The sequence below is a fragment of the Yersinia sp. LJYL362 genome (assembly GCF_048323875.1).
The window spans coordinates 1-47211 of the sequence record NZ_JBLWEX010000305.1 but is presented as its reverse complement, the minus strand read 5'-3'; the positions used below and the strand labels follow the sequence as shown (position 1 = coordinate 47211).

The window sequence follows — 47211 nt, the reverse complement described above, 5'->3', positions numbered from 1 at the left end:
TGGGCAAAGTTGCCTGCAATATGGATGCGGTGGAATACCATCAGTACAAACCGCAATTGCAGCAGCAAATCAGCGAGGTTTACCACAGTTTGGCACGCGAATATGACGTCATGGTGCTGGAAGGTGCGGGCAGCCCGGCGGAAATTAATCTGCGTGACCGCGATATCGTCAATATGGGTATGGCTGAAATGGCAGACGCGCCGGTATTACTGGTGGCGGACATTGATAGAGGCGGCGTGTTTGCCTCTATCTATGGCACTCTGGCGCTGCTGCATCCCCATGAAAAAGCCCGCGTCAAAGGGGTGATAATCAATAAATTTCGTGGCGATATCGCACTGCTGACCCCAGGCCTGGAACAGATTGAAGCCCTGACCAATGTCCCCGTACTGGGGGTGATGCCGTGGCTGGATATAGATTTAGAAGATGAAGATGGTGTCGCTCTGCAAAATGGCAAATATCAGGATACGGCAGAAAAGGCACTGGATATTGCGGTGATCCGCTTACCTCATATCGCTAACTTTACTGATTTTAATGCGCTGGCCGCGCAACCGGATGTGCGCCTGCGCTATGTATCGCAGTTGTCGGCGTTGGGCCAGCCGGATTTGATTATTTTGCCGGGCAGCAAGAATACGCTGGGTGATTTGCAATGGCTGCACCACTGCGGGCTGGCGGCAGCGTTACTGAAGCTACATCAACGTAATGTACCGGTGATAGGCATTTGCGGTGGTTATCAAATGCTGGGAAAACGCATTATTGATGGCGTGGAGTCGGGCCTTGAACAGATGGATGGCTTGGGGTTGCTGGATGTGGAAACCGAGTTCGCGCCAGATAAAGTCACCACGCGCGTTAGCGGTTATTGTCAGATTGGCCTGCCAGGCATATTGAAAAACTGTGGTGATCATCCGCTGGAAGGTTATGAAATCCATATGGGTGTCTCCCATCTGGGCAGTGATGCCATACCTTTTGCACAGCTAACTTTACGTAACGGACAAGCCGAGCAGTGGGTGGATGGCGCGGTGAATGGCGATGGTAGCGTATTGGGCAGCTATATCCACGGGCTATTTGACAGCCACCACTTTACCCGCGCGCTATTAGATAGCCTGCGTCAACGCAAAGGGCTGGCTGCTTTTGATGGCGTGACAGTGAATTATGCTGAACATAAACAGCAACAGTTCGATATTCTGGCATCACAGATGCGCGAGCATATTGATATTGATAGGATTTTCAAACTAATGAAACAGCATCAACAGGAGCGCGCACAGTGATTTTGATTACCGGAGGGGCGCGCAGTGGCAAGAGTTCATTGGCCGAACGTTTGGCGGTACAAGCGGCCGAACGGGTATTTTACATTGCGACCTCAGTGGTAACAGATGCGGAAATGGCAGAGCGGGTTGCTTTACACCGTGCCAGCCGCCCGGCGCATTGGCGTACCTGGGAAGGCTATCGTGATCTCGGCGTGGTGCTGGAAAAGCACGTCGAACCCGGCGAAGCCGTTATGTTGGAATGCATTACCACACTGATTACCAATTTGCTGTTTGAACTGGCGGGGGATACGCCAGCGGAACAGATGGATTTTACCGCGCTTGAAGCGGGTATTTCGCAGCAAATTACCGAGTTGTTGGCGGCTTGTGCTCGCAGTAGTGCGCCTATTTATCTGGTGACCAACGAGCTGGGCATGGGGATCGTACCGGAAAATCGCCTGGCGCGGCATTTTCGTGATATTGCCGGGCGAGTCAATCAGCGATTGGCAGCGGCGGCTGATGAGGTGTTTTTAGTGATTTCGGGTATTGAGGTTAAGATTAAATGAGCCTGCGTCTATTTCTCGCAACATTGCAGTTTATGACCCGCATTCCGGTGCCAGAGCGCTGGACGCAAGGGCTGGCGCTGGATAACTACGAGCGCGGTATTATCGGTTTTCCGTTTATCGGCCTGATTGTTGGGGTGATCGGTGGGGTGGTTTTCACTCTGCTAGCTCCGTGGTGCGGTGTGCCACTGGCGGCGTTGGGATATGTCCTGGCGTTGGCACTGGTTACCGGTGCTTTTCATCTCGACGGGCTGGCAGATACCTGTGATGGGGTGTTTTCTGCCCGCAAGCGCGAGCAAATGCTGGAAATCATGCGCGACAGCCGCCTCGGTACTAACGGCGGTTTGGCGTTGATATTTATCGTGGTGGCAAAAGTACTGGTGGTCAGTGAGTTGGCGCTGCGTGATGCACCGATGCTACTGATGCTCACCGCTGCCTCAGTGGCCGGGCGCACAGTAATTGTGCTGTTGATGTATCGCCAACGCTATGCGCGCGAAGGTAATGGATTAGGCAACATTTACATCGGTAAAGTGACAGGGAAACAAACACTTGTCACCTTGGCCGGTGGTGCGATATTAACCCTGTTACTGGGTCAAAGCGCGGCGCTGTTGGCGTTGGTGATTAGCATGGTTGTGGTGGCATTATTGGCAATCTACCTGCGCCGCCGTCTGGGGGGACAAACCGGTGACACGCTGGGCGCGGCGGCCGAAGTGGGTGAGTTGATATTCCTACTGGCGTTGCTGTAACACGACCTGTTTTCGAACACTTTTGATGAGCCATTCTATGCGACTTTTTCTGGTGCGCCATGGGCAAACCGAAGCCAATTTGCGCGGTGTTTTTTGCGGCTTGACTGACTTGGCGTTAACGCCACTCGGCGTCGAACAGGCCGGTGATGTCGCCAGTTGGCTGGCGGATGTGGCGTTTGCTGATGGTGTCAGTAGCCAGTTGCTACGTGCGCGGCATACTGCCGATATCGTGCTGGCGGGGCATCCCATAAATGCGGGCATTAATGACCAATTAAATGAAATGAATTTTGGTGAGTGGGAAATGCGCCATCACCATGATTTACAACGTGAAGACCCTGATGCATGGGTCGCATGGGTGGCAGACTGGCAACAGGCCAGCCCTACTGGCGGGGAGTCTTTTATACAATTTTCAGACCGAGTCGAAAGCGTCGTTCAGTCACTGCTTTCAACCAACAGCCACCAAACAAATCGTCACCAAACAAACAATTACCAAACAAACAATCACGATAACAATCAACTGTTGGTTGCCCATCAGGGAGTATTAAGCCTGATGCTGGCGCGTTTACTGGCGATGCCAGCCGCCGCCATGTGGCATTTTCATTTTGAGCAGGGGGCATACAGCGTGTTGGAGATCCATGATGGGTTTGTCACGTTGCGTGCGTTCAACAGCCGGGCTGCCTGGCAGCCTGCACCACGAGGTTAAATAGATGCAAACACTTTCATCAATTCTGCGCACCATTGCTCCACTGGATAGCAAAGCGATGGCCCGAGCTAAAACACGGCTGGATGGTTTGCTAAAACCGCAAGGTAGTCTGGGGCGTTTGGAGCAGTTAGCAGTTCAATTAGCGGGGATGCGCGGTTTATATGGTCATCAGGTTGATCGCAAACAAATCATTGTGATGGCGGCTGACCACGGTGTTTACGATGAAGGCGTGGCTGTCTCACCTCGTGTTGTGACTATGGTACAAGCACTTAATATGGTCAGGGGTGTGACCGGTGTTTGTGTATTGGCGGCCAATGCCGGTGCTGAAGTCAAGATAGTGGATGTGGGTATCGACAGCGATACACTGCCCGGCGTGATTGACATGAAAGTGGCGCGCGGCTGCGGCAATATTGCCTGCGGTGCGGCCATGACTCGTCAACAAGCCGAAGATTTACTGATTGCCAGTGCGACACTGACACTACAACAGGCTGCGGGCGGCGTGAAAGTGTTTGGCGTGGGTGAGTTGGGGATGGCGAATACCACCCCCGCAGCGGCGATGGTCAGTGTATTTACCGACAGCGATCCTGAGTTGACAGTGGGGATCGGGGCTAATTTCCCCAGCGAGCAATTACATCACAAAGTGGCCGTAGTACGGCGCGCAATTGAAACCAATCAGCCAGATGCCAGTGATGGCATTGATGTGCTGGCGAAAGTCGGTGGTTTTGATCTGGTGGGTATGGCCGGAGTGATGTTAGGCGCTGCCGCTGCGGGCTTGCCTGTGGTGTTGGATGGTTTTCTCTCCTATGCTTCTGCGTTGGCCGCTTGCCGTATCGAACCCAAGGTGCGTGATTACCTGATTCCATCTCATCTATCAGCAGAAAAAGGCGCGGTTATCGCACTGAACCATTTGCAACTGGAACCCTATTTGCAAATGGGCATGCGGTTAGGCGAGGGCAGTGGTGCGGCGTTAGCCATGCACTTAGTGGATGCGGCCTGTGCGATGTATAACAATATGGGGTCGTTGGCCGAAAGCAATATTGAGTTGCCTGGTTGCGTGAATTAAATTTCCAGTTGATACCGGATCAGGTTACCCAGGTGATCGGGTTCGGTATTTATACAATAACTTGTCGTCATGGGATGATCAGATGATGTTATTATCAAAAACATAATTCAGGTTAAGCAGTAAAATAATTGGATAGAGTGAATGCAGAAGCTTCTTTTTTCCGGCCGTATTAATTTGAAAATGATCCGTTATTTTTTAGCCGTTTCAGAAGAATTGCACTTTGGCAAAGCAGCGGAACGCCTGCATATATCTCAACCCCCATTAAGCTTGCAAATTAAAGAGTTAGAAGATGCTTTGGGCTTCCCGTTGTTTATACGAGACAGCCGCAACGTGGTGTTAACTCTGGCAGGTGAAATGATGCGGGCTGAAATGAAGGAAGTATTTGAGAATATCGAAAACTCATTAAGCCGCGTCTCTTATATTGCCCGACATGAACAAAGTCACCTCAATATTGGCATAATTGGTTCAGCGCTTTGGCATCAGTTATTAGAGAAATTCAAACACTTTAAAATGCTTAACCCGAATACCACTTGGTCATTGCATGAGTTTCCACCGAGCAAACAATATGAAGCACTATTAAGTAAGAAGCTTGATATTGGCTTTTGGCGCTGTGCTGATCTGGAGCAAAATCCGGCGCTGACTTATCAACGGGTTGAAAAACAGCGGGTCGCGGTGGCTGTATCCTATGAGAGTGTATTGGCGGATAAAGATATACTCACTTTAAAAGATCTCTCCGGCCAGAATCTGATATTCCTCACTTTTACCCATTCTGGCTATTCAAAGAATTTATATAATAGCTGCCTCAATGCAGGCTGTAAGCCGCTGACTATTTATCAATTTGATGAACCACAAACCCAACTGGCGTTTGTAAACAGCAATATGGGGATTGCTCTGGTACCCGAAAGCATGCAGGAAATTCCTTGGCCAAATATTAAATTCATTCCACTAAAAGAACATCTCTCTGCTGATCTATTTGCCGTTTACCACCCCGGCAGCAACACTCAGGCGCTGGATCGGCTGCTCGAATTATTTTGATGACAGGCAACTGAGCTTATTAGTTAGCTTTGATCAAAATACCCATCGCAATCACTACGATAGCTGCCCCTGAGGCGATCTCTGCCCAGTTTATTGGCTGGCCGAGTATCATATTAGTGACAATAACCGACAGTGGGATCAGGTAAACGTAACCTGAGACTTTGGCTGGCGACAACACAATACAGGCTTTTTGGAATAGGAAGAAACTTAACGCCGTAGCAAAAGTGGCAAGATATAAAACGCCACTCCAGGTAATAAGACTAATATTACGCCATGCAATATCGGGTAACTGATAGGCGACCACCACTGTTAGCAACAAAGTTGCACAAATTAAACTCCAACCGGTTAAAACCAGTGCTTGCTCACCCCGATGTAGTTTCTTCACCACAATAGGATTTAGAGCCATACCTAAACAGCCAAAGAGGAACAAATAATCAGACGGTATTAGTGATAATTGTAAAAGTTGAGCGATGTCACCTTTAAAAATAATTAATAAAGCGCCCAAAATACCCATTAATAGCGCCACTATCACCGGCCATGTTGATTTAGTGTTGAGTAATACCATGCTCATTATCATGCTTAATAAGGGTACAGTGGCGTATAACGCACTTGAATTTAGTGCACTGGTGGTTTGCAGTGAAAAAATCATGCAACCGAAGTAGAGCAGTGGTGGCAGACTAATCAAGATGTAGCGGCCTAAATCCCGATAACTGGGTAATTTGAGTAAACCCTGGCTTATCAGCAAGATAATGAACAGCAGACTGGCAATACTGTACCTTAACCACGTGATAACCATTGGCGGCAATGAGTTGCTAATGGTGGCGCTGGCGATAAATGAACCGCCAAGAAGGACGGTAAACCCCAACATTTGCAGATGCGCTTTAATTATTCTTGTGGTCATGTGTTTGCCTATTATCCTCTGGTGATCGACGATAATTGCGTGGAAACATACCTCGAACCATTACCATTTCAGTATGGATAAGCAGGATTTTAGTATTGGTTGTGTCATAACCCACTACATATGATGGGGAAGATTACCTATCTCTCTCCCTATTTACTCTCTTGCTGGTTTATTTAATAACCAGTTTATTGGATAAAAATTAAAATAACTAAGGGGTTATATTATGACAACCGCAAACTCAAATATTAATATCAATTTTAGTGAATTACCATTTCAGGCCGTTGAGGTTATTCAGAAAATAAAATCCGGATTTAAACCTCAGATAGCATTTATTTTAGGTTCAGGCTTGGGCGGTTTGGTAGAACAAATTACTAACGACACCACCATTAGCTACGCCGATATTCCCGGTTTTCCTGTCAGTTCAGTTCACGGTCATGCCGGTGAATTGGTGTTAGGTGATCTGTTTGGTGTTCCTGTCATGTGCATGAAAGGCCGCGGCCACTTCTATGAAGGCAAAGGCATGAGCATTATGACCAATCCGGTTCGCACATTTAAACTGATGGGATGCGAGTTCTTATTCTGTACTAACGCCGCCGGTTCATTACGACCAGAAGTATTACCAGGTTCAGTGGTGATGCTTAAAGATCATATTAATACCATGCCGGGAACGCCGTTGGTTGGGCCTAATGATGAGCGTTTTGGTCCACGTTTCTTTAGCCTGGCAAATGCTTATGATAAAGCGTTGCGTGCCGATATGGCGAATATTGCCCAGCAGCTTGATATTCCACTGACAGAAGGCGTGTTCGTTTCATATCCGGGGCCGTGTTTTGAAACGCCTGCTGAAATTCGCATGATGCAAATCATCGGTGGTGATGTCGTCGGTATGTCAGTGGTACCTGAAGTGCTTTCTGCGGCACATTGCGGTTTAAAAGTCATTGCACTCACGGCCATTACAAATCTGGCGGAAGGCCTGTCTGACGTGGTTCTGTCACACGAACAAACATTAAAATGCGCAAAATTGGCATCAGTTAATTTTACTAAACTAATTGAAGCTTTCCTGAAAAGTAAAGCGAAAATCTGATCGTCAAAAATAGTATAAAAACGCTATTTAGTCCCCTATTTACCACGATATTTACCACGGTAAATTAGGGGATATCAATAAAGAGGGAACACCCCTACAGACTCAATAAGCATAATATTCCCTCGACGCATTCGTATCACGGAGAATAAAAATGATAATAAAAAAACGGCTTAAAATTATGTTTTTCCTTCAATTCTTTATCTGGGGTGCCTGGCTGGTCACCCTGGGTGCTTACATGATGAATACATTGAACTTTACCGGCGCGCAGGTGGGTTTGGTCTATGGAGCGAAAGGCATTGCCTGCATTCTAATGCCCAGCATTGTGGGCATTATTGCTGATCGCTGGGTGAAAGCTAATATCCTCTATGCCTGCTGCCACCTATTGGGTGCTGTTGCATTATTAATCGCTGCTAATGTTTCAGTCCCTAATTTAATGTTTTTTGTCATGTTATTTAATGCCATGGTCTATATGCCGACGATTGCGCTATCCAATACTATTTCCTATGTTTGTCTGGAGAAAGCAGGGCTGGATACGGTTAAAGATTTCCCCCCAGTACGTGTTTTTGGCACTATCGGTTTTATTTTTGCTATGTGGGCCATTAGTTTATCGGGATTCGAACTGAGTAATGTTCAGCTTTATATTGCTTCAGGTGCTGCGTTGCTATTAGCTATATATGCCTGTTCACTGCCAAGCTGCCCGACTTCAAATGTTAAAAAAGACCGTTCGTGGGTTAATCTGTTAGGCCTTGATGCATTTGTATTGTTCAAGCAAAAGAAGATGGCTATTTTTTTCTTATTTGCCATGTTACTAGGCGCTTCATTGCAAATCAGCCACACTTTTAGCAGCCCATTCCTGCATGATTTTGCCAAAAACCCCTTTATCAAGATAGCCTGGTGGTCCAATATCCATCGATATTATTATCGATGGCGCAAATTGCCGAAGTCTTTTTCATCCTAACTATTCCATTCTTCTTGTCTCGCTTTGGTATTAAGCGCGTCATGATGATCAGTATGGTCGCTTGGACTTTACGCTTCGCGCTATTCGCCTATGGCGATCCATCGGCAAGCGGTATTGTTCTGTTGCTACTATCAATGGTTGTTTATGGCTGTGCCTTTGATTTCTTTAATATTTCTGGTGCAATTTATGTCGAAAAAGAGGTAAGTCATAATATTAGGGGCAGTGCTCAAGGGCTGTTCATGACTATGGTTAACGGTGTCGGCGCATACGTTGGTGCTATTGCCAGTGGGCATGTTGTTGATTATTTTACTGCGGACGGCGTCAAAGACTGGAATAGTATTTGGCTTTCATTTGCTGCTTACACACTTATTTTGCTGGTTATTTTTGTCTTTGTTTTTCAATATAAACATGTCGCTACGGAGATGAAAGAACGCCAGTTATCGCATTGATGATAGTGTCTATTCTGTTTAACCCTTCAGGCTTATGTAGATATTTTCTTGTTATCGTAACGTTAATCTGGCTGGGGGAGGGGCGACCCTCCTCCTCGGATTCATATTGTATAAATAATTTGATTGGTATCACCGATCGATTTTTTATTTCTAAGCTATCAAAACGATTATCTTTCGAGTGAGTTGACAAGATATACTGGCTAGCGGCATAACATCCATAGAAAATGTATGGGTTTATTTTATTTCTGTGCCAGACTCATAAAAAATTATTTTTAGTTGACCATGTTGTTGGTATGGCTATTAACATCAATAAATTTGAAAGAGTATTCATGTACTTTGATGTTATCAAGAATATCCGTCTTGGCTTTAAATCAAGGTAATCTGCTGTCACAAAAGGGAATATAAAAAGACGGTCAAAGCGTATGAGCCAATAACTGTATACGGTGGCAAGCGCAATGTCCTTTTTATGACAAAGAATTTTTACAATGTGTGTAAGAAAAATCCGACAATGTTGGTGGCGGTATTCCCATATACTTTTACTTCTTAGTGTTGTTTAATTGCCATATTGAATTTTCAATGATCGAGGTCATATTTGACAATCTACATTGTTCATAGTTGAGAGGTTTATGTTGATAGATGAAATAAATATTTTAAATTTAGAATTTCCTTCAGATATATGTACTTCCCTCAATCATCGAAGTTTGAGTAAAGTTAGTTCTATCTCTCGGGTTTTAACTTTTCACTTATCACATTACTGAGCTTCTCAGTGAAAGAGTGACAATCGCAAAGATAAAATTCTGCTGATGACTATTTGTCATCAGCATTTCTATTCAAAATTTGTTCAGCCCATCCTGACTAAGGATAGTGAGTAAAAATAAGGGACATTTAAAATGTTAAGTGTAGCGATTACAACCCAAAATGCTTTCTATGAGTTAGGTTTGCATTCTCTACTCCAGAAGGTTTTTAATAAAGATGGCGTTGAGGATTATTTATTCCTTAATCCGCATGAAAAAAAATCGATACACCTGGCCAATGTGATATTTAAAGATTTTATGGTGATCGTCAATATATACCAAGAAAGTGGGTTTATCGCGAAGTGCACCAGTAGTGGTCATACTCCGATGATGACAGTCAACATTCCTTTTAATAGCAGTCAGCTCGATATCTATGACATTATCTCTAAAATCAAGAAAATTTTGGCTATTGCACGCCTTAGTCACTGCAATATGATGAACAGCGATATATTTAGACGGTTAGGGCTTAAGAATTATATCCAGCTTTCTATCACTGAAAGTCGAGTGGTAGAATTAACTGGGCAAGGTTATACGATTACAGATATTTCAAATATACTTGAACGTTCTGAAAAAACAGTATTAACCCATCGGAGAAATGCGATAAGAAAACTGGGGGTGTTAAATCGCGTAGAGTTTTATAATTATGCATCACATATGAAAAACTATAGCAACAAAGAAGCCGTTTTCATTTGTATCTGATTTGCAATGTATTGCCCGAAACGATATATCACATACTGTTTTTTCGGTAAACTGCCTTAACTCCCCCATTTGGTAAAATTATCACTTCACGCTATATTGGACAATATCGCGTGAAGTGGTTTTTGGCTGATATTAACGAGCTGATACAACTTTTGGATTGAAGCTATTAATAATTTGTACGTAATGCTTGCGTTGATGTTCAGTAAATTCACCTCCGGCAGTTGTCAAAGTGAAAATCAGTACGACACGATTAGCTGGATTTGAGATGGCATGATGCGGCAGTAATACGATAGATTGTACTTGGCGAGTAATTTCCCCATCTTGCAAGAAATTGTTTGCCACTTGTACTACGGGCAGTTTCGCTGGGCCAAGCTCATGTTTGAGTAATTTTCCCTCAATTTGAAATCCAGGTAATTTATTGCGTAATGCTTCCATCTCTTTTTCACAGAAATCTTCCGGTGTTTGTTCTTCATCTAATAAAGCACGGTTAATGATAATGGTATATTCGTGGTTATCAGGATCTCTGAACATTAAGATATTCACTGACTGATCCAGAACCGGGGCCGTTGTCAGAAAGGTGCCCTCAAAAATAGAATAAGTAGAAGAATTAGCATTCATTGGATTTTAAGCTCCCGCATTTTTGTTATGTATTGGTAATAACAGCACTTCAACGCGCCGATTTTGATCTTGTCCTGCTGGTGTGTCATTTGATGCGACCGGTTCTAATGCTCCCATTCCTCGGATAATGAAATCTTCTTTTGCAAGTGCGCTGTTTTTGATTAGCCAGTCCCGTACTACAACTGCGCGTTGTTCGGAAATTGTCATATTGAATGAAGCACTGCCGGTATTATCCGAATGACCGATAATGAGAACTTTTCTGCCTTGATGCTGCTCTACCAGAAGTAACAAGGATGCCAAAGTTTCGTTTGTTTGCGCATTGGGCTTCAGTTTTATGCTATTTGAATCAAACATTGGGGCCATTTGGGTAGAGCTAAACGCAGGGATATCTTGATAACTTTCAATTTGGTGATTTATTTTATTTAATAACGGTGCACATTGAGATAGCCCCCAACGTGTAATATTTATTATATTCAAGCAGTTAGAGTATGTTCTGGCCTTGTCAGTTAACTTCGCAATATTATCTGTAATATGTTGCATGGATATATCGCTCATATTGCCCAAAGTTGCCATCTGTTGGTTAAATTGGTCATGGCGAGTTTTTTCTTGTGATAAAGAATAGGCCATGTGTACTGCTAATAGCACGGTGGCAAAACCCAAACTCCATAACCATCTCGGTGGTGTTGGGGTTTCAATAACAGTCGATTTGACCACTGGGGCTATCTGTGGTTTTCGCCAATTAATCACTTCCGGGAAAGGTGGTCGTGATAGGGATGAGGCCAAACCAGGTAAAATTCCCAATGTTTTTTCCAGCCATACTGACCAGGCACCATGTTTGATAAACCCTTTTCCGTTATCGGACAAAATCACATCAGTCAGCTGTAATGATGTGTGGGAAAAGAGATTTTTTAAGCTATTTGTCACGCCAGATTCGTTTAACCAAATAAACAGATTATGTGCAATTGCGTGACGCTGGGATGAGAACGCCGTACTGCTAGTATCTTGCGACTCAAGTTTTTGGCTCAATGCTTGGAAAGCAGCAGTAATATCGATCTCTTTTTTATTGGCGAGATTAATATTTCCAGTCCAATACGCATTATCAGGATTATGGCTAAGACGTTCCTCACTTAACTGAATATAGATAGCAAACACGCAGGTGAGGGGAGTTTGCAGGGATAAGGTCGAAAAACTGTTCTGCCATTTTGTTAGTTGTGAAATGATAATTGATGTATTTTCATACACATCAGGCAAGAATGGGAAAAAAGCCGATACTTGCGCAGATGGGTGATGTGTCGCTATATGTTTGAGCCTTTTTTGCAATGATTCCGGATCGGGGATTAAGATCCAAATGGCCTGACTGGAAAAACGCGTATTATCGGCAGCTCCCGGATGACTAAACCATTTGGCGGCATAGGGGCCAAGAATCAAAATGACGGTATTCCCCTGATGCGCAGTTTCTGCAACCACCGGTTGAGGGGGTTGTTGTGGTTCTGGCGGAGATGGTTCTGGTTTAAGGGTGTAATGTTGCCATACTGTGAGCACCAATAGGGCGAGGAAAGTAATAAAAATAGCATTATTCCATAACGTATTTTCATACAAAGCCAGACTTGCTATCAATACGCCACAGGTTGCCAACCAGAGCAGTAATAGCGACTTATTTAATTTGAGCTTAAACATTTAAGACAGATCACCTAAATAACGAGAGCACCAAAACCAAAACGCACCGAGCGATAGCAGAGCGGTAAAGAGAGGTAAGCCTAACGATCGCCAAATTCGACGTGGCTCAGATGCAGGTTCTATTTCGAGAAGTTCCTCATTGTGGCCTGTTTCCTCCGGCTCTGGCTCCATGTGAAGATCATCGTTATCCATAACCAGATTAGGAGGTAATAACTTATGACCATACTGCGCAAATAATTGCTGCGATTTCACATCACGGGTGGGCAAATTACGCGAGAGGACAAGTATTTTTAGCGCATATTGGCAGATAACTGCATCATCGCTATTTAATAACGCTTCCAGGCTGACATTATCAGCAGGAGCAGGCGTACTGTAGCCATAGAAATAGTCTAATAATAAATAGCTATCCCAACTTAACCCCTTATCTTTAATTGTATTTTCAGTGCGTTTATCCAAATAGTGGCAAAGCAGATGACATAACCTGTCGACTTCGATGGGAGGATGTTGTTCTGATTTCAGTGTGAGGCAAAATGCCTCGATTTGCGCAATCAGTTTTCGCTGGAAGCCGGATAACGACGGAATAATGCCATTAAAAGATAATAAGGTGTCGATGCTTAAAATCTGTTTGAAAATGTCTTCGCTTTTCACCAGGGTTTCTCCACAACATCACCCCAACCCTGCAAGCGAATATAAGGACATATTCTGACAGAGCGTGGGTTTGAATCCGTTTCGGTATTAAAGGCCAGTTTTAACTCAAAGATTGAGTCATCGGTTTTGGTAATGATTTTCTTCATATTGCTGATATCAACATGTTCAGCCATAACTTGAGCGTTTTGCGCGTTATAAACACCGATGTGCCACCATTCCACATCTTCACGGGTGAAATCGGCTTCATGCTTTTCTATTTTTAGCGTTTTTTTATTGACCAGAATTAAGGATTCTAACCACTGCTCGTGGGCGGTTGGGAGATCAGTGAAATAGCTCACTTTGTGGGTACCGACGACATCCGGATGCACAGCTCGCTTGCTAAAATTAACCCCGAGGCGATATTCGAATTCTTGTAAGCTACGTTGTGAACCCAATGCATAGCAACCAAGTTCTGCGTTGCTTTGTTCAGTGCCCAGAAGAGTACGGACCCGGCTTTTAGCTATTTTGTCACGCTCCCACCAGGCCAGTTCCACCGCGCCAGATTTCTTGGCCTCATTATTGTGATCGGACCAAACTTTGCTGTGCTTGCTGCGAGTATAGAAATGCCACAGCAGAATTTTGTGCGGAGCGTAACAATCGTAGCCATGAGTAAATGCGCGGGCAGCCATGGCAATTTCTTCCCCCAGAAAGAAAATGTCGGGATCGTTGGCGACTTCACGGACAAAACAGCCATCGGTGAATATGAATCCAGCGGCTAAATACCCGCAGCGCACAGGTGCATTTTCGGTAAAAGGCGTGGACATCATTTGCACCATGCCTTCAGGGGTAAAAGTATTAAAAATCAGCCGACTGACATAATCTTTTCTGTTTTCATTCTCACCGGGCTCATAACCTGGGGGATAAGCGGATAATATTGGCTTAGGGCTTTTGTCTCGCAGGCTATTTAACATTGTGACCATTTCATGATCCCAGTGTTGAATAAATCGGCAATGGGAATCTATTTGCAAGAAATAGGTTTCATCCTGAAAGAGCCCTTCGGCCATATGCCTGGCCCAACAAGCCCCTTTGCTCTCATAATAATGCACAGCTAAAACCCATATATGCGCCTGGTTATATTCCAATTGATGCAATGGATAGCCAAGATGGGTTTGACTTTCTATCAGCCGCATTCCCTGATTAATGAAAGTATTGATGTCATTCTCATCTTGCCAGAAAACCGCAATATTGAGATTTTCGGGACTTTTAGCTGTATTTATCATGTCATGTAGCGTCGGGATCAATTCTGAATCCCGATAGCTCGCAATGCTCACAAAAATAGAAGATACAGACTGCATATATAATCCGTGTAAATTAACAGTGTTGCCGTAATGGGTTAATTAACTTGCAAAATAATTTCTGCGGCGGCGCTAAAGGTGCCGTTAGCGGGTTTAGCTGTGGCGGATACCGGTTCAAGAGTGGCTTTCCACTTAAATTCAGCCGGTGTCGCACTGGCGATATTGAGCTTTTGCTCCTTATCATTGCCATTGGGTGCCAGTAATTTCCCGCTACTGTCGCTGATTTTTATGCGCATCCGATCATCCTGACCATCCTTGTCTTTAACCTTGATATAATTCCCATCGGCAGTCGGGGTTTGTGTGGTAATGGCAGCGGTGGCTGAATATTGCCCATAATCAGTTTTACAGGTGATATCAAAATCCAGATTGCGCTCGACTCCGTTATTCAAGGTGCCTGAGGTTACCAGGCCAAAATCGACAATTTTTGTACCGTCAAAAGTACAGGATGGGGTGCTAATAATAGTGATTTGGCCAATAACCAGTTTTTGTGCGTAATTGGTTTCACTGTTGCTGTTCACCCAGTTGTAGGCGGCAGTGCCAGCCGGCAACACCAACTGACCCGAAGTATTAGTTAAGGAGAGTGTCTCCTTGGTTTTATATAACTCAATTCTAAAATAGGAGTTAGGGGGATAAGTCCAACGGCCAATTTCAGTGGTAAATGTCATTCCCCCGTTAGTATTGAACGTACCAAAGGCAGCACCATTACTCCACATAGGCTTAATGGCGATACCCTCGATATTGGTGGCAAATAATCCCTTACCCAAATCTGCCCCCAACAAGATGCCGACATTTTTGCCATAAGGGTTACCAATGGCGCAATCGACATAAGTCACTCTGGTCCCTTGCGTTGCTGAATCCGCCTCGGCAATAAACTTGGTGGTATCGGCGGGGGCATCTGCATCAACAGTGATCGTTAATCCAGGTATATTCATGGTTGATGGCAGAGTTCCGCCGTCTTTGCTTTCTGTATCAATGGTACAGATGGCGTGTGCTTGCCCCGCGATAACCGCGCCGAATGCCAATATAAAAAGCGTCCTTGTCATGGCTAACTACTCCTGTCCTGCATCAAGTTTAGAAATCAGTTCTGGTGGAATGATTTGCAGTAATTCACCAAAGCTTTTGCCAATGGTTTTCTCTGAAAATGACAATAGTGCGATCACCGGACTGCTAGGCTCGGTAGTCGCAAACCATTGGCGTACTTCAATGAGTCGGGATAACGCGTCCGCGCGATTTTGAATTCCTTTTGGCGCGATGGGAACTTGTGCCACAACGGCTATAGGCGGTGGCTGTTGTAATGATGGCTGTTGTAATGGTGGCATGTGTGGCGCAGGCCGATAAGTGGGAGTCGCAGTATCAGTGGGTACACTGGCTGCGGTGACTATTTCCTCAGGCTGCCATTCCGGGGCCGTTGTATAGACTTCAGTGGCCTCGGTCGCCGTAATATATTCAGGTGTTTCAAAGGCTGCGATAGGCGCAATATCGGCCATATTGCTTCCACCAAAGTGGCGTAACACCGCGGTCAATCTGACGAAGTCAGGGGTGACATCACCGAGAGAATGGCTAAGACGTGCGGTTAATTCCAACAGCAATGCATAAGCTTTTTGCAATGAGAGGATCGCGCTATCGGAACGGGCCTGCCAATCATGCTCAATGGCTTCCATAGTCGCTTCTTCCAGTGCACCTTCTTCGCGCGGGAACGAATGCGCTTTCTCAAGCTCTTTGACTGATATTTGCATTCCTGCGGCTTTGGGCAGGGGTTGGTTGCGAAAATCAGCAATAAAACCATCGATATCGTCTAATTCTGCAAAAGCATTGGCCCGCATGAAAGGTTCAAATTCGCCTTCATCAAGTAACTGTGGATGTAGATCATCCGGCCAGGCACTCAGACACCACAGTAGGGCTTCCAGCCCTTCCTGCACCGCACTTACGCCAATTTGACGCATTCGACAGCGCATCAGAATAATCAGTAACCGAATGTCACGGGCTTTACCTAGCAGCTCAAGGCATTTTCGCTCGGTATCGGTCCAGTTGGTAGGCTCAGCAACTTCAACAAAATTGCCGTACTCGGCGGTCAACTTGGGTTGCAGTTTTGTTTGCAGCATCAGAAATGCTGAGTCATATTCCAAACTTGGGCCGCAAGGATGATCACCCGGAATAGGTTGCATCAGGCGGTGATAATAACCGGTGCTATCAGCGATACTTGGTACACTCATGTTTCTTCCTTTTAACGCCATGGGTGGACGTCGTCTAATTTTTCACACTCGGACTTAGCCGTGATGCTGATGGGTTAATAACGGTGCATTTCGGGTTCAAAACTCATTCCACGTACGTTGGCTGAGACATCCTCTCGGGCTAACCAACTGGTGTATCCCAACTGGCTAGTGCCCTCCAACGTGGCGGTTGGAACCTCAGCGGCCGTTAATAGCAACTGCACTTCCCAGGCATATTCAAATCCGACAAAGTTACGCACCCATTCACGTAATACCGGTAAATCCTGTCCTGATGGGCTGAAACGCAAATACTGTTGCAGGCTGAGCGGCCCAAGTATCAGCTCGAATTTATGCTGTCGGTCTAAAACGGTGTCGCCCAGAATGGCACCGTCACCTAACAGCATCGCCGAGGCACCATCGCCCAATTGCGTCTGGTCACTTTTATCCAGAAAGATCCACTGTTGGGCGTATTCGACCATGCTGACCGGCACTTCAAAGTAGTATTGCAATGCGCCGACTAAGCCTTCGGGGTTACGTGCTTCACGAATAAGATGGGCGGATGAAGCCAGATGGGCATGTACCGGCAGCGCACTATGTGTCAGCTCCGCTGGGTCTAAACCGGCCAGGCTGCCGATATAAAAAGAGAATTTCTCATCATGTTGCCTGTCAAGCGAAGCGGTGTCCTGAGAGACAAACCATGCACGATAGAGCTGTGATAGCGCCCGATGATGAAATAGATCGGCAAAGTCGGTCAGCGTATGGTCATGCAACTCAGCACGGGTGTAAGCCAGTTCAGTCATTTGCAACGGCATCGCGCCGTGCGGCCCCCAGATACCCAGACCAAAAAGCTGTAGGTCCATCTTCCCGTCTTTCATTTCAACATGGGCTATCTCACGTGGTGAGAACGCCATATTGGCACTTTGCCCGATACGGAAGGTTTCCTGTTTCGGCAGCATAGCTTTAGCGGGAGCGGGCATATCGGGAGTTCGGGCCGCATTAGCCCGCATCATGCTGATAAAACCGGCATTCCAGGGCTCAGCTTGCTGGTACCAGGTATCCAGATTGAGTTGGCTCTGCTGCTGTATGCTGTCGTCGGGTTGCATCACAGCACTCCCCGGCGACCAGGACGGGCTTTCCACTGACCGACACGTCCTCTTTGCATCGAGTGCAATTCAGTCTCGGTAAACACATTAATCGCGGCGTGGCGTGCCAAATAGTTTTCCATGATCAAGCCAAACAGATAGGGGCTGATGCCGGAGAACCCTTCTTCATCAACGGTCAAGGTGCAACAGATCCCACGACCATACACCAGTAAGCCGTTACCGGGCAGTCGTCTGATTACCGGCTCGCTTTTGCAACCAACCAGTGCATCGATTTGTGTATTCGATTCAAGATCTGAGGCGCTAACAAACAGACGTAGCATGTTACGTAGCGACTCCCCCCCATTAGCATGAGTCATATCGGATAGCGGCAAGTAGTTGAAACTGAGCTGACGGATTAATCGCCAGGCTGATTCATCTATCGCAAAAGGTGCTCGAGGGGGGCTGGGCTGAAATACAAAGTGCGCGCCGTGTACTGGAGCTGAATCCGACATGGTTAATTCAAAATTGCCATTACTGGTAATCAATCGCGGCAGATCTCGGTTAGTTACCTGCGCCTCAATGGATAAATACCGCAGGTTATCGCCGTAGGGCGCTTCTTGTTGATCAACCAGCGAAACGAAGACCTCAGTACTGGCATAAGGCGTACGAGTGTCATATTTACGCTTATTGTTCTGACTCGTTCTGGGCTTACGGGTAATGGAAAAATAGCGACCAAAATTACCATTGTCACAATGGCGCGTTTGGTAGAGGGGGTTAAATACCACCTCTTTACTGGTTTCCGCTTGTTGACCAAAGACTTTAGTGATGGAGAAAACTTCGTAATCGAGCGGTCGGCTTCGGTCTGGCACCACGTGAAAGTCATTCAGTGCACGATTAATCTCAATCTTGTCCATGCGCTTCTGGAATAGATTAATCACCGGGGTGCAATTCAAGAGGAAGCGAGAAGGAGCAACATGACTCACCAGCTCCTGTGGCAACCGGTCCAGTAAGATAATAATCTCCGCTTCGTTGGTGTGATTATTGCGCAGACTTTTGGACAGCTGAGTCAGTGTGAAAAAATAGAACCGCTGGCGGCAGGTGAAGTATTCCTGCATCAGGTTATGGCCATGAAAAATATTCCACGACAGTGGCAACAGGCTTTGATCGGGGCTTAACCCCTCAAAAGCAAGAGCGTCATTGCTTATCACGGTATCTTCAGCTGTCACGCCGTGCCCTGCACGGATGATAGTTGCAACATGGCTGGCATGCAGAAGTTCAAAGATGTGAGAGACGATCCTCTCGTCGCCATTGATATAGATAGGCAGACGGTCCAACCCTGCTAGCTGCGAAAATTGCAGGTCGCCGACCAGTTTTAACTTAATGCGCAAGGCACCCTTGAGCCGATGATAGGCAATACGGTGCTTTTCCAGATTAGGCATATCGGGAGGAATGGAGCTTAGGCGCGCTTCTGTTATCTCCAGCGGCCATAACCCAACATCTTGCCCACTGCGAAATTCACAACGGGTCGTTTCACCTGGGGCAATATGGGTGAAAAATGAACTGCCACGAGGAACATTATAGCCCTGAGTCAGATCACCCTCTTTTAGGTTTGGCTTAAGTTGAATCACTCCCATTGAAGGAGTGGGGGAGTTGTAATTGGGATAGACAATATCCAGCAAGCGCTGAGTAAATTTAGGGAATTCGGCATCCAGCTTAATTTGTGTTCTGGCAGAGAGAAAACAGAAAGACTCGATCAGGCGTTCGACATAGGGATCGGCAACTTCAATCCCGTGCATGCCTAAGCGGCCCGCTATTTTAGGATGCTTATCTGCGAATTCCTGCGCCATTTCGCGCATAAAAGTCAGTTCTTTATTATAGTAATCAAGAAATTTGTGATCCACTTACTGCCTCAGTTGTTATGTCAGCTTTATTTCGCCTAATCAGTCGAATCGTTTTTGTTGATATTCACTTATTCGGATTTAACGTATTCAGCGATAACGAAACAACAGTCTTATCAATTTTGTATTTACATGTTGGAATAATAAAATTCATCTCCATCCAATGTATTTATTATGTGGATGAAAATTTCTAATAACTATTATTTAAATCCTGTTTAATAGGTAAATTATTACATGCAAGGGTTTTTGGCTCAATACTCTTTAAAATCCAGATAACTATTCCATAGGCGCTTTTTCTTGAATATTCAATACAAACAATGCGTTAAATTGTTATTGATATGTGACTTTAGGACTTTGTTATGGGCGGAATTCCTAATTTAGTTCAGGCGTTATTTCATCTTCTTCTCGCTTTCCTTCTTATTTGTAGGAATTTTCGTATTATCAAAAGTGAAATATCCCACAATGACTGTTTTTGGTTTTTGGATATATCAATGTGTTTGTTGATATTAGTTTGAGCAAAATTCTTAAAATGTACAATATCGAATAAATATACTTTCGTTTTTTATTTTACCCCTTTACTCTTAGCCCCACAAAAGTTCGTGGCGTAATAATAATGACCTCGCGATGCTCTGCAAATACGCATAAACATATAAGCTGATATACACATGTAGACATAAATACATGCAGGTGTGAATACAGTTAAAAAGACCAGGATAAACAACGTGGCTATTACAAGGAAAAATCTTTTCGGCAAACTGGATGCCACTCTTTTCAAAGGTATTGAAAGTGCCACAACAATTTGTAAATTGCGTGGCAACCCTTATGTTGAGTTGATTCATTGGGTGAACCAACTTTGGCATCAAGAAGATAACGATCTTAAACATATTGTTCGCTATTTTGCTGTCGATGTAGATGCTTTTGAACGTGGTCTGGCTCAAGCACTTGCTCGTTTGCCCGTCGGAGCGACCAGCATTTCAGATTTTTCATACCATATCGAATTAGCCATCGAACGGGCATGGGTGTACGCCAGCCTGGAATGCTTAGATACCCGTATTCGCAGCGGACATTTGTTACTGGCAATGCTAACCAATATGGAATTGCGCCGGGCACTGTTGGCTATTGCTCCAGAAATGGAAAAAATTCCACTGGAGCATTTGAGCAGCGATTTTAACTTTATTACGCAGGCATCGCCGGAAACCAATGAAGCGGCCACCGATGGTAGCCCAATGTATGACGGCGCATTACCGGGTGAAGCCAGTAATGCTATTAACGGCAAAAGTACCGCCACATTGGCGCAATACACCACGGATCTGACTGCATTAGCTCGTGAAGGCAAGATAGATCCGGTACTGGGGCGCAACCATGAAATCAGTACGATGGTGGATATTTTACTGCGTCGTCGCCAAAACAACCCGTTGCTCACCGGCGAAGCTGGCGTGGGTAAAACAGCCGTAGTTGAAGGTCTGGCGTTGGCCATTGTAGCGGGTGAAATGCCTCCAGCGCTGAGTCAGGTGAGTCTGCTAACCCTGGATGTTGTGGCTCTTTCGGCGGGTGCCAGCATGAAAGGCGAGTTTGAAGCACGCCTGAAGAATGTTTTAGACGAAGCAATGGCTTCACCAACGCCGGTCATCCTGTTTATAGATGAAGTTCACACTCTGGTCGGTGCAGGGGGGAATGCAGGAACCGGTGATGCAGCTAATTTACTCAAACCGGCACTGGCGCGCGGTCAGTTGCGCACCATCGGCGCGACGACCTGGAGTGAGTTTAAACGCCATATTGAAAAGGATCCGGCGCTAACTCGTCGTTTCCAGGTCCTTCAGGTCGATGAACCTGATGAAGATACGGCCATTTCGATGCTGCGTGGATTGACTCCGGCGTTAGAGAAACACCACGGCGTATGGATCATGGATGAAGCCTTGCAAGCTGCGGTGCGATTATCGCATCGTTATATTCCTGCGCGCCAGTTACCGGATAAAGCGATCAGCTTGCTTGACACCGCTTGTGCACGTGTTGCCGTGGCACAATTCTCACAACCGGCAGAATTGCAGCAATTGACTTTCCAGAGTGAAACCGCGCAAACCGAGTTGTCATCGCTGGAAAAAGCCCGACATTTCGGCAAAGGGCAGGACGATCGCGCAGCACTGTTAGAAGCTACGATTGCTCAGCACTCGGAAGCGGCAAACAAACTTGAACAACGTTGGCAGGCAGAGCGTGAATTGGTCACCGCCATTACGACTACGCGAACGGCGCTGTATGAACTGGTGTCGCAACCCACGCCTGATGAAGAAAAACGCCAGCAGCATCAGCAGCAATTGGCGCAACTGGAAGAGCAATTATTGCTTATTCGCAGTGCGCAACCATTGGTGCAAGCTGAGGTTAATGCAACCGTGATCGCTAACATTGTTGCAGATTGGACCGGGATTCAAGTAGGGCAAATGCTCAAAGACGACATTCGTGCCGTGATGGAGCTGCCGCAACGTCTCGAAGAGCGAGTGATTGGTCAGCCGCATGCGTTAGTCCAGTTGAGCGAAAATATTATGACTGCACGTGCGGGGATGGCAGACCCAAGGAAACCGCTGGGCGTCTTTATGTTGGTTGGCCCTTCCGGTGTGGGTAAAACAGAAACGGCGTTGGCCATTGCGGAAAGTATGTATGGTGGTGAGCAAAACCTTATCACGATTAATATGAGCGAATACCAAGAGTCACACACGGTTTCCTCATTAAAAGGTTCGCCTCCGGGCTACGTGGGATACGGCGAAGGTGGTGTATTAACCGAGGCAGTGCGGCGTAAACCTTATAGTGTTGTGCTGTTAGATGAAATTGAAAAAGCACATTCAGATGTCCATGAACTGTTCTTCCAGGTATTTGATAAAGGCCAGATGGAAGATGGCGAAGGGCGGTTTATTGATTTTAAGAACACTATTTTGCTGTTAACCAGCAATGTGGGTAGCGAATTATTAAGTAATTTATTTGCTGATCCAGATACTGCTCCCGATCAAGATGGAATATTAAGTGCGTTGCAACCTGAATTGCTGAAAGTATTCCCCGCCGCATTTTTGGGTCGCGTCACTGTGATCCCTTATTTGCCGCTCCAGCAGAGCGCGTTGCAGCATATTGTTCGATTACATTTAGATCGTATCGGCCAGCGTTTGCAGTCTCAGCATCAGCTGACGTTGCAATACAGTGATGTGGTCGTTGACGATGTAGTTAGCCGTTGCTCAGTAGCAGAAACCGGCGCCCGTATGCTTATTCGTTATATTGAACAGAATATTACACCTGAAATTGGCAAGTTTATTTTACGTGACCACGACGCAATACCTAATCAGATTGTGTTCGTCGATAAAGTTGAAAATAAATTTACGATTTCTGTGCAGAATGAAAAAGATAAATAACAAAAGACATCAAGTTTAACGTTGTCTGCTGGATAGTTTATCTCAAAAAGGAATTTGCTGTTTCTTGTCAAAATGAAAGGCAAAAAAGAATAGGGCGTATCTGTTTATACAGATGTTAACTATATGTGTTGTATTTAAATAATTTAATTGGAAAGTAAACTAAAGGATGAAAGTTATGCGTAAAGTAAATCTGGCTGTATGTGCACTGGCTTTGGCTGTTTCTTCAACAACTGCTTTTGCAGCCTCAAATGGTACTGTTACCTTCAACGGTTTGTTGCAAGATGATACTTGCCAGATTGAAACGGGTACTGAAGATGTGCTGGTAACTCTGCCAACGCTTTCTACTAGCGTTCTGGCAAAATCTGGTGATCAAGAGGGTTCCACAAACTTCACTATTTCTGTCGTGGATTGCCCAGCAGCTGTGACCAAAGTTTCTGCTCACTTCAACGCAATCAACAGTGACGGTGTCAACCCAACTACCGGTAACCTGACCAATAGCACTACTGGTGGAGCAACTGGTGCTGAAGTACGTCTTTATAACCTGGATAGCACTAGCTCACAAATCCGTGTAGGTGATACTGGTGCAGCATTTGATGTGACTCCAGGCACTGGTGCTGATCCTAAAGGTACCACGACTCTGTCATACGCCGGTGGTTACTATGCAACGGCTAAAACCACTCCTGGTATCGTGACTGCTAAAGTTCAATACGTACTGTCTTATAATTAATCACTCGTTGAGTGATAGGTTTGCGACCCAACTGTAATTGGGTCGTCATACCAAAGTAGTGATAACAACTTGTTGCTAAGGTTACAACAGGATTCATTGGTAACGAGTTGTTATATCACCAGACGTACAGCTTTAACTTATTATTATTTGGTAACGCGATGTTTTATAAAACGATTATTTTAGTGTTGTCGCTGATGGCTGGCAACATCCCAACGTATGCAGCTATGACCATTAGTGGCACACGGGTGATATTCCCAGCGGCTCAGAAAGAAGTCAACGTACGCACGAATAATAAAGGCACGGAGCCCGCGTTAGTACAGGTCTGGGTTGATGATGGAAATAGTAATGCCAAAATAAATAATGTCACCGTTCCCTTTATTGTGACACCGCCGGTATTTCGTGTTGAGAACGGTAAAGGGCAAAGTGTCCGTATGATTTATAATGGCATGGCCTTACCGCAAGATAAAGAATCGGTCTTTTGGTTTAACATGCTAGAAATACCAGCAGTGCAAAAAGACAGTGCTGATAAAAATAAATTGGAATTGGCTTTTCGTACCCGAATTAAAATTTTCTATCGGCCAACATCGTTAAATAGCAACAGTGCAGAACAAGCTGAAAAGCTGCAATGGGAATTAGTTAACGATAGTCAAAAAGGTCAGGGCGTAAAAGTAACAAACCCGTCGCCTTATTATTTTTCCTTTGATTCAGGCAGTGTGACTGCTGGCGGGAAAAAAGTTGAACTGAAGACAGATATGCTGGCACCACTTTCCACTTCGGTATTTTACCCGAACAGCAAAGCTTCAGGTATTTCAGCAATGAGCTACAAGTTATTAAATGATTACGGTGCAGCGATTGATGGAAATATATCTTTTGCACAAGGTAAAGGAGTGGTTGTTAAAAAATAATAAAACGCTGCGTGGGCAAGGATAAGCGTGTCGGATAGGAAACCGGAGGCTCTTGCTGTGAAATGGCAGGTAAGCCGTAGGGTATTAAAGGGAGCTTTTGCTCGTGAATCATTTATGTATAACGCGCTACTTACAAAATAAAATCGATAGATTAGTGAATTTACCTTACAAAAATTCATTGGGCTTTACGTTAACAATTATAAGTACGACCTTGTTCTTACATAAGAGTGTGATAGCGGCACCATTAGTAAATGAAAATAATGAGACTGAAATTACCGCAGTGGAGTTTAATCCTGATTTTATTCGCGGCTCAGGAATTGATGTAGCACGGTTTATGAATGAAAACCCGGTATCCCCCGGAGTTTATGATGTGATGGTTATCGTTAATGGCAAGATGAACGGAAAGCATAGTATTCGCTTTGAATCCGTTGCCGGCGAGTCCACCGCAGAACCCTGTTTTAAATTGGAACAGCTTGATGCATTGGGTCTGAGAATAGAACTGAATGGTTCGACCAAGATAGCGAATGATGTAAAAGAAGCGGCGAAAGATCAGTGCTACAACTTAAGAGATTTAATTAAAGGCAGCAGTACGCGTTATAACTCAGGGGACTTTGAACTTTCAATCACTGTTCCACAGTTTAATTTAGTGAAACATCCGCGTGGCTATATTAGCCCCAGTTTGTGGGATGCTGGTGCCCCAGTCGGTTTCTTGGATTATAACAGCAACGTGTATGGCGTTTTTAACGGCAATAGAGATGACGGGGCAAAGTCGAACTCCTATAACGCCAACATTGGCTTGATTACCGGTCTCAATCTTGGTGAGTGGCGGTTAAGAAAACGTCTTAATACCCGTTGGAACAATGATGGTGGTGCGCAAACTCAGAATTTATATGGTTTTGCGGCCACGGATGTCACCTCGCTGAAGAGTCAGTTAACTCTGGGGGATAGTGATACCCGTGGGAGTTTATTTGAGGGATTCGGTCTACGGGGTGTTCAACTGGCATCCGATAACCGAATGTTAGCGGAAGGGATTCGAAATTACTCACCGGTGATACGAGGAGTGGCGGAAACCAACGCCAGAGTCACGGTGACTCAGCGTGGACAGACGATATATGAAACAGTCGTTACGCCGGGGGCGTTCGAACTAGCTGACATCGGCACCATGTCATACGGTGGTGATTTAGAAATGACGGTGACCGAATCTGATGGCCGTACCCGTAGCCAAAGAATTCCGTTTTCAGCGCCGCCGATGTTGCTTTACCAAGGTGTATCCCAGTTTGATATCGCTGCTGGCCGATTGAATGATAATACGGTAAATGCGAGTCCGACGATTGTACAAGGCGCGTATTACTACGGTCTTGGCAACACTTATACGTTGTATAGCGGAGCGCAGCTGGCAGAGAATTATAGTTCGGTGGGGATCGGTAACGCATTTAATACCCAAATTGGGGGGATTTCATTTGATGTCACCCACGCAAGAAGTGAATTGAGTGGTGACCATCGCTCATCAGGTAATAGTTACAAAGTTGACTATACCAAATACGTTGGCGAGACCGATACCAACCTGACGTTGGCGGCATACAGATACTCATCCAACGGTTTTTATACTTTTAGGGAAGCGAGTCAGGATCACTACGGCAGCATAAATGCTAACAGCGCTTTTGATTCTCGTACTCGCAACCGTTTATCGGTGAGTGTTTCCCAGCGGGTCGCTGACAATATGTCGCTGAACCTGAATAGTAGTTTTTATAGTTACTGGGGAGGGCAGGATGCGTCGCAGCAGTATGCCGTGACCTTTAATCATTCGTTGCGTTATTTTTCTTATGCGCTGACGGCAATGCGAACCAGTAATAGCAGCTATATCAGTAGTTATGACAACAGCAGTAATAACGATTACCAAAACAGTTACATGGCGTCTATTAGCATCCCATTGGGTGGCAGTATCGTGAAGCGACCATTGTTTAACACCTTGTATTCAATGGCCAGCCATGATGATGCAGGTAATACGCTAGTGCAGATGAATGCCAGTGGTAGTCAGGGTGAGCAGAGTGAGCTGGGTTATGGTGTCGGGACGTCGTACAGCAGTGGCAATGACACTGCTGCGAGTAAGACGGTGACAGGTAACATGAGTTACAAGACCGGAGTAGGCCAGTACGGGATGACGGCATCAGCGAATAACAGCTCTTCTCGCCAGTTGTCTGCCTCTGCCAACGGTAGTGTAGTGGCTCACCAGGGAGGAGTGACTATCGGCCCACGGCTTGGCGATGCACCTTTTGCCATCGTACATGCTGAAGGCGCTGCGGGAGCTAAGTTGTTTAACGGTAACGGAGCAACAATTGATAGTCGTGGCTATGCCATTATGCCGTCGATGACTGCATACCGTGAAAATACAGTGGCGATTGATTACAAAGAATTACCTGATTCGGTAGATGTGCTGGAGAGTCAAAAAGTAGTAGTACCGAGAACAGGAGCAATGATCCCGGTCGCGATGAAGACCATTACTGGCGCACCATTAGTGCTTATCGTCAGGGATGAAAATAAAGAGTTTCTCCCTATTGGTACGGATCTATTGGATGCGGATGGTGTGAGTCAGGGGATTGTCGGGCAAGGTGGTATGGCATTTATTCGCGGTTGGGGGACAGGTTCACAACCCCTGCAAGTCATCAGTAATGGTGGTAAAGATAAATGCCGTATTCACTCAGGCACGGAAGCAAATGCTACAGCGAAGACAGAAAGTACTCATATAACACAGTTGGAGGTGGTATGTCTTCGTGGTTAAAAAGTAATGTTGTACTGAAACTTTTAACGTTTTTGCTGTTGCTGGCTGCGGCTTTTATCGCGCGCCAGCCCGCTCAGGCAGCCAGTGCATGTGCAGGAGCGGCAGATTGTAAAGTTCAGGTTTCATTTACCGGTGAGTATCTGGAAGATACCTGTGAAGTCAGTATTGATGGCGGTTCTTCTTCAGAGTCAGTTTTATTACCGACTTTGTCGACCAGCGAATTAAAAACTGATAAAGCAGAAGCGGGTAAAAAGCAATTTCAAATTGCGCTGAATAAATGTCCGGTAAATAGAACAGTGTCATTACGCTTTATAGCTGCTGGCGCTACCATGCCGGACGCAATAACCGGAAATTTACAGAATGAAGTGGCTGATGATTTCAGCAAAAGCGCGCAAATCAGATTAAGTAAAGCTGCAGGGCAACAAATGGTGGTTGGCGATGAAAATAGTGTACAGGAATATGTTATTTCCAGTTCTGGTGCAGATGTCACACACTATTTTTTAGCGGGTTATTATGCAAAAGGTACGAATACGGTAACCCCAGGGCAGGTTAGAGCAACTGCTGGTATTGAGTTGGTTTATAAATAGGGGAGCACGTTTTAGTATCATTTTTTACATTTGATCTCTCCAATAGCGGTTCAGGAAGCTTATTTCCTGATGATTTTACAATACGTTTTGAATAAAAGGCATATATGGTTAGTAAAAGTAATTCCCAAAAATTTATCGCTCGAAACCGAGCGCCACGCGTACAAATTGAATACGATGTGGAAATATATGGTAGTGAGAAAAAGGTTGAATTGCCATTCGTCATGGGCGTGCTGGCTGATTTATCCGGTAAGCCTCTTGAACCTTTACCTTCAGTAGCAGATAGAAAGCTGCTGGATATCGACATCGATAATTTCGATGAGCGTATGAAAGCAATGAAACCACGTGTTGCATTTGCTGTTAAAAATACGCTGACGGGTGAAGGTCAGTTGATGGTGGATATTACTTTTGAGAGCCTGAATGACTTTTCTCCCGATGAAATTGCCAAGAAAGTCGATTCTCTGTCTCAATTGTTAGATGCCCGTACTCAATTGGCAAACTTGCAAACCTATATGGATGGCAAGGCAGGTGCAGAGGAATTAGTAATGAAACTTCTGAAAGACAAATCATTACTGGCAACACTGGCATCCGCACCGAAAACAAAGCAATCCGCTGCTGATGCTCCACAGTAAGATTGATTAAGAAGAGAAAAACCATGTCCACTTTAGAAGCAAAAAATAAACCAGCCGCTGCTGCGACTGAATATAGCGACTTTAATTCGTTATTGACTAAAGAATTCAAGGCTAAGTCTGAGCAGACCAAAGCGGCAGTAGAAGGTGCCGTTAAAACATTGGCAGAGCAGGCGCTGGCTAATTCGGTAACTGTATCTGATGATGCTTATAAAAGCATTGCCTCTATTATTGCTGAGATCGACAGTAAATTGTCTGAGCAGATCAATTTGATCTTGCATCATCAAGAGTTTCAGTCTCTGGAAAGTGCCTGGCGTGGCCTGCACTATTTAGTGAATAATACCGAGACTGATGAGAAGTTGAGATTGCGTTTTCTCGACATCTCTAAAGATGAATTACGCCGTAATATGAAGCGTTATAAAGGTGTGGCGTGGGATCAGAGCCCATTATTCAAAAAAGTCTATGAAGAAGAGTACGGCCAATTGGGCGGCGAACCTTATGGTTGCCTGGTGGCGGATTACTACTTTGACCATACTGCGCCTGACGTTGATTTGCTGGCTTCCATCGGTAAGGTTGCTGCTTCTGCACACGTACCTTTTATCACGGGTGCCGCGCCGTCAGTATTGCAGATGGAATCCTGGCAAGAGCTGTCAAATCCGCGTGATTTGACCAAGATCTTCACACAGAATCTTGAGTATGCTGCCTGGAACTCACTGCGTCAGTCTGAAGACTCCCGCTATATTGGTCTGGCAATGCCGCGTTTCCTGGCGCGTCTGCCATACGGTATTCGCACTAACCCGGTAGATGCCTTCCACTTTGAAGAGACGACTGACGGTGCCGACCACGGCAAATATGTGTGGTCCAACGCGGCATATGCTATGGCGGTTAACATCAACCGTTCATTCAAAGAATATGGCTGGTGTACCCTGATTCGTGGTGTGGAAAGTGGTGGTGTGGTGGAAGGCTTGCCATGTCATACATTCCCAACTGATGATGGCGGCATTGATATGAAGTGCCCAACAGAAATTGCTATTTCTGACCGTCGTGAAGCGGAATTGGCGAAAAATGGCTTTATTCCACTGGTGCACAGAAAAAATACTGATTATGCGGCATTTATTGGCGCGCAATCATTGCAAAAACCTGCTGAATATTACGATTCAGATGCTACAGCTAACGCCAACTTGTCGGCACGTTTGCCGTACCTGTTCGCCTGTTCACGTTTTGCTCATTACCTGAAATGTATCGTGCGTGACAAAATCGGCTCATTCAAAGAGCGCGATGAGATGCAACGCTGGTTGAACGATTGGGTCATGAACTATGTAGATGGCGATCCGGCAAACTCTTCTATCGAGACTAAAGCACGCCGTCCGTTGGCCGCAGCTGAAGTTATTGTTGAAGATGTTGAAGGTAACCCAGGTTATTACCAGGCTAAATTCTTCCTGCGCCCACACTTCCAATTGGAAGGTTTGACGGTATCACTGCGCATGGTTGCTAAATTACCTTCACTGAAAGATGTTGCGTAATTAAATAGATAACAGCTGGGGCCGAGGAATAATATTTCTCTGTATCAGGTTAAAGAATATGGAAGTTACCTCTATTTAATGAGTATTTAGTGGAAAGTATGTGTTTTCGTGCAATGCATCGCGCGAGGCCTTACGTCATTCAAGGCATGATATTGAATGACGTTAAAAGAAGTGGTGTATAGGTAAAGTATTGTAATAGTCAATAATAAACTATTTGTAATGCTTATTTTCATAGGAAAGGGATGTGTTTTCGTAAATTTATTACGTGGGCCTTCCTACGCTTGATGTTTTTCATTAAGTGAAATTAATAGAAGTGCGAGAGAGGATTATTATGTCGCAAGATATGTTTATTAAAATTGATGGTATCGAAGGCGAATCTTTAGATGCTAACCACAAAAACGAAATTCAGGTGCTGGCTTGGAAATGGGATGTTTCTCAGCACTCAAATATGCACAGTGGTTCAGGCGGCGGTTCAGGTAAAGCAACTGTTTCTGACTTCTGTTTCACGCATTATATCGATAAAGCAAGCCCGAACTTATTGAGCTATTGCTTGTTGGGTAAGCATATTAAGAATATCCAATTCGTTCTGCGTAAAGCAGGTGGCGATCCACTGGAATACCTGACTATTAAATTTACCGATGTAATCATCACTCGTGTTGATATGGCCGGTTCTCTTGAAGATGAAACTCGTCCACGTGAAGAGATTCGTTTCTCATTCACCAAGATGACTCAGGACTACGTTATGCAGAATGCTGAAGGCCATAAATCTGGCGTTATTTCTGCTAACTACGATGTTAAAGCTAACCAGCAAAGCTAAGCAATGCTGTTTTAGACCAGACATCAAACTTGCCACTTTCGGGTGGCAAGTTTTCTCAGTGACGGAGTTTATCCGTAATAGGTTTTCACCCAGATATAGGTTTTATCCACAATAGATGTAACAGGCCTGATAGCAGCGCAGGTAATAGGCAAAGTGATGAATCTGCCGGTCACTATATTATTGTGGATAAAACTTAATGTTTTTATTTGATTAGGTTGAGTATGAAAAAAGATATCCGTTGGTTTAATCGGATTACACAATACTTTTTCGTGGCATTGGTCACGCTATTGGTCATGGCATGTAGCTCGAAACCTCAACCTGAACCGGTTGATAAATTGGCTGTCGAGCTGACTACGGCAAAAAATATCAATCCAAATGACAAAGGTGTCGCTAATCCGTTAAGGATCACCGTTTATACCCTGAAGAATACGGATGAATTTAAGTCGAGTGATTTCTTCACTATTACCGAAGAGGGCACACCATCTCTGAAAGAGCAGATGGAGAAAGTGTTTGACGGAATCATGCTGCCTAATGAGACAAAAACAATAGAACTGACGCTAAACAGTGGGGTCACTGCCATCGGCGTTGTAGCTGCTTACCGTGAAATTGAGCAGGCGGAGTGGAACGCGGTTTTTAGCCCGTTACCCAAGAAACGCGTGCAGCCCTGGTATAAAAAATGGTGGTCAGGGAAACAAAACGATCCGGTAGTCAAGGTGCGCGTTGAGCGTCTGTCAATATCAATCAAAGAAATGGACTAAGTCGTGAGAACTAACAAAGTCGTTTGGAGTGAGGGTCTTTTTCTTCGCCCGCAACTTTTTCAACAGCAAGAGCGGTATCTTGAATATTACGCTCATAAACGAGCCGCCACGATTACCCCATTCTTTTGGGGATTCGCGCAATATGAAATTGATCGCGAAGCGCTCTCCTATGGCAAGTTGGTACTGCGATCTGGCAAAGGGGTATTACCGGACGGTACGCCTTTTGATATTCCCGGTCATGCGGAACTGCCTGAGCCACTTACCATCACCTCGGATCATTTGGGCAAACTAATCTATCTGGCGGTTCCGTTGCGGCTGGATAACAGTGATGAAACTATTTTTGACGAATATGACATGAGTTCATTGGCGCGTTTTTATGCCTATGAAGCAGACCTCAGTGACACTAATGCTATTCGTCAGGGACCGAAGCCGGTGCAGTTGTCGCGGCTGCGGCTTAAATTGGTTTCTGAAAGCGAAATGACCGAATCATGGATTGGGTTGCCACTGGCCAAAGTCAGGGCGATTCAGCCTGATGGTAGCGTACTGCTGCATCTGGATGACTACATTCCTCCGGTGACGGGATACGCGGCGAGTTCACTGCTGTCAGAGTGGCTGACCCATCTTAATGGCTTGGTCAAAATGCGTGCCGATATGCTGGCTAAACGTCTGTCAAACAGTGATGGCAAAGCCAGCGCCAGTGCTGAAATTGTCGACTACTTGCTGCTGCAAATTTTTAATAAATACGAGCCAAGTCTGGATCATCTGCGCAATATTCCAGAATTACCGCCAATCGTGCTTTATCAAGAACTTGCCAAGTTTGCCGGTGAATTATCCACCTTTATTCGTACCAAAACGCGTCGGCCGCGCCCGGCGCCGGGATATGACCACGGGAAACTCTATCCGTCGATTCGCCCATTGGTGGACGATGTGCATGAATTGCTCAATCAGATTCTGGTGCGTGCAGGGCAGATGATCCCGCTGGACCCAAAAGGGAATGGCGTATGGTCTGCCTCTGTGCTGCCTAATGAATTACGTTCATTTTCCAATTTGGTATTGGCCGTTCATGCACAATTGCCAATGGACGTATTGCAGCATCAATTCTCTGTACAGACCAAAATCAGTGCGCCACAACAGTTGCATGAATTGGTGCGCTCACATTTACCGGGTCTCGAATTACAGCGGTTGCCGGTTCCACCGCGGCAAATTCCGTACAGCGCGGGATACGTTTATTTCGAATTGATGAAAAGCGGGCCGTTTTGGGACAAAGTTTCCAATGCAGGGGCCATTGCACTACACGTGGCTGGCGATTTCCCTGCATTGAAAATGGAGCTCTGGGGGATTAGAGATTCATGAGTGATAGCAGTGAATTGAACCCTGGGATACCAATGCCCTCCTTTGATCAAAGCAGAGATGCGGATACCAATCCGCAGGCGTTAGGCCATTTCTTGCTTGATGAGCCGAGTGTTTACACCGAGAGCACACAATCTGGTGCGGCGTTCAGCCATGAGGCTACGCGCTCACCGGGTTTTCAGCCCTATGATACCGCCCAACTTCGCGGCGAGAGTGTCCAGCAGCGCGTGGCTAAAGCGGTCGCGTCTCCAACGCCATTATTGGAGGCGGCACAGCCATTATTACGCGCCTTAAGCGAGATGCCACAAGAGATAGCGGATGCCTCGCAGGTTCAGATATTAAAAGAGAGCCTGAAGAATGAGATAACCCTGTTTAGTGTGGTATGTGATGAAGCGGATATCTCGTGGAAGAAAATGGCGATCGTCCGCTATTGCTTGTGTACCGCGCTTGATGAAGCGGCTCACACCATGTCGTGGGGCGTCATGTCGGGTTGGTCGCAAAGCAACCTGCTCAACCATTTTGAAGGTGATAACGACGGCGGGAATAAATTTTTCCTGTTAGTGGGTCGTCTCTCAATGAGCCCACATGAATATGCGGATTGCTTAGAGGTATTGCTGAGGATTTTAGGGCTGGGTTTTGAAGGCCGTTACAGCATTATCGAAGAGGGTGACCGGCAATTAACCAAAATCCGTCAGGGATTGTTAACGTTACTGCAAAGTACCCGCGATACCGTTCCTACCGCACTTTCTCCGCATGGATTAATCGCGCATCAGTTCCGCAAACGGCGAGGGATCTTTGTTCCGGTTCGTGTGTCGATGCTGCTGTGTGGTTTCTTGATTGCGGCCACCTTTATTGGCAGTAAATATTTTCTCTCCGTACCCGAAAGCGACTTGCTGAAGAGAATGGAAGCCTTGCAACGTCCGGTTATCGTGCCAACCGTTGCGGTGCAAAAATTACGTCTGGCTATTTTGTTAAAAGACGAGATAGCGAAGCAGCTAGTGAGTGTTGATGAAACAAACAGTCGCAGCAAAGTCATCTTCAAAGGCGACACCATGTTCCAGGTGGGTTCGGATAAAGTTCGGTCCGAAATCATGAGTGTCATCGAGCGTGTTGCGCAGGAAGTTCATCGCGTACAAGGGGCGGTGCTGATTATTGGGCATACCGACTCTATGCCGATCAACAAACCAGGTTTCCCTAATAACCAGGTGCTTTCTGAGAAACGTGCTGCCAACGTGGCACGCTTTATGGAGAAAGCGGGTATCCCGACTGACAAAATTCAGTTTGAAGGGAAAGGGGATACGCAGCCAGTCAGTAGTAATGACGATGCAGCCGGGCGCTCACAAAACCGCCGTGTAGAAATCTTTGTTAATTATTGAGATATAGAATGTCTTATTTGAATCGATTGTTTTCTGGCTGGGCCATGAAACGAATATTGCTGGTGGGCTGCTTTCTATTACTGGCTGCCGCAATATGGTTTTTGGGGCCTTTCCTCGGATTTGGCGAGGCGCGACCGCTTGAAGGTTATGAACCCAGAATTATTTTCTTACTGCTGGCTCTGGCTCTGTTATTGGGCTTTTGGTTTAACGTACCGCGCTTTGTTATGTTGGCGGTGGTCGCCTGCGCTGCGGTATGGGTTATCGCGCCCTTTATATTAGTCGGGGATAGCCATCCGCTGGAAGACCCATTGCGTCGTGGCGCAATCATCGCTTTTATTGCCTTTATCACCATTCTTTATGGTGTGTGGCGTTTTATGCGGGCTTTAGCGCTCAACCCTGCGCTATTGGATAATTTTATCAACCCGAAGAAAGGTCAATCTGAACTTGAACCTGACCTTTCTGAAATCAATGCGGTGATTCGCAATGGCATAAATTATGTCCGTCGTATTCACAGTGGCATTCCAACCTGGAAGCGTTTTTTTGTTTCCAGCCGCTGGCGTAGCGAACTGCCTTGGTTCATGGTGCTGGGCACCAAGAGTGCGGGTAAAACCTCACTGATCCTCTCATCAGGACAAGATTTCCCTCTGCCTGAGCAGTTGGATCGCATCGGTAAAGAAAATGTACCGACTCAGCATTGCGAATGTCTGTTCTCTAATGATGCTCTGTTTTTAGATACCGCCGGTAAGTACATTGATGACGGCAAAGAGCATCAAATTGAATGGAATGGCATTTTAAAGGCGCTGAAAAAGTATCGTCCGGTCAAGGCGGTTAACGGCGTTATTGTGGCTATTTCAGTCACCGACATTTTGGGTAAAAGTAAAGCCGAGTTACTGACGCTATCGGCCACGCTGCGCGCGCGTTTAGATGATGTTCGTGGTGCGCTCGGTGTTCGTTTCCCGGTATATGTGACTATCACTAAACTGGATCAACTATCTGGTTTTGATGAGTATTTCCGCAATTTAACCGCCGAAGACCGCGAACAAATCTGGGGTGTGACTTTCCCTTATAACGAGGAGAAAGGGCGCGCGGATATGGAGCTTGAGCAGCGTATCAGCACTGAGTTGGCACTGCTTGAAAACCGCATCAGCAACAACATGCATGTGCGTCAGCAAGAAGAGTATTCCGTCACTGATCGTAAGGGCATGTATGCGTTACCGCAGGACTTCAGATTGTTGTCCCAACGGGTGACTGAAGTCTTGCAGAATGTATTTTTTGCCTCGCGTTTTGATGAGACAAAATTCCATACCACGTTGCGTGGCATCTATTTTGTCAGCAGTTGCCAGCCTGCGAATATTGGGCTGTTAAATAACAGCACCCTGGTCCAGAAATGGCGCAATGTTATTAGTCATATGAAGCCTGCATCCCCGGCCTCGCTTTCGCAAAGAAGTGATGATGAAGGTCAATTGATCAGCGAAACGGCTTATGGAAAACAATATTTCCTTAAGCAGCTATTCCGCGACGTCATCACTCAAGATGGGGATTTGGTGAGCTATAACCTCAAAGTGCAATCCAAATATCGTTTCCAGAATTTATTAGGACACGTGGCTTGTATCGGGTTGGCGGTGTGGCTGGTATGGGCATTCCTTATCAGTTTCCAGCACAACGATGGCTATTTACAGGCGGTTGGTACCAAGCTCCAGCACTTAGAGAGTAGCGTTAGCCGTTATGTTAAAACCACCAATGAGCAGATGTTACCCACGCTGTTGAATGCCACTCAGCAGTTACCTGAGTACGGCACGCTGGATGTGGAAAACCCAAGTCTTGATTGGCGTTATGGTTTATACACTGGCGGGGCGGTGTCTCGGGGCGCGAACAATTTGTATCAGTTTTTCCTGCAAAAATACCTTTTCCCGATGGTTGAACGTGAGGCCGAAGTCTCATTAAAAAATGCGATCAATAGTGGCGATTCTGAAGCGGTCTATGTCGCGTTAAAACTCTATCTCATGCTGACTGATGAAGAGCATTTCGATCAGAATTATGTGGTCGATAAAGTCACCCAAGCTTGGCAGAAGAGCGGCAAAATCGAGCCTTATGAGGAGAAAGGTATTTTCGCTTCCCATTTGAATACGCTTTTCACCCAAAAAGCGTGGCGACAATATGGACAAGCGGCAGATAGCGAGCTGATCAAACAGGCCAGGACCATGCTGGCAGAGAAAACTGAGACAGCCAGACTGTGGGGGCGCGTTCAATCACATTTACAGGCACAAGCGCCCGCCAATCTGACATTACGCAAAATGGTGGGTGAGAATGCGACACAGGTTTTTACCCTATCGGATGACGAATTACTGCATGAAGGGGTTCCGGGGTTATACACCCACGCCGGGTATCATCAGGTGGTTAAAAAAAAGCTTACGCCATTGCTGATGCAACTTCAGCAAGAGGATCGTTGGGTGATGGCTCAGCCGTTGACTTCTTCATTTGATCCTCTGGCGCTACAGCAAGATGTGCTAACCCTGTACTTGAAAGAATACACCGATTACTGGAAACGCTTCCTCTCCAGTGTGCGCCTGATTTCTGTTGATGCTGACAGTGGAGAGTATGCAGAAGGGTTATCTCTGGATATTGCGCTGTTGAGAACGCTGGTGTCAGAGAACTCGCCTTTGCTGAATTTGGCAAAACAGTCAGTGAAAGAAACGACGTTAGTGGAAACCGTAAAAGAGAAAACATTACTCGACGATATAACAATAAGAAATCAGGGAAATTTAGTTAACCAGGCTAAGAAAGTGCAGGAAAAGATCGCTTTTCGTGAGAATAAGCTGGTTCAGGAATTTGTTGATAGTCAATTTGACGGACTGCGCGCTTTTGTTAAGGGCGAACCGAGCGATGGGGAGAATAACAGTAACCTTTCTGTGATTCAGGGCACCCAGATGAGCCGGGTTATTGGTGCATTGAACGATCAATATACCCGTCTGGTGGTGTTTAACAGCGCGTTTGAATATGGCGATATCCCTCCGATCTCTCATGGTGGGGAGCGTATCGCGATTGAGTCCCAAACCTGGCCGGATCCGTTTAGCAACATCATTGCGCCACTTTTAACCAGTTCATCGCAAAAGTTTGAAAATAAAGTGATTACCCACACGTCGAAGGCCATCGATATGGGGGTCGGTGAGATATGCCGCAATACCTTACAAGGGCGTTATCCCTTTGCTGAGAGTGAGAAAGTCGTCAGTTTGAGTGATTTTGAGCGCTTCTTCGGCGCGGGTGGCACGGTGGACAGTTACTTTAAGAAGAACCTGGAAAGTAAAGTCGACACTACCACCACGCCTTGGCGTTATAAAGGCAGTGCAAGCCGTGATGGTTTGGAGTTTTTTGAACAGGCGGCGGTGATTCGCAATGCATTATTTAATGCCAGTGAAGGCCGCAAAGTGGCTTTGGACTTCTCGGTATCCGTGCGTTATTTAGCCCCATCAATTACGCAATTAATCATGAATTTTGACGGGAATATTGTGCGCTATTCCCACGGCCCGGTGACGCCATCATTCTTCAAATGGCCGGGAGTTCGTCAAGGAACAATAGTGAGTTTAACTGCTCAGCGCCAACAAGCTTCAGCGATGCCAGACATCCTGCTGCGTGGCCCTTGGGCATTGCTGAAATGGGCTGATAAGGCTGATGAAGTGGCACAAGACGCCAGTGGCATGCAACTTCTGACCTATGTCATGGGCAAAGATCGCGTCGAACTGGAAGTGTCCGGTTTGACTTACGGTAATGAGAGTATCAGTGAACTGCTTAGAGGCTTCCAATGCCCAAGTGCGCTCAATGATGATATGCATGAAATTTGGTGATTTAACAGGAAGTTAAAGCTTACAAAACTATGGATTTGGAGGTGTGTAGGTATGGAAAATTAATGGAATAAACCGATTCATCATGATGCACCAACCATTAAAAGTGTAATGAACACTTTGCGATATTAACCGGATATTAGGTATTAGTATGTCAAGGACAATAAAGTTGAGCAGCCCGGCCATGCCCTATTTATTGGGTGAGCCTGCGCTGGTACTGTCGAAGTTAGAAGGAGAGGAAGCCTTTTCGACTTTGTATTCATATACCATCACGGCAAAAACGCCGGCTAACCCCTCCATTCCTTGGCAGACAGCCTCTAATGTCGATCTCAAAGCCTTAATTGGTAAAGAGATGACCATTGAAATGGAACTGGATGGTAACGGTCTCGATTATGTGAAAGGTGTCGGTAAAGGCACGCGTGAAATTTCTGGTTTGGTCGAAAAAGCCCGATTTATTGGCCGCGATGCCAATCAGGCAATGTTTGAAATTGTCCTTCGACCTTGGTTCTACCTCACAGATTTAACCTCTGACTTTAAGATTTTTCAAAATAAAAATGTAGTAGATATTATTGATGAAGTGCTTGCTGACTATAACTTTCCGTTTGAAAAACGGCTGGCGACGACTTATCCCATACTCGACTTCCAGGTGCAATACGGTGAAACCGACTTTAATTTCCTCCAGCGTTTAATGGAGGAGTGGGGTATTTACTGGTTCTTTGAACATGATGATCATAAACAAAAATTAATTCTGGTCGACCATGTCGGTGCTCACAAACGTTATTTCAGTGAAGCTTACCATACCATTGAATATCTCTCGGATGAGCCAAAGGCCGGGGAAGAATACATCACCCAATTCCAGACTCAGGAAACGCTAACTACTGGGCGCTGGGTCTATAACGACTACGATTTCACCAAATCTCGTGCTGACATTTTGACGATGGACAGCAAGCCACGCAAAACCAGTTTTAGCGATCTCGAAATTTATCAATGGCCTGGGGATTATGATCAGCCTGATATCGGGGAGCATCTGGCGCGAGTGCGTATTGAGGAGCGCGGCGCATTGGGTTCGCGTGCTGTCGGTTTCGGCGAGGTTCGTGGCATCGTTTGCGGCGCTAACTTCGAACTGCAAGGCTTCCCGGTTGATAAAGCTAACCGCGAATACATGGTTATCTCGAGCCGTTTGTTGGTTAGTGAAGTGGCGCAGCTATCCCGTGGGGATGAGTTTCACTATGAAACTACGTTTACGGTTCAGCCAACCACCAAGATCTATCGCCATCCACAACTCACACCAAAGCCAAAAACCAGCGGGCCACAGAATGCTATCGTTGTGGGCCCACCGGGCGAAGAGGTATGGACTGATGAATATGGCCGGGTAAAAGTACGTTTTGTCTGGGACCGTTACGGCAAAAACGCAGAGTCGGACTCATGCTGGTTACGCGTGAGCCAGGCTTGGGCTGGGAACAGTTTTGGTGGCATTTACATTCCGCGTATTGGCCAGGAAGTGCTGGTGGACTGCATCAATGGCGACCCGGATCGCCCGTTGGTCAGTGGTAGTCTCTACAATAATGTGACTCGCCCACCTTGGGATTTACCTGCGAATGCCACACAAAGTGGCATGGTCAGCCGTACTATTGGCGGAGGGCTAACCAACTATAACGGCGTGCGTTTTGAGGATAAACCGGGCCTGGAGCAATACTGGGAGCAGGCCGAGCGCGATATGGCGCGTCTGACGAAAAATGATGAAACACAAGTCATTGGCGCTAATGCTGATCTGAGTGTGGGGGCTAACCGCAGCGTGCTTGTAGGGGCAAATTCGACATCAACTGTTCTTGGTGCTTCTGCGCAATCCGTCGCTTTAGCGTCTTCAATACAAGTTGGATTGGCACGGAGTGTGGTCGTGGGAGCCACTCATGCTCTGAATGTCGCTTTAGCCAATGCCACCAACGTGGGTGGTGCCAACCTGACCAACGTCGGTGGTTACAACGCACTTTCTGTCGGTGGTGCTCATCAGGTAGCCGCTGGCGGTGCTGCGACACTGGTTGCTGGTGGTGCTGTGGCGATCGGTGCGGGTGGTGAGCTGGTGCTCAGTGCCGATACCATCAAGATTGTCGGTAAAAAGAAAGTCATTATTCAAGGAGGAGAGATCCACCTTAACTCTGATGATTGTTGTGGCGGCGGCGGCGGCGGTGCGGGTGGTGGCTTAGCCGCGCTTTCAAGCCTGGCGGGACTGAAGCTACTGGGGGGAGGTATCGGGCTGCCATTGCCATTACCACCATTGCCGATACCACCGATCATTCCACCGACACCGTCAATTGATCCATCAATACCGCCAATTGATCCGCCGGAACCAACGACTGAGACACCGGAGCCGACGGTAACGCCAAAGCCGACCGATACGCCGGAGCCGACTGATACGCCGGAGCCGACTGATACGCCGGAGCCGACCGATACGCCGGAGCCGACCGATACGCCGGAGCCGACCGATACGCCAGAGCCGACCGATACGCCAGAGCCGACGGTAACGCCAAAGCCGACCGATACGCCAGAGCCGACCGATACGCCAGAGCCGACGGTAACGCCAAAGCCGACCGATACGCCAGAGCCGACCGATACGCCGGAGCCGACTGATACGCCGGAGCCGACCGATACGCCAGAGCCGACCGATACGCCAGAGCCGACCGATACGCCAGAGCCGACCGATACGCCAGAGCCGACCGATACGCCAGAGCCGACCGATACGCCAGAGCCGACCGATACGCCAGAGCCGACCGATACGCCGGAGCCGACCGATACGCCAGAGCCGACCGATACGCCAGAGCCGACCGATACGCCGGAGCCGACCGATACGCCGGAGCCGACCGATACGCCGGAGCCGACCGATACGCCAGAGCCGACCGATACGCCAGAGCCGACCGATACGCCAGAGCCGACCGATACGCCGGAGCCGACCGATACGCCGGAGCCGACCGATACGCCGGAGCCGACCGATACGCCGGAGCCGACTGAACCACCAGAGACACCAGAACCAACGCCAACGGATGAACAGACGCCTCCGCCTTGATTCTGAGAAAAAGTGAACTCAGCATATTCGGTGTGAACTTGAACTGTCAGACATGCCGATATGCTGAGGCAAAAAATTATTGAATGGTTATGCCGTTAAGAGAGATGAAATATGTTTTGTGCAGCAAGAATGGGCGACGCTACCAGTTGCGGTGCGATATGTAGCGGTTCACCCAATGTATCAATTAACGCAGTTCCGGCTGCAATTGCGGGCGGGAGCGCGGCATCATCCTCGTTAGTCGGGATGACCAGTGTAGTCACAGGCTCCGGAACCGTTTTTATTAATAAGTTTCCAGCCGCGCGGGTGAGTGATGTGGCTGGAGATGGAGCCGCAATTGTCTGCGGATCGCCGAATGTCTTTATAGGTGGTTAATAGGCATGCTACTCGTATTAACCTGGCCACGGATGTCGCAACAGTTTCAGCTTAATGATGCGATTACTGAGCAGAATGCTGTCTGTTTCAGCATGGAAAAAGGGGAGTTTACTCCCCATTCTATGGGGGATAGACAAAATGAAGTCCGGTTTTACCGGCACGCATCTGAATCAATGATCGTAAATCAAAGTAGCGATTTCATCTGTATTATCAATGGAAAAGAGTTAGGTCCAGGTGAACATCACCCTGTGTCATTTGGTGCGGAAATTAAATTTGGTCATTTTGTCATTACCGCCAAAAAAGCCTCTGGGCAAGCAGCAGGTAAGAGTTTTACTGACAACTTGTTAATGCTGGAACACCCCTCTATATGTGATACGACTGACTTACCGGAAATAGAAGATATTTTGTCTCATGGTGGTCATTACATCTCTTATTTCGATGATGTTAATGAGGTGCAAACTCATGGGCAGCAGGGGCCAGATATCCTGAAAAGCCTGGAGCTGGAATACAAACGTTTTTTAATGTGGGGTGAGCAAGGCCGGGAATTCTCAGAAAAAGATAAACGACAGGTGACAAAGTTATCTGCCAATGATGGTTTTTTGGAGAATATAAGGGAATGCGTAAAGGATAAAACGCTGACGGAATGTATTTTAGATTCCGGTGGACTTATCGAAAAAGTCACCAAGGAATTAAGTGTTATAGATTATCTGGACACATCCCATAATGATGAAAAAGTTGATTTATTAAAACTGTTGGCACCAGAACACCTTACTTCAAAAGAAAAAAACAGTGTGCCTGCGCTAGTATTCCAGGAACTCTATAAGTTAGGGCTAGATAGCCATTTATAAATTTAAATATGGAAATAACAACTTAATGAATACGACCAACTTAAATGAATTATTGAAAAGCAGCTCATTGGCCGAAATACAATCGGATGTTATTGCCACGTTGAAAGCCAAGCCGGGAGATACCAATGCACGCGAGCTATTATTTAAGCTCTATTGTTTGGCTGGGTTATGGCAAAAAGCGTTATTGCAACTTGAAACACTGACTAAATTTGCTCCAGATATGGCCAAGCAGGCAGAGCTGTATAAGAATCTGGTCTTGAGTGAGACGTTGCGTGAAGACGTGTTAGCAGGGAAACGCGATCCTGGAACCTTAGGTAATCCACTGCCTGAGTGGGCGGTATTGATGCAGCAAGCTAACCAACATTTGCATGAGGGTGATTACTCACAAAGCGAAGAACTGCGCGAGCAAGCATTGTCACAAGCCCCCGAAAGTGCTGGGGAAAATAGCTCAGCGACGCCCTTTTCATGGATAGCGGATAGTGATAGCCGCATCGGGCCGGTTTGTGAGTTTATCAGCGCAGGCGGTTATCGTTGGGTACCTTTCGCTGATGTTCAATTAATGACGATTTCTAAGCCTAAAAATATTACAGACTTAGTCTGGGCGCCGGCACAATTGACGGTGAATAATAAAGTTTGGTACGGCTATATCCCGGCACGTTATCCGTTATCTCTCGATGCTGATAATGACACTAAACTTGGCCTTAAAACTGAATGGAGCCAACCGGCAGACTCACTCTATATTGGTTCAGGGCGGAAAATGTTTATTACTGACCAAAATGAGTACGCATTATTCGATATTGAAGAGTTTAGATTTGATGTTGAAAAATTTGGATTTGACGAACAGGCTAATTAATGGAAAAGAAGAGACAGTTTTTGCCTACTCTGCTTGAGCGTTTACTTGATGATGAGCCTAAAAAATTGTTAGAGCCTCATGATAAGTTTTTTTATGACTCACGTACGATGCGAAAACTGGTGCAGCGGAATATCGCTGAAATATTAAATAATGCCAATATTGACGACCGGCTTGATGAACAGCGCCATAAGTGGGTGGCTAAGTCGGTTTTAAATTACGGTATTTCGCCACTGGTGGGGAGGCATTCAACTCCCCATAACTGGACGACTATCGAGCGAATTATCCGTGAAGCAATCATCCGTTTTGAACCCCGGATCATCGCAGAGTCTCTGGTCGTCAATCAGCAGCATAATGCCAGAAATGGCATTATTCAGTTTGAAATCAGAGGTCTGATTGAGTGGGATCCGTATCCTATTGATTTGTGTATCGGCGGGGCCTATGACGTTGAAACCGATCAGGCAGAACTCAGCGCGCGTTAGTTAAAGAGGTCCGCTATTGCTATATAAACAAAAGGTTAATTTGGGGAGCCCGGTACTAATGGCTCCCCAGACAGTTGTCAGGTGGTCAATTAATGTACGTCAATTGAACACCTGAACTTAAGGATGGATAACTATTTGCTCTTATCCTGTAAGCCACGTGCAGTGAGATTATTATTATCCACCTGTGGCAAACCTACCTCTGCCGAAGCAGACAATAGCCCAGTAGTGGCATAACTAAAGAGCTTTTTACGTGTATCGGTGATATCGAGATTACGCATAGTCAGCTGGCCGATACGGTCATCTGGTGAGAATACTGAATCACCTTTCTCCATCGTCAAGCGCTCTGGCTGATAAGTCAGATTTTCAGAGACAGTATTCAGGATGGAATAATCATTACCACGACGAAGTTCCAGAGTGACTTCACCGGTAATTTCGCTGGCAACCCAACGCTGCGCCGAGTCACGTAACATCAGCGCTTGTGGATCGAACCAACGGCCCTGATACAGCAAACGACCTAGCACACGGCCATTAGCATGATATTGCTCAATGGTATCTTCGTTATGAATACCGGTCAGCAGGCGCTCATAAGCGATGTGCAGCAACGCCATTCCTGGGGCTTCGTAAATACCACGGCTTTTAGCTTCAATAATACGGTTTTCAATTTGGTCGCTCATGCCCAAACCATGACGGCCACCAATACGATTGGCTTCCATCATTAGCTCAACGCTATCGTCAAACACCACCCCATTGAGTGCAACCGGGTAACCGCGCTCAAAACGGACAGAGACTTCTTCCGCTTTCACTACCACATTTTCGTCCCAGAACTTCACACCCATAATTGGGTTAACGATTTTGACACTAGAGTTCAGGAATTCCAGATCTTTGGCTTCGTGAGTTGCACCCAGCATGTTTGAGTCAGTGGAATAGGCTTTCTCGGTCGACATCTTGTAATCGAAACCGGATTGAATCATAAATTCGGACATTTCATGACGGCCGCCGAGTTCATCGATGAAATCGGTATCCAGCCAGGGCTTGTAAATTTTCAACTCAGCATTAGTCAACAAACCGTAACGATAGAAACGCTCGATATCATTACCTTTGTAAGTACTGCCATCACCCCAAATATTCACGCCATCTTCTTTCATGGCGGCAACCAACATGGTACCAGTGACAGCCCGGCCCAGTGGAGTGGTGTTAAAGTAAGTCACACCCGCAGTAGTGTTATGGAAGGCACCACATTGAATAGCGGCGATCCCTTCAGCAACCAATTGTTTACGACAATCAATCAGACGAGCTTTCTCTGCACCGTACTCCATCGCTTTACGCGGAATGGCATCGTAATCTTCTTCATCAGGCTGACCCAGATTCGCCGTGTAGGCATAAGGAATTGCCCCTTTTTTCTGCATCCATAACAGTGCTGCACTGGTGTCTAAACCACCGGAAAAAGCAATACCAACACGTTGATTTATAGGAAGGTGTTTGAGAATAGTTGTCATCAATTAAATCCTGTATGAATGAGGTCTGTCTGGCAAAGGTTTCAATGCCTACATTGATATCGCAAAACCGGTGTTCGAGTCAAAGATATTTTGCATATTTATGTGTGTTTCATTGCATAACTATTTCATTGTTGTTTATGTGAAATGATGTTTCATTTAAATTAACTCGCCATTCTGTTATGATGTTCGCGTCGACTTTTATCGAGTATATACCCTAAATAATTCGAGTATATTAAGTTGAAAATCTTTTGCGAAAATGCATGGTATAAAAAGCGGAAATCCTATCGGGTATTGTTTTGGCGTGAGATAACGCCGCTGGCGATCCCACTATTTATTGAAGGTTCGTGTGTCTTACTCATGGGGGTGTTTAGCACTCTGTTGGTCAGTTGGCTGGGCAAAGAAGCCATGGCCGCAGTAGGGTTAGCTGACAGCTTCAATATGCTCATTGCTGCTTTTTTTACCTCTGTGGCGCTCGGCACATCGGTGGTGGTGTCATTCAGTTTGGGGCAACGTAAGCGCAAACAGGCACAAACAGCGGCGCGCGAATCTATCTCTCTATTAGTTTTAATCTCATTACTGTTGGTGTTACTGGTACATTTTGCCGGAGAAGCCATTATCAATCTGATGGCCAGTCAGGCTGATCCTGAAGTTAAAGCGATGGCGCTAACCTACCTGCGTTTAACGGCGTGGAACTATCCGGCAATGGCAATAACTCTGGTGGGATGTGGCGCATTACGCGGTGCCGGTAATACGCGACTGCCGATGTTTATCAATATCAGCATGAATATTCTTAATATTGCTATTAGTAGTGTGCTGATTTACGGCGTGGGGAATTGGCAGGGGCTGGGGTTTATTGGCGCGGGTATCGGCATATCAATTACCCGTTATTTAGGCGCTTTGGTGGTGGTGTTGGTGCTGATTTTCGGGGCCAATAATACCTTACGCATTCCCTTTAAATCTTATTTTATGCCTTTTACCTCCGCTATTATGTTTGAGGTTTTGAGCATTGGTATTCCTGCCAGTGTTGAGTCGGTGATGTTTAATATCGGCAAACTGATTACTCAGCGTTTTGTTGCGGGTATGGGAACAGAAGTGATTGCCGGTAACTTTATCGCGTTTTCCATTGTTGGGCTGATCAACTTGCCAGGTAATGCGCTGGGGTATACCTCGACGATTATTATCGGTACCCGTTTGGGTAAAGGGCAGATTTTACAGCCTATCCGTCAGATTAAACACATCTTCTGGTTATCAACCCTTGGGGTGTGTTTTATCGCCTTGCTGTCGATCCCAAGTGCTGGATTTCTGGCGTCGTTGTATACCCATGAACCGGGGGTTATCGACGTTGTTAAGCACCTGATTTGGATCAATGCACTCTTTATGCCCATTTGGGCTGCGGCCTGGGTGTTGCCATCTGGGCTGAAAGGCGCGAAAGATGCCCGTTACACCATGTGGGTGGCGCTCGCGGGGATGTGGGGTTGCCGTATAGTCGCGGGTTATATTCTGGGCGTGACATTAGGGTTTGGTGTCACCGGCGTCTGGATGGGGATGTTCCTCGACTGGATAGTGCGTGGCGTGCTGTTTTATCGTCGTATGGCAAGTGGCCGTTGGTTATGGCGTTATCGGCCAGAGGCTTGATTATGATTGCAGTCATGGCGGCTTATTAGCCGCTATCGATTATGTCTGCAATAAGCCACTCTACATTCTTCTGTTTGATTTCCCTCTT

General features: G+C 46.2%; 36 protein-coding genes and 1 pseudogene. 27 read left to right on the top strand and 10 right to left on the bottom strand.

Annotation, left to right across the window (positions count from 1 at the left end; all coding sequences use genetic code 11):
* The 6 genes from ACNSO8_RS23420 to ACNSO8_RS23395 all read left to right on the top strand — a co-directional run.
* On the top strand, positions 1-1265 hold a 1265-nt coding region (locus tag ACNSO8_RS23420), incomplete at its 5' end, for a cobyric acid synthase (RefSeq protein WP_418396066.1).
* A complete protein-coding gene (gene cobU, locus ACNSO8_RS23415) occupies positions 1262-1807 on the top strand; it encodes a bifunctional adenosylcobinamide kinase/adenosylcobinamide-phosphate guanylyltransferase (RefSeq protein ID WP_411937495.1) in 546 nt (181 codons plus the stop codon). The genes ACNSO8_RS23420 and cobU, both read left to right, overlap by 4 nt.
* The gene (gene cobS, locus ACNSO8_RS23410) at positions 1804-2550 is read left to right on the top strand and encodes an adenosylcobinamide-GDP ribazoletransferase (protein ID WP_050160000.1); all 747 of its coding nucleotides are present in this window, start codon (positions 1804-1806) and stop codon (positions 2548-2550) included. Before cobU ends, cobS begins: the two co-directional genes overlap by 4 nt.
* Before the next feature lie 37 nt (positions 2551-2587).
* Complete coding sequence (locus ACNSO8_RS23405; protein WP_050880748.1) at positions 2588-3253, top strand: adenosylcobalamin/alpha-ribazole phosphatase; 666 nt, start codon at positions 2588-2590, stop codon at positions 3251-3253.
* A 4-nt stretch (positions 3254-3257) separates the two neighbouring features.
* Positions 3258-4316: a nicotinate-nucleotide--dimethylbenzimidazole phosphoribosyltransferase gene (gene cobT, locus ACNSO8_RS23400; RefSeq protein ID WP_019080966.1), complete on the top strand. Its 1059-nt coding sequence runs from the start codon at positions 3258-3260 to the stop codon at positions 4314-4316.
* Positions 4317-4457: 141 nt separating this feature from the next.
* Complete coding sequence (locus tag ACNSO8_RS23395; protein ID WP_050162646.1) at positions 4458-5351, top strand: LysR family transcriptional regulator; 894 nt, start codon at positions 4458-4460, stop codon at positions 5349-5351.
* A 19-nt stretch (positions 5352-5370) separates the two neighbouring features.
* Here ACNSO8_RS23395 and ACNSO8_RS23390 read toward each other — a convergent pair whose 3' ends face one another.
* A complete protein-coding gene (locus ACNSO8_RS23390) occupies positions 5371-6219 on the bottom strand; it encodes a DMT family transporter (RefSeq protein ID WP_411937667.1) in 849 nt (282 codons plus the stop codon).
* 256 nt (positions 6220-6475) lie between these two features.
* Between ACNSO8_RS23390 and xapA the strand changes: the two genes are divergently transcribed.
* From xapA to ACNSO8_RS23375, 3 genes and pseudogenes are all read left to right on the top strand, one after another.
* Positions 6476-7333: a xanthosine phosphorylase gene (xapA, locus tag ACNSO8_RS23385; RefSeq protein WP_411937493.1), complete on the top strand. Its 858-nt coding sequence runs from the start codon at positions 6476-6478 to the stop codon at positions 7331-7333.
* Between the two features lie 151 nt (positions 7334-7484).
* Positions 7485-8740 (top strand): annotated as a pseudogene (locus ACNSO8_RS23380) (nucleoside permease).
* 890 nt (positions 8741-9630) lie between these two features.
* Positions 9631-10233, top strand: a complete 603-nt coding sequence (locus ACNSO8_RS23375) for a helix-turn-helix transcriptional regulator (RefSeq protein ID WP_019080961.1) — start codon at positions 9631-9633, stop codon at positions 10231-10233.
* A gap of 132 nt (positions 10234-10365) precedes the next feature.
* Here the strand turns inward: ACNSO8_RS23375 and ACNSO8_RS23370 are convergent, their stop codons facing one another.
* The 8 genes from ACNSO8_RS23370 to tssF all read right to left on the bottom strand — a co-directional run bounded on the left by ACNSO8_RS23370 (position 10366) and on the right by tssF (position 19703).
* The gene (locus ACNSO8_RS23370; RefSeq protein ID WP_005168514.1) at positions 10366-10851 is read right to left on the bottom strand and encodes a DcrB-related protein; all 486 of its coding nucleotides are present in this window, start codon (positions 10849-10851) and stop codon (positions 10366-10368) included.
* A gap of 6 nt (positions 10852-10857) precedes the next feature.
* Positions 10858-12528, bottom strand: coding sequence for an OmpA family protein (locus ACNSO8_RS23365; protein ID WP_400185775.1), 1671 nt, complete (start codon positions 12526-12528; stop codon positions 10858-10860).
* Entirely contained in the window at positions 12529-13176 is a 648-nt protein-coding gene (locus ACNSO8_RS23360) for a hypothetical protein (protein WP_019080959.1), read from the bottom strand.
* Positions 13173-14510 carry a GlcNAc-transferase family protein gene (locus ACNSO8_RS23355; protein WP_019080958.1) on the bottom strand — a complete coding sequence of 446 codons (1338 nt, stop codon included), beginning with the start codon at positions 14508-14510 and terminating at the stop codon, positions 13173-13175. The genes ACNSO8_RS23360 and ACNSO8_RS23355 overlap by 4 nt, the downstream gene beginning before the upstream one ends.
* 38 nt (positions 14511-14548) lie before the next feature.
* Positions 14549-15553 (bottom strand): fimbrial protein, encoded by a 1005-nt coding sequence (locus tag ACNSO8_RS23350; RefSeq protein ID WP_019082801.1) that lies wholly within the window; start codon positions 15551-15553, stop codon positions 14549-14551.
* Between the two features lie 6 nt (positions 15554-15559).
* Positions 15560-16723: an ImpA family type VI secretion system protein gene (locus tag ACNSO8_RS23345; protein ID WP_050159988.1), complete on the bottom strand. Its 1164-nt coding sequence runs from the start codon at positions 16721-16723 to the stop codon at positions 15560-15562.
* A gap of 74 nt (positions 16724-16797) precedes the next feature.
* The gene (gene tssG, locus ACNSO8_RS23340; protein ID WP_019080956.1) at positions 16798-17823 is read right to left on the bottom strand and encodes a type VI secretion system baseplate subunit TssG; all 1026 of its coding nucleotides are present in this window, start codon (positions 17821-17823) and stop codon (positions 16798-16800) included.
* Entirely contained in the window at positions 17823-19703 is a 1881-nt protein-coding gene (gene tssF / locus ACNSO8_RS23335) for a type VI secretion system baseplate subunit TssF (protein WP_019080955.1), read from the bottom strand. Before tssF ends, tssG begins: the two co-directional genes overlap by 1 nt.
* A 719-nt stretch (positions 19704-20422) precedes the next feature.
* Between tssF and tssH the strand changes: the two genes are divergently transcribed.
* From tssH to ACNSO8_RS23250, 17 genes are all read left to right on the top strand, one after another.
* Entirely contained in the window at positions 20423-23092 is a 2670-nt protein-coding gene (gene tssH, locus ACNSO8_RS23330) for a type VI secretion system ATPase TssH (protein WP_019080954.1), read from the top strand.
* Positions 23093-23267: 175 nt separating this feature from the next.
* Complete coding sequence (locus tag ACNSO8_RS23325; protein ID WP_019080953.1) at positions 23268-23819, top strand: fimbrial protein; 552 nt, start codon at positions 23268-23270, stop codon at positions 23817-23819.
* 158 nt (positions 23820-23977) lie between these two features.
* Entirely contained in the window at positions 23978-24724 is a 747-nt protein-coding gene (locus tag ACNSO8_RS23320) for a fimbria/pilus periplasmic chaperone (protein ID WP_019082803.1), read from the top strand.
* Positions 24725-25058: 334 nt separating this feature from the next.
* The gene (locus tag ACNSO8_RS23315) at positions 25059-27503 is read left to right on the top strand and encodes a fimbria/pilus outer membrane usher protein (protein WP_254061041.1); all 2445 of its coding nucleotides are present in this window, start codon (positions 25059-25061) and stop codon (positions 27501-27503) included.
* A complete protein-coding gene (locus tag ACNSO8_RS23310; protein WP_046695223.1) occupies positions 27488-28090 on the top strand; it encodes a fimbrial protein in 603 nt (200 codons plus the stop codon). Before ACNSO8_RS23315 ends, ACNSO8_RS23310 begins: the two co-directional genes overlap by 16 nt.
* A gap of 104 nt (positions 28091-28194) precedes the next feature.
* Positions 28195-28719 carry a type VI secretion system contractile sheath small subunit gene (gene tssB, locus ACNSO8_RS23305; protein WP_005157572.1) on the top strand — a complete coding sequence of 175 codons (525 nt, stop codon included), beginning with the start codon at positions 28195-28197 and terminating at the stop codon, positions 28717-28719.
* 23 nt (positions 28720-28742) lie between these two features.
* Positions 28743-30239: a type VI secretion system contractile sheath large subunit gene (tssC, locus tag ACNSO8_RS23300; protein ID WP_005157570.1), complete on the top strand. Its 1497-nt coding sequence runs from the start codon at positions 28743-28745 to the stop codon at positions 30237-30239.
* Positions 30240-30570: 331 nt separating this feature from the next.
* Positions 30571-31056 (top strand): Hcp family type VI secretion system effector, encoded by a 486-nt coding sequence (locus tag ACNSO8_RS23295; RefSeq protein WP_013649664.1) that lies wholly within the window; start codon positions 30571-30573, stop codon positions 31054-31056.
* A gap of 221 nt (positions 31057-31277) precedes the next feature.
* Positions 31278-31814 (top strand): type VI secretion system lipoprotein TssJ, encoded by a 537-nt coding sequence (tssJ, locus tag ACNSO8_RS23290; RefSeq protein WP_046051221.1) that lies wholly within the window; start codon positions 31278-31280, stop codon positions 31812-31814.
* A 3-nt stretch (positions 31815-31817) separates the two neighbouring features.
* A complete protein-coding gene (gene tssK / locus ACNSO8_RS23285) occupies positions 31818-33167 on the top strand; it encodes a type VI secretion system baseplate subunit TssK (protein ID WP_019080948.1) in 1350 nt (449 codons plus the stop codon).
* Positions 33164-34540, top strand: coding sequence for a type VI secretion system protein TssL, long form (gene tssL, locus ACNSO8_RS23280; RefSeq protein ID WP_019080947.1), 1377 nt, complete (start codon positions 33164-33166; stop codon positions 34538-34540). The genes tssK and tssL overlap by 4 nt, the downstream gene beginning before the upstream one ends.
* A gap of 8 nt (positions 34541-34548) precedes the next feature.
* Positions 34549-38382: a type VI secretion system membrane subunit TssM gene (gene tssM / locus ACNSO8_RS23275; protein WP_418396065.1), complete on the top strand. Its 3834-nt coding sequence runs from the start codon at positions 34549-34551 to the stop codon at positions 38380-38382.
* Positions 38383-38563: 181 nt separating this feature from the next.
* On the top strand, positions 38564-41440 hold the full coding sequence (gene tssI / locus ACNSO8_RS23270; RefSeq protein WP_418396067.1) for a type VI secretion system tip protein TssI/VgrG: 2877 nt from the start codon (positions 38564-38566) through the stop codon (positions 41438-41440).
* A gap of 111 nt (positions 41441-41551) precedes the next feature.
* Complete coding sequence (locus ACNSO8_RS23265) at positions 41552-41812, top strand: PAAR domain-containing protein (RefSeq protein WP_005168539.1); 261 nt, start codon at positions 41552-41554, stop codon at positions 41810-41812.
* Between the two features lie 5 nt (positions 41813-41817).
* Positions 41818-42660, top strand: coding sequence for a TagK domain-containing protein (locus ACNSO8_RS23260; protein ID WP_019082810.1), 843 nt, complete (start codon positions 41818-41820; stop codon positions 42658-42660).
* Between the two features lie 25 nt (positions 42661-42685).
* The gene (locus tag ACNSO8_RS23255) at positions 42686-43513 is read left to right on the top strand and encodes a type VI secretion system accessory protein TagJ (RefSeq protein ID WP_019080942.1); all 828 of its coding nucleotides are present in this window, start codon (positions 42686-42688) and stop codon (positions 43511-43513) included.
* Complete coding sequence (locus tag ACNSO8_RS23250; RefSeq protein WP_019080941.1) at positions 43513-43992, top strand: type VI secretion system baseplate subunit TssE; 480 nt, start codon at positions 43513-43515, stop codon at positions 43990-43992. The genes ACNSO8_RS23255 and ACNSO8_RS23250 overlap by 1 nt, the downstream gene beginning before the upstream one ends.
* Before the next feature lie 131 nt (positions 43993-44123).
* On the opposite strand, the gene argG is transcribed toward ACNSO8_RS23250, so the two are convergent.
* Positions 44124-45488 carry an argininosuccinate synthase gene (gene argG / locus ACNSO8_RS23245; RefSeq protein WP_005165407.1) on the bottom strand — a complete coding sequence of 455 codons (1365 nt, stop codon included), beginning with the start codon at positions 45486-45488 and terminating at the stop codon, positions 44124-44126.
* A gap of 237 nt (positions 45489-45725) precedes the next feature.
* Here argG and ACNSO8_RS23240 point away from each other — a divergent pair, with 237 nt between their 5' ends.
* Positions 45726-47123: an EmmdR/YeeO family multidrug/toxin efflux MATE transporter gene (locus ACNSO8_RS23240; protein WP_026018008.1), complete on the top strand. Its 1398-nt coding sequence runs from the start codon at positions 45726-45728 to the stop codon at positions 47121-47123.
* Positions 47124-47211: the final 88 nt, after the last annotated feature.

What these genes read in the sequence shown, in the direction of transcription:
- cobS (WP_050160000.1), top strand. Translation starts at nt 1,804, where the DNA reads ATGAGCCTGCGTCTATTTCTCGCAACATTGCAGTTTATGACCCGCATT.
- ACNSO8_RS23405 (WP_050880748.1), top strand. Translation starts at nt 2,588, where the DNA reads ATGCGACTTTTTCTGGTGCGCCATGGGCAAACCGAAGCCAATTTGCGC.
- cobT (WP_019080966.1), top strand. Translation starts at nt 3,258, where the DNA reads ATGCAAACACTTTCATCAATTCTGCGCACCATTGCTCCACTGGATAGC.
- ACNSO8_RS23395 (WP_050162646.1), top strand. Translation starts at nt 4,458, where the DNA reads ATGCAGAAGCTTCTTTTTTCCGGCCGTATTAATTTGAAAATGATCCGT.
- ACNSO8_RS23390 (WP_411937667.1), bottom strand. Translation starts at nt 6,219, where the DNA reads ATGTTGGGGTTTACCGTCCTTCTTGGCGGTTCATTTATCGCCAGCGCC.
- xapA (WP_411937493.1), top strand. Translation starts at nt 6,476, where the DNA reads ATGACAACCGCAAACTCAAATATTAATATCAATTTTAGTGAATTACCA.
- ACNSO8_RS23375 (WP_019080961.1), top strand. Translation starts at nt 9,631, where the DNA reads ATGTTAAGTGTAGCGATTACAACCCAAAATGCTTTCTATGAGTTAGGT.
- ACNSO8_RS23370 (WP_005168514.1), bottom strand. Translation starts at nt 10,851, where the DNA reads ATGAATGCTAATTCTTCTACTTATTCTATTTTTGAGGGCACCTTTCTG.
- ACNSO8_RS23365 (WP_400185775.1), bottom strand. Translation starts at nt 12,528, where the DNA reads ATGTTTAAGCTCAAATTAAATAAGTCGCTATTACTGCTCTGGTTGGCA.
- ACNSO8_RS23355 (WP_019080958.1), bottom strand. Translation starts at nt 14,510, where the DNA reads ATGCAGTCTGTATCTTCTATTTTTGTGAGCATTGCGAGCTATCGGGAT.
- ACNSO8_RS23350 (WP_019082801.1), bottom strand. Translation starts at nt 15,553, where the DNA reads ATGACAAGGACGCTTTTTATATTGGCATTCGGCGCGGTTATCGCGGGG.
- ACNSO8_RS23345 (WP_050159988.1), bottom strand. Translation starts at nt 16,723, where the DNA reads ATGAGTGTACCAAGTATCGCTGATAGCACCGGTTATTATCACCGCCTG.
- tssG (WP_019080956.1), bottom strand. Translation starts at nt 17,823, where the DNA reads ATGCAACCCGACGACAGCATACAGCAGCAGAGCCAACTCAATCTGGAT.
- ACNSO8_RS23325 (WP_019080953.1), top strand. Translation starts at nt 23,268, where the DNA reads ATGCGTAAAGTAAATCTGGCTGTATGTGCACTGGCTTTGGCTGTTTCT.
- ACNSO8_RS23320 (WP_019082803.1), top strand. Translation starts at nt 23,978, where the DNA reads ATGTTTTATAAAACGATTATTTTAGTGTTGTCGCTGATGGCTGGCAAC.
- ACNSO8_RS23315 (WP_254061041.1), top strand. Translation starts at nt 25,059, where the DNA reads ATGAATGAAAACCCGGTATCCCCCGGAGTTTATGATGTGATGGTTATC.
- ACNSO8_RS23310 (WP_046695223.1), top strand. Translation starts at nt 27,488, where the DNA reads ATGTCTTCGTGGTTAAAAAGTAATGTTGTACTGAAACTTTTAACGTTT.
- tssB (WP_005157572.1), top strand. Translation starts at nt 28,195, where the DNA reads ATGGTTAGTAAAAGTAATTCCCAAAAATTTATCGCTCGAAACCGAGCG.
- tssC (WP_005157570.1), top strand. Translation starts at nt 28,743, where the DNA reads ATGTCCACTTTAGAAGCAAAAAATAAACCAGCCGCTGCTGCGACTGAA.
- ACNSO8_RS23295 (WP_013649664.1), top strand. Translation starts at nt 30,571, where the DNA reads ATGTCGCAAGATATGTTTATTAAAATTGATGGTATCGAAGGCGAATCT.
- tssJ (WP_046051221.1), top strand. Translation starts at nt 31,278, where the DNA reads ATGAAAAAAGATATCCGTTGGTTTAATCGGATTACACAATACTTTTTC.
- tssL (WP_019080947.1), top strand. Translation starts at nt 33,164, where the DNA reads ATGAGTGATAGCAGTGAATTGAACCCTGGGATACCAATGCCCTCCTTT.
- tssM (WP_418396065.1), top strand. Translation starts at nt 34,549, where the DNA reads ATGTCTTATTTGAATCGATTGTTTTCTGGCTGGGCCATGAAACGAATA.
- tssI (WP_418396067.1), top strand. Translation starts at nt 38,564, where the DNA reads ATGCCCTATTTATTGGGTGAGCCTGCGCTGGTACTGTCGAAGTTAGAA.
- ACNSO8_RS23265 (WP_005168539.1), top strand. Translation starts at nt 41,552, where the DNA reads ATGTTTTGTGCAGCAAGAATGGGCGACGCTACCAGTTGCGGTGCGATA.
- ACNSO8_RS23260 (WP_019082810.1), top strand. Translation starts at nt 41,818, where the DNA reads ATGCTACTCGTATTAACCTGGCCACGGATGTCGCAACAGTTTCAGCTT.
- ACNSO8_RS23255 (WP_019080942.1), top strand. Translation starts at nt 42,686, where the DNA reads ATGAATACGACCAACTTAAATGAATTATTGAAAAGCAGCTCATTGGCC.
- ACNSO8_RS23250 (WP_019080941.1), top strand. Translation starts at nt 43,513, where the DNA reads ATGGAAAAGAAGAGACAGTTTTTGCCTACTCTGCTTGAGCGTTTACTT.
- argG (WP_005165407.1), bottom strand. Translation starts at nt 45,488, where the DNA reads ATGACAACTATTCTCAAACACCTTCCTATAAATCAACGTGTTGGTATT.